The organism is Streptomyces sp. NEAU-YJ-81, from assembly GCF_017592595.1.
Taxonomy (GTDB): domain Bacteria; phylum Actinomycetota; class Actinomycetes; order Streptomycetales; family Streptomycetaceae; genus Streptomyces; species Streptomyces hygroscopicus_B.
The window spans coordinates 168295-225253 of the sequence record NZ_JAGFNO010000005.1; the positions used below are offsets into that span (position 1 = coordinate 168295).

General features: G+C 70.9%; 55 protein-coding genes and 1 pseudogene (2 of these 56 running past the window's edge). 31 read left to right on the forward strand and 25 right to left on the reverse strand.

Annotated features, from left to right (window positions below; translation table 11 throughout):
* Positions 1-406 carry the start of a helix-turn-helix domain-containing protein gene (locus tag J5X86_RS14365; protein WP_308124553.1) on the reverse strand. It extends 560 nt beyond the left edge of the window, so 406 of the gene's 966 nt are visible here — the first part of the coding sequence; its start codon is at positions 404-406; its stop codon lies beyond the left edge, outside the window.
* 79 nt (positions 407-485) lie between these two features.
* Here J5X86_RS14365 and J5X86_RS14370 point away from each other — a divergent pair, with 79 nt between their 5' ends.
* Together J5X86_RS14370 and J5X86_RS14375 are read left to right on the forward strand one after the other, a co-directional pair.
* Complete coding sequence (locus J5X86_RS14370) at positions 486-641, forward strand: DUF6616 family protein (protein ID WP_162952904.1); 156 nt, start codon at positions 486-488, stop codon at positions 639-641.
* Positions 638-1300: an HD domain-containing protein gene (locus tag J5X86_RS14375; protein WP_208517153.1), complete on the forward strand. Its 663-nt coding sequence runs from the start codon at positions 638-640 to the stop codon at positions 1298-1300. Before J5X86_RS14370 ends, J5X86_RS14375 begins: the two co-directional genes overlap by 4 nt.
* Before the next feature lie 38 nt (positions 1301-1338).
* Here J5X86_RS14375 and J5X86_RS14380 read toward each other — a convergent pair whose 3' ends face one another.
* Entirely contained in the window at positions 1339-2025 is a 687-nt protein-coding gene (locus J5X86_RS14380; protein WP_208517154.1) for a DUF899 family protein, read from the reverse strand.
* 143 nt (positions 2026-2168) lie between these two features.
* Here J5X86_RS14380 and J5X86_RS14385 point away from each other — a divergent pair, with 143 nt between their 5' ends.
* Positions 2169-2861 (forward strand): hypothetical protein, encoded by a 693-nt coding sequence (locus tag J5X86_RS14385; RefSeq protein WP_208517155.1) that lies wholly within the window; start codon positions 2169-2171, stop codon positions 2859-2861.
* Between the two features lie 8 nt (positions 2862-2869).
* Here the strand turns inward: J5X86_RS14385 and J5X86_RS14390 are convergent, their stop codons facing one another.
* The gene (locus J5X86_RS14390) at positions 2870-3568 is read right to left on the reverse strand and encodes a DUF4232 domain-containing protein (protein WP_208517156.1); all 699 of its coding nucleotides are present in this window, start codon (positions 3566-3568) and stop codon (positions 2870-2872) included.
* Positions 3569-3765: 197 nt separating this feature from the next.
* Between J5X86_RS14390 and J5X86_RS14395 the strand changes: the two genes are divergently transcribed.
* Positions 3766-5232, forward strand: coding sequence for a helix-turn-helix transcriptional regulator (locus J5X86_RS14395; RefSeq protein ID WP_208517157.1), 1467 nt, complete (start codon positions 3766-3768; stop codon positions 5230-5232).
* Positions 5233-5401: 169 nt separating this feature from the next.
* Here J5X86_RS14395 and J5X86_RS14400 read toward each other — a convergent pair whose 3' ends face one another.
* The 6 genes from J5X86_RS14400 to J5X86_RS14425 all read right to left on the reverse strand — a co-directional run bounded on the left by J5X86_RS14400 (position 5402) and on the right by J5X86_RS14425 (position 11580).
* A complete protein-coding gene (locus tag J5X86_RS14400) occupies positions 5402-5926 on the reverse strand; it encodes an AAA family ATPase (protein WP_208517158.1) in 525 nt (174 codons plus the stop codon).
* A gap of 143 nt (positions 5927-6069) precedes the next feature.
* The gene (locus tag J5X86_RS14405) at positions 6070-6972 is read right to left on the reverse strand and encodes a Gfo/Idh/MocA family protein (RefSeq protein ID WP_208517159.1); all 903 of its coding nucleotides are present in this window, start codon (positions 6970-6972) and stop codon (positions 6070-6072) included.
* Positions 6973-7006: 34 nt separating this feature from the next.
* A complete protein-coding gene (locus J5X86_RS14410; protein ID WP_208517509.1) occupies positions 7007-8206 on the reverse strand; it encodes an ROK family transcriptional regulator in 1200 nt (399 codons plus the stop codon).
* A 17-nt stretch (positions 8207-8223) separates the two neighbouring features.
* Entirely contained in the window at positions 8224-9090 is an 867-nt protein-coding gene (locus tag J5X86_RS14415) for a carbohydrate ABC transporter permease (protein WP_243980442.1), read from the reverse strand.
* 14 nt (positions 9091-9104) lie between these two features.
* A complete protein-coding gene (locus tag J5X86_RS14420) occupies positions 9105-10127 on the reverse strand; it encodes a carbohydrate ABC transporter permease (protein WP_208517161.1) in 1023 nt (340 codons plus the stop codon).
* Between the two features lie 49 nt (positions 10128-10176).
* Positions 10177-11580, reverse strand: a complete 1404-nt coding sequence (locus tag J5X86_RS14425; RefSeq protein ID WP_208517162.1) for an ABC transporter substrate-binding protein — start codon at positions 11578-11580, stop codon at positions 10177-10179.
* Positions 11581-11705: 125 nt separating this feature from the next.
* Here J5X86_RS14425 and J5X86_RS14430 point away from each other — a divergent pair, with 125 nt between their 5' ends.
* From J5X86_RS14430 to J5X86_RS14450, 5 genes are all read left to right on the forward strand, one after another.
* On the forward strand, positions 11706-12752 hold the full coding sequence (locus J5X86_RS14430) for a zinc-binding alcohol dehydrogenase (RefSeq protein WP_208517163.1): 1047 nt from the start codon (positions 11706-11708) through the stop codon (positions 12750-12752).
* 11 nt (positions 12753-12763) lie between these two features.
* Entirely contained in the window at positions 12764-13567 is an 804-nt protein-coding gene (locus J5X86_RS14435; RefSeq protein ID WP_208517164.1) for a sugar phosphate isomerase/epimerase family protein, read from the forward strand.
* On the forward strand, positions 13564-14919 hold the full coding sequence (locus tag J5X86_RS14440) for a hypothetical protein (RefSeq protein ID WP_208517165.1): 1356 nt from the start codon (positions 13564-13566) through the stop codon (positions 14917-14919). Before J5X86_RS14435 ends, J5X86_RS14440 begins: the two co-directional genes overlap by 4 nt.
* Entirely contained in the window at positions 14916-16832 is a 1917-nt protein-coding gene (locus J5X86_RS14445; RefSeq protein ID WP_208517166.1) for a glycogen debranching N-terminal domain-containing protein, read from the forward strand. The genes J5X86_RS14440 and J5X86_RS14445 overlap by 4 nt, the downstream gene beginning before the upstream one ends.
* A gap of 159 nt (positions 16833-16991) precedes the next feature.
* A complete protein-coding gene (locus tag J5X86_RS14450; protein WP_308124554.1) occupies positions 16992-17972 on the forward strand; it encodes an alpha/beta hydrolase in 981 nt (326 codons plus the stop codon).
* Between the two features lie 62 nt (positions 17973-18034).
* Here the strand turns inward: J5X86_RS14450 and J5X86_RS14455 are convergent, their stop codons facing one another.
* Positions 18035-18670, reverse strand: coding sequence for a TetR/AcrR family transcriptional regulator (locus J5X86_RS14455; RefSeq protein WP_208517167.1), 636 nt, complete (start codon positions 18668-18670; stop codon positions 18035-18037).
* Between the two features lie 257 nt (positions 18671-18927).
* Here J5X86_RS14455 and J5X86_RS14460 point away from each other — a divergent pair, with 257 nt between their 5' ends.
* The 4 genes from J5X86_RS14460 (at position 18928) to J5X86_RS14475 (ending at position 24866) form a co-directional block, all read left to right on the forward strand.
* On the forward strand, positions 18928-20052 hold the full coding sequence (locus tag J5X86_RS14460) for a VOC family protein (RefSeq protein WP_208517511.1): 1125 nt from the start codon (positions 18928-18930) through the stop codon (positions 20050-20052).
* Between the two features lie 69 nt (positions 20053-20121).
* Positions 20122-21084, forward strand: coding sequence for a fumarylacetoacetate hydrolase family protein (locus J5X86_RS14465; RefSeq protein WP_208517168.1), 963 nt, complete (start codon positions 20122-20124; stop codon positions 21082-21084).
* Positions 21085-21091: 7 nt separating this feature from the next.
* The gene (locus tag J5X86_RS14470; protein ID WP_208517169.1) at positions 21092-22819 is read left to right on the forward strand and encodes a bifunctional 3-(3-hydroxy-phenyl)propionate/3-hydroxycinnamic acid hydroxylase; all 1728 of its coding nucleotides are present in this window, start codon (positions 21092-21094) and stop codon (positions 22817-22819) included.
* A gap of 13 nt (positions 22820-22832) precedes the next feature.
* Entirely contained in the window at positions 22833-24866 is a 2034-nt protein-coding gene (locus J5X86_RS14475) for an acetoacetate--CoA ligase (protein ID WP_208517170.1), read from the forward strand.
* 92 nt (positions 24867-24958) lie between these two features.
* Here J5X86_RS14475 and J5X86_RS14480 read toward each other — a convergent pair whose 3' ends face one another.
* Positions 24959-26569: an MFS transporter gene (locus J5X86_RS14480; protein WP_208517171.1), complete on the reverse strand. Its 1611-nt coding sequence runs from the start codon at positions 26567-26569 to the stop codon at positions 24959-24961.
* A gap of 263 nt (positions 26570-26832) precedes the next feature.
* Here J5X86_RS14480 and J5X86_RS14485 point away from each other — a divergent pair, with 263 nt between their 5' ends.
* Both J5X86_RS14485 and J5X86_RS14490 read left to right on the forward strand, forming a co-directional pair.
* On the forward strand, positions 26833-27009 hold the full coding sequence (locus J5X86_RS14485) for a hypothetical protein (protein WP_208517172.1): 177 nt from the start codon (positions 26833-26835) through the stop codon (positions 27007-27009).
* 63 nt (positions 27010-27072) lie between these two features.
* A complete protein-coding gene (locus tag J5X86_RS14490) occupies positions 27073-27717 on the forward strand; it encodes a TetR/AcrR family transcriptional regulator (RefSeq protein WP_208517173.1) in 645 nt (214 codons plus the stop codon).
* 51 nt (positions 27718-27768) lie between these two features.
* Here the strand turns inward: J5X86_RS14490 and J5X86_RS14495 are convergent, their stop codons facing one another.
* Together J5X86_RS14495 and J5X86_RS14500 are read right to left on the reverse strand one after the other, a co-directional pair.
* Complete coding sequence (locus tag J5X86_RS14495; protein ID WP_208517174.1) at positions 27769-28410, reverse strand: CE1759 family FMN reductase; 642 nt, start codon at positions 28408-28410, stop codon at positions 27769-27771.
* Entirely contained in the window at positions 28407-29528 is a 1122-nt protein-coding gene (locus J5X86_RS14500) for an LLM class flavin-dependent oxidoreductase (protein ID WP_208517512.1), read from the reverse strand. Before J5X86_RS14500 ends, J5X86_RS14495 begins: the two co-directional genes overlap by 4 nt.
* A 231-nt stretch (positions 29529-29759) precedes the next feature.
* On the opposite strand from J5X86_RS14500, the gene J5X86_RS14505 reads away from it, so the two are divergent.
* A complete protein-coding gene (locus J5X86_RS14505; protein ID WP_208517175.1) occupies positions 29760-30386 on the forward strand; it encodes an RraA family protein in 627 nt (208 codons plus the stop codon).
* Between the two features lie 63 nt (positions 30387-30449).
* Here the strand turns inward: J5X86_RS14505 and J5X86_RS14510 are convergent, their stop codons facing one another.
* The gene (locus J5X86_RS14510) at positions 30450-31193 is read right to left on the reverse strand and encodes a flavodoxin family protein (protein ID WP_208517176.1); all 744 of its coding nucleotides are present in this window, start codon (positions 31191-31193) and stop codon (positions 30450-30452) included.
* 314 nt (positions 31194-31507) lie between these two features.
* Between J5X86_RS14510 and J5X86_RS14515 the strand changes: the two genes are divergently transcribed.
* Both J5X86_RS14515 and J5X86_RS14520 read left to right on the forward strand, forming a co-directional pair.
* Positions 31508-32158: a disulfide bond formation protein DsbA gene (locus J5X86_RS14515; RefSeq protein WP_208517177.1), complete on the forward strand. Its 651-nt coding sequence runs from the start codon at positions 31508-31510 to the stop codon at positions 32156-32158.
* Positions 32159-32337: 179 nt separating this feature from the next.
* Positions 32338-32886 (forward strand): dihydrofolate reductase family protein, encoded by a 549-nt coding sequence (locus tag J5X86_RS14520; protein WP_208517178.1) that lies wholly within the window; start codon positions 32338-32340, stop codon positions 32884-32886.
* Here the strand turns inward: J5X86_RS14520 and J5X86_RS14525 are convergent.
* Positions 32861-34240, reverse strand: coding sequence for a serine/threonine-protein kinase (locus J5X86_RS14525; protein WP_208517179.1), 1380 nt, complete (start codon positions 34238-34240; stop codon positions 32861-32863). The genes J5X86_RS14520 and J5X86_RS14525 overlap by 26 nt on opposite strands.
* A 208-nt stretch (positions 34241-34448) precedes the next feature.
* Here J5X86_RS14525 and J5X86_RS14530 point away from each other — a divergent pair, with 208 nt between their 5' ends.
* The 3 genes and pseudogenes from J5X86_RS14530 to J5X86_RS52860 form a co-directional block, all read left to right on the forward strand.
* Positions 34449-35663 carry a helix-turn-helix domain-containing protein gene (locus J5X86_RS14530; protein WP_208517180.1) on the forward strand — a complete coding sequence of 405 codons (1215 nt, stop codon included), beginning with the start codon at positions 34449-34451 and terminating at the stop codon, positions 35661-35663.
* 124 nt (positions 35664-35787) lie between these two features.
* Positions 35788-36210, forward strand: coding sequence for an ATP-binding protein (locus J5X86_RS14535; RefSeq protein ID WP_208517181.1), 423 nt, complete (start codon positions 35788-35790; stop codon positions 36208-36210).
* Positions 36207-36442 (forward strand): annotated as a pseudogene (locus J5X86_RS52860) (hypothetical protein); the annotation flags it as partial. The gene J5X86_RS14535 and the pseudogene J5X86_RS52860, both read left to right, overlap by 4 nt.
* A 346-nt stretch (positions 36443-36788) precedes the next feature.
* Here J5X86_RS52860 and J5X86_RS14540 read toward each other — a convergent pair.
* From J5X86_RS14540 to J5X86_RS14550, 3 genes are all read right to left on the reverse strand, one after another.
* On the reverse strand, positions 36789-37523 hold the full coding sequence (locus tag J5X86_RS14540) for an alpha/beta hydrolase (protein WP_208517182.1): 735 nt from the start codon (positions 37521-37523) through the stop codon (positions 36789-36791).
* A 299-nt stretch (positions 37524-37822) separates the two neighbouring features.
* Positions 37823-39106 carry an MFS transporter gene (locus J5X86_RS14545; protein ID WP_208517183.1) on the reverse strand — a complete coding sequence of 428 codons (1284 nt, stop codon included), beginning with the start codon at positions 39104-39106 and terminating at the stop codon, positions 37823-37825.
* 107 nt (positions 39107-39213) lie between these two features.
* Positions 39214-40002, reverse strand: coding sequence for a DeoR/GlpR family DNA-binding transcription regulator (locus J5X86_RS14550; RefSeq protein WP_078645208.1), 789 nt, complete (start codon positions 40000-40002; stop codon positions 39214-39216).
* A gap of 155 nt (positions 40003-40157) precedes the next feature.
* Between J5X86_RS14550 and J5X86_RS14555 the strand changes: the two genes are divergently transcribed.
* Genes J5X86_RS14555 through J5X86_RS14575 form a run of 5 tightly spaced genes read left to right on the forward strand, consistent with a single transcriptional unit; the run spans position 40158 to position 45563 of the window.
* Complete coding sequence (locus J5X86_RS14555; protein ID WP_208517184.1) at positions 40158-40826, forward strand: HAD family phosphatase; 669 nt, start codon at positions 40158-40160, stop codon at positions 40824-40826.
* Between the two features lie 6 nt (positions 40827-40832).
* A complete protein-coding gene (locus J5X86_RS14560; RefSeq protein WP_208517185.1) occupies positions 40833-41903 on the forward strand; it encodes a 2-hydroxyacid dehydrogenase in 1071 nt (356 codons plus the stop codon).
* Positions 41900-43360 (forward strand): FGGY-family carbohydrate kinase, encoded by a 1461-nt coding sequence (locus J5X86_RS14565; RefSeq protein WP_208517186.1) that lies wholly within the window; start codon positions 41900-41902, stop codon positions 43358-43360. Before J5X86_RS14560 ends, J5X86_RS14565 begins: the two co-directional genes overlap by 4 nt.
* Positions 43357-45102: a dihydroxyacetone kinase family protein gene (locus J5X86_RS14570; RefSeq protein WP_208517187.1), complete on the forward strand. Its 1746-nt coding sequence runs from the start codon at positions 43357-43359 to the stop codon at positions 45100-45102. Before J5X86_RS14565 ends, J5X86_RS14570 begins: the two co-directional genes overlap by 4 nt.
* A complete protein-coding gene (locus J5X86_RS14575) occupies positions 45099-45563 on the forward strand; it encodes a ribose-5-phosphate isomerase (protein WP_014059101.1) in 465 nt (154 codons plus the stop codon). Before J5X86_RS14570 ends, J5X86_RS14575 begins: the two co-directional genes overlap by 4 nt.
* Positions 45564-45651: 88 nt before the next feature.
* On the opposite strand, the gene J5X86_RS14580 is transcribed toward J5X86_RS14575, so the two are convergent.
* The 3 genes from J5X86_RS14580 to J5X86_RS14590 all read right to left on the reverse strand — a co-directional run bounded on the left by J5X86_RS14580 (position 45652) and on the right by J5X86_RS14590 (position 48664).
* Entirely contained in the window at positions 45652-46623 is a 972-nt protein-coding gene (locus tag J5X86_RS14580) for a glycoside hydrolase family 16 protein (protein ID WP_208517188.1), read from the reverse strand.
* A 404-nt stretch (positions 46624-47027) separates the two neighbouring features.
* On the reverse strand, positions 47028-47546 hold the full coding sequence (locus J5X86_RS14585; RefSeq protein WP_208517189.1) for a cupin domain-containing protein: 519 nt from the start codon (positions 47544-47546) through the stop codon (positions 47028-47030).
* Between the two features lie 119 nt (positions 47547-47665).
* Entirely contained in the window at positions 47666-48664 is a 999-nt protein-coding gene (locus tag J5X86_RS14590; protein ID WP_208517190.1) for a nitronate monooxygenase family protein, read from the reverse strand.
* A gap of 254 nt (positions 48665-48918) precedes the next feature.
* Here J5X86_RS14590 and J5X86_RS14595 point away from each other — a divergent pair, with 254 nt between their 5' ends.
* A complete protein-coding gene (locus J5X86_RS14595) occupies positions 48919-49545 on the forward strand; it encodes an NADPH-dependent F420 reductase (protein WP_208517191.1) in 627 nt (208 codons plus the stop codon).
* 42 nt (positions 49546-49587) lie between these two features.
* Here the strand turns inward: J5X86_RS14595 and J5X86_RS14600 are convergent, their stop codons facing one another.
* Both J5X86_RS14600 and J5X86_RS14605 read right to left on the reverse strand, forming a co-directional pair.
* Positions 49588-50307: a response regulator transcription factor gene (locus tag J5X86_RS14600; RefSeq protein WP_208517192.1), complete on the reverse strand. Its 720-nt coding sequence runs from the start codon at positions 50305-50307 to the stop codon at positions 49588-49590.
* Positions 50304-51485, reverse strand: coding sequence for a histidine kinase (locus tag J5X86_RS14605; RefSeq protein ID WP_208517193.1), 1182 nt, complete (start codon positions 51483-51485; stop codon positions 50304-50306). Before J5X86_RS14605 ends, J5X86_RS14600 begins: the two co-directional genes overlap by 4 nt.
* 234 nt (positions 51486-51719) lie before the next feature.
* Between J5X86_RS14605 and J5X86_RS14610 the strand changes: the two genes are divergently transcribed.
* From J5X86_RS14610 to J5X86_RS14625, 4 genes are all read left to right on the forward strand, one after another.
* Positions 51720-53414, forward strand: coding sequence for a hypothetical protein (locus J5X86_RS14610; protein WP_208517194.1), 1695 nt, complete (start codon positions 51720-51722; stop codon positions 53412-53414).
* Positions 53411-53854, forward strand: a complete 444-nt coding sequence (locus tag J5X86_RS14615) for a hypothetical protein (protein WP_208517195.1) — start codon at positions 53411-53413, stop codon at positions 53852-53854. The genes J5X86_RS14610 and J5X86_RS14615 overlap by 4 nt, the downstream gene beginning before the upstream one ends.
* Positions 53855-53948: 94 nt before the next feature.
* Positions 53949-55106, forward strand: coding sequence for a hypothetical protein (locus J5X86_RS14620; protein WP_208517196.1), 1158 nt, complete (start codon positions 53949-53951; stop codon positions 55104-55106).
* A gap of 3 nt (positions 55107-55109) precedes the next feature.
* Positions 55110-55715, forward strand: a complete 606-nt coding sequence (locus J5X86_RS14625; RefSeq protein WP_208517197.1) for a hypothetical protein — start codon at positions 55110-55112, stop codon at positions 55713-55715.
* A gap of 24 nt (positions 55716-55739) precedes the next feature.
* Here J5X86_RS14625 and J5X86_RS14630 read toward each other — a convergent pair whose 3' ends face one another.
* A complete protein-coding gene (locus J5X86_RS14630; RefSeq protein ID WP_208517198.1) occupies positions 55740-56393 on the reverse strand; it encodes a class I SAM-dependent methyltransferase in 654 nt (217 codons plus the stop codon).
* Between the two features lie 113 nt (positions 56394-56506).
* Positions 56507-56959, reverse strand: partial view of an aminotransferase gene (locus J5X86_RS14635; protein WP_208517199.1) — the end only. Its footprint extends 717 nt past the window's final position; the window shows 453 of its 1170 coding nt (coding positions 718-1170); the start codon falls outside the window, past its right edge; it ends in the stop codon at positions 56507-56509.

Consider the following 56959-nt stretch of genomic DNA (forward strand, 5'->3'; position numbering starts at 1 on the left):
AGTGCCAGTGGGTGGTGGCGCTCCGGCCGTCCAGGATTCCGGCCGCCGCCAGGGCGAACGCGCCCGTGCAGATCGACACCATGCGGCTGCCCCGGTCGTACGCGTGACGCAGCCGCTCGACCAGCTCCGCGTCCGGCGGCGCGGTGGGGTCTTCCACCCCAGCGACGATCACTGTGTCGGCCGTATCCAGCCGGTCCAGCGGCGCGGCCTCGCGGGGCACCAGCGGCCCTTGCGCGGAGGCCGGACTCACCAGGGTCAGCTCATAGGGGGCGCCGCCGGGCCGGGAGGCGGCCAGGTGGTCCGGCCAGCGGCCGAACACCTGCTGGGGGACGGCGACATCCAAGGGGACGAAGCCCGGTTGCACCACCACCGCGACCTTGGCCAGATCCTTGGGATTGTTGTCCACATGGCCATCGTACGGCGGTTTCGACCCTTCTAGCGTGGTCGCATCACCCCCACGACCGGATACCGAGAAGAGGCGAAACATGCACGTCGTGATCGAAACCTGGTCCCCCCACCCCGGGTTTCCCGCCGCCGCCGAGGAGACGCGGAACGCCCTGTTCGCAGGTGTCGCGGAAGCCACGCGGCAGCGCGCCGACAGCGGCGTCGTGACGCTCGGCCGGGGCACGGTGGCACGGTGAACCCGCTCGACGCGCTGCCGGACGAGATCGGAGAGTGGCCGCGGACGCCGGTCATGGAGGCCGCTGTCGCCTTCGCCGCCGAGCATTCCCCCGCCTACCTGCTCAACCACTGCATCCGCAGCTTCTTCTACGCTCGCTCCATCGCCGCCACCAGAAACCTCGTCGCCGGGACCGACTACGACGACGAGACGCTCTTTCTCGCCACGGTGCTGCACGACATCGGCCTGACCGACGAGGGACACGGTCCGAACCGGTTCGAAGTGGACGGCGCGTTCCGAGCCGCCCGCTTCGCCCGCGACCACGGTCTGTCCGATGCCACCGCCGACCTGCTCTGGGACGCGGTGGCGCTGCACACCTCCACCGGCATCGCGGTCCACAAGCAGCCGGTCGTCGCCCTCACGCACCTCGGCATCGGCGCCGACATCTTCGGCTTCGGCGCCGAGGAAGTGGACCGGGCCGTGCTCGACGCCGCCCACTCGGCGTTCCCCTGGCTGGATCTGCGTGAGCGGATCCTCGAGACGGTGGTCCACCAGATCGACGAGCAGCCGTCGAAGTGGGCGCCCGTGTCATTCGTCGACGCCGCGTATCGCAGGCTCCGGCCGGACAATCCGTTTCCCGGGCTGGACGAGCTCTGCGCCGCCCCGGCGGTTCCGGACTGACAGGACGGCAGCGCGCGGGTCCGCCCGGAGGCGGACCCTCACGCCTTCGGGCCGTAGAGCGCGGCGATGTCCTCGGAGCCGGCCCAGCGGCTGTAGGTGGGCGCCTGCGGCCAGCCGTCGGGGGAGTCCTGCCACTCCTCCTGCCGCCCGTACGGCAATAGATCGATCAGCGCGAAGGAGTGACTGAGCTGCTCGGTGCCACGGCCGTTGGTGTGCCAGGTGCGGTAGACGGTGTCGCCATCGCGCAGGAACACATTGACCGCGAATCCTCCGCCGGGCGGTGCGCCGACGTCGGCACCGAACGGGCTGTTCGCCGTGGAATACCAGGCCATCGTGTTCCCGACCCGCCGCTTGTAGGCGAGTGCCTCGCCGATCGGGCCCTGGGTGACGATGACGAACCGGGCATCGTAGTTGTCCAGGAAATCCAGCCGGGTGTACTGCGAGGTGAACCCCGTGCAGCCCGAGCACTGCCACTCCTCGCCCGGGAACCACATGTGGTTGTAGACGATCAGCTGCCTCTTGCCGTCGAACAGGTCCGCCAGCCGAACGGGGCCGTCCCCGCCCTCGAGGGTGTAGTCGGGCATCTCGACCATCGGCAGGCGGCGGCGCTCGGCGGCGATCGCGTCGAGCTCCCGGGTCGCGGCCTTCTCCCGCACACGCAGCGCTTCGAGCCGGCACCGCCAGGTATCGGCGTCGACGACGGACGGTAGTGCGTTGGGGCTCATGGTCTGCTCCCTGATCATGTGTGTGGCCTGCTGTGTCTATGTGTAGACCTAGCTCGGTCGTCGAACTCATCGGTGCCGGCCATGTCACCGCTTGGTTTCCCGCCCCGACGGGTGGGGCGGAGGCTCGTTCTAGGATCTTCGGCATGGCGAAGCGCGCGGTACATCGGCGGGCCCGGAAGATACTGGGCGAGGAGCCCGTGGCCCTGGTCTGGTGCGAGATCCACAAGCCCATTCCCACACCGCCCAAAGAGGCGCACCGCGCCGCGGGCAAGGGACGGCTGAAGCCGGGCCACCACTGGCTGCTGTACGTCGGGGCCGTCGTGTTCTTCTTCGTCGTCATCCCGGTGATGCTGATCGACAAGCTGGGTGGCCGACTTGACCGGCTGTCCCAGCCGCGACGCAACCGCGGACCGCGGGCCGGGGAGCCGCAGACTCCGCCGGACGCCCGCCGCTCCGCCTCCGGCCGCGACCCTGCCCGCGATCGCCGGCAGGACCCCACCCACGGCATCTTCGACGGCGACTGGAACCTGACCGCGGGCCAGCTCCTGCTGCGCTGGTATGGGCATTCACCCAACCCCAAGCGCCTGGTCATGCTGGCCCGCGATCGCGTCTGCGTCGCCACGTCCCCTCGCCGCCGGCTGTCGCCCACCAAGGCCGACGACTTCCAGACCTTCGCGGAGTTTCCCCTCGATCAGGTCCGTGTCGAAGGCGGGGCGGGCCAGCCACGCGGATTCGCCACGTTCCGGCTCCGCTTTACCGACGGCTCCTGGCTGGAGGTAGGACGGCTGGGCGAACCCGGAGACGCAGACCACTTCCTTCGCACCGTCAACGGCTGACGGTGGTGTTACCAGCTGATGGCGTCGTCCATCGACTGCTGCCAGTAGGTGACCTTGAGCGAGTCGTCGATGTAGGCGCCCTTCGCGGGCAGTGACGGGTGGGCGGCCGAGGGGACGTCCTCGTCGGCGGTGCGGCCCTGGAAGTGGACGGCGAGGGACTTCTCGGTGTGGCCGTTCGTGCCGCTGCCGTCGGTGGCAGACAGGTTCACGGAGGAGTAGCCGGACTCGCCCGGGGCGAGCGTGACGACGGCCTGCGGCTTCGAGTCCTCGATGACCGGCGGCACCGACTGGGCCTCGCCGAAGCGGACGGCCGGGTAGCCGTAGAGGTAGCAGGTGCTGCTGCCGGTGTTGGTGACCGTGAGCAGCATGTGGTTCACGGGGCGGTTCAGGGGAGCCGCGACCGTCTTGGTGTTGGAGCCCTGGCAGGTGACGCCCTTCTTGCCGCTCGTGCCGGACTTGCCGGTGTTGGTCTTGCCGTTCCCCGATGCCGCGGGCACGTCCGTGGCCGACTTCGAACCGGCGGCGCCCGTCTTCGCGTCCTCCTGGGAGGACGAGCCGGAGGCGGACGCGCTCGAGGAGGTGCCCGCCGACGAGCCCTCATTGCGGACGCCCTCTCCGTCGTTGCACGCCGTCAGGGAGAAGGCGGCGACCGCGACGGTCGCGGCGGCGGTCAGGAGGCGGGTGCGGGAGGCACGGATGCTGGACATGTGGGTGAGCCCTTTCGGTGGTGCGGTGGGTGTGGTGCTTGGATGACTGGAGCTTGTGGGGCGGTCCGTCCCAGCGGCCACGAAAGCCGGGCAGTCGGAGACGCTGGAACGCAGAAACGGGCTTTGACCAGGGGGAACGTAAGGGACCTGGGACGCGGGAATGGGACGCGCCGGGCCACAGGGGAAGGGGAGTAACGGTGTCAGGGACGACAGGGGCCGCGGGAGCGGCGGGGGCCGCCGGGGACGCGGAGGCGTTCGCGGAGCGGCTGCGGGGGCTCAAGGAGCGCTCGGGGCTGAGCTACGGGACGCTCGCCAAGCGGCTGCACATGAGCACGTCCACGCTGCATCGCTACTGCAACGGCACGGTCGTGCCGGCCGATTACGCGGCGGTCGAGCGGGTCGCGCGGGTGTGCCGGGCGACCCCCGAGGAACTGGTCGAGCTGCACCGGCGGTGGATTCTCGCGCATGCGGCGCGGGGGCGTAAGGAGCAGGGGCCGGACGGGGCGGCGCGTGGTGCGGGTGCCGGGGCCGACGCCGGGGCCGGGGCCGGGGAGCCCGAGGGAGCGCCGACGCCTGGTGATTCGGCGCCCGGCGCCGGGGACCGCGGACTGCCCAGGACGGGGACGCACCCTGCCGATTCGGGTGCTGGGCTGCCCGACGCGGCGGCTGGAACGGAGTCGGCGTCCGAGGGCGGTCAGCTCCGCGAGCCCGGTGGAACCGATGAACCGGTTGTCGGCGGCACCGCCCCACCCGCTCCCGTACGGTCCCGGCGGCGCCGCACCGCGCTCGTCGCGTCCGTCGCCGTGGCCGCGGTGCTGGGAGCCGTCGCGTTCGCCGTGAATCTGCCGTCCTCCGGAGACGGCGGCGGTGACGAGAAGGCCGCGGGGGCGGGGGCCGCCACATCGACCACCGGCCCCGGCACCGGGACCGGAAGCCGAGGGAACGACAAGCGGCCGTCCGCATCGGCCTCCCCCTCCCCGTCCCGGAGCGCGAAGACCGGCAAACCCTCCGCCCCGCCGTCGGAGCCCGCCGCCCACAACGGCGGGAGCGCCGCCGAACGCCCCGGCGGCGCACCGGTCAACATCGCCACCCGCCCCTACGTCTACGACAGCCCCTGCAGCCAGCACTTCCTCGTCGACAGCGAGCCCGCACAGGTCGGCCCGCCCGCCGCCGAGCCGGACGCGCCCCGCTGGGCCGCCGCGTACGGCGCGGTCTCCTCGGGGGAGCAGCGCGTCGCCCTCACCGTGCAGGGCACCGGGAAGGACACCGTCGTCCTGGAGGCGCTGCACGTACGCGTCGTCGCGAAGGGCGCCCCGCTCACCTGGAACGACTACTCGATGGGCGTCGGCTGCGGCGGCGACGTCGAAACCAAGTCGTTCGACGTCGACCTCGACAACGGCAGCCCCACCGCCACCGTCAAGAACGGCCAGCGCGACTTCCCGTACAAGGTCAGCGAGTCCGACCCGGAGGTCTTCTACGTCACCGCCCACACCAAGGCGCATGACGTCCGCTGGGACCTCGCCCTGGACTGGTCCAGCGGCGACCGCCACGGCACCGTGCACCTCGACAACAGCGGCTCCCCGTTCCGCACCAGCGCCGCCGCCGGCCGCCCCGGCTACGACTACCCGCTGGGCAGCAGCGAGTGGGCCAAGCGCGAGGAGTAGCCACGGATGCCGAACGCGGCTGTCCGCCCTCGGGCGCGCCGGCGACGTGTTGGCCATCGGTTAGTCGATCATCAGCGGCGGCGACCAGGGTTGCTTCCCGCGGCCGACCGGTTTCAGCTACGGCGAGCGTCGACAACCACGCGTTCTTCGTCTGGATCGTCGACTCACCTCAACTCTTGACGGCCGCCGCGATCTGCAGGGCGGCCTGGGCGGGCGTGAGGTGCGTGGTGTCGACGACCTCGGCCTCGCCATGTAGCCACGTGCGGGCCGCCTCGGCGTAGGGCTCGAGGTATTTGAGACGGAACGGGGAGTTGGGGCCAAGAACGGTGTCGCCCGCGATGCGCCCGCGGAGGGTGTCCTGGTCGGCGTGGAGGACGAAGTGCCGTACCGGAATGGCATGTTGGGCGAGGCCCGTGCTGATCTCGCGCCAGTACTCCTCGACCAGGACGGTCATGGGCACCACCAGAGTGCCGCCGGTGTAGTCGAGTACGCGGCGGGCGGTCTCCACTACGAGCGGTCGCCACGGCGGCCAGTGCTGGAAGTTGTCCGTCGCGGGCAGCGCCGGCGTGATGTCCATGAGTGTCTCGCCGACCTTCTCGGCGTCGAACACCCGTGAATCCGGGATCAGCTGCTGCACGAGTGCACTGGTCGTCGTCTTGCCTGCGCCGTGGGTGCCGTTGAGCCATACGATCATGGGACCCGACGCTAGCGCTGTGCGGGCCGCGGGAACGGGAACAGCGAAAATCCGGTGCGGCTTCGGCACCCGTGAGACAGGCGGCGGCCAGGACGGCGCCGATGGCGGCCGCGCGGTCCCGGTTTCCCGGCCCGCCTGCGGGGTCAGTGCTCCGTGGCCCGGTCGATGAGGGACTGCAGATACAGGCCCCGGCGGGCGTCGAGTTCGGTCGGGGTGTGGGTGCGTACGGCGGTGGCGAAGTCCCGTCGCAGGATCGGCCAGCACTCCTCGTGGTCGATCTCGGCGGTGTCGTAGACCAAGGGGGCTTCGGCGCCGAAGAGTTCGATGCGGGTGAGCGCGCGCGGAACGTCGACGGCGCCGGACAGGGACGCCTGGCTGACCGTGCCGTTCGCGTGTTCACAGGTGAGCTCGGTCCAGCGGCGGGGGTCGCCGGTGGCGCGGATCTCGGTGATGGGGCCGACGGCGGCGTCCAGGAGGTCGAGGAGGTGGGGCCCGAGGTCCAGCAGGGCGCCGTGTTCCAGGCGCCAGCCCGTGGCGAAGTCGCCGCCGAGAAAGGCGCCGTGGAGGTAGCAGGAGCGGGCCCCGGCGATGTCGCGGGCGCGGGCGGCGGCGAGGAAGGCGCGGGTCGCGGGGTGGTAGCGCTTGGTCAGGACCAGCTGGGAGACCACGTCGGCTTCGGCGACGGCGTCCGCGAGCCGCCGTGCGGCGGCCAGGTCGGGGCCGAGGGGCTTCTCCAGCAGCAGGGGCTTGCCGCGCTTGGCCGCCAGGGGGGCCAGCTCGGCCTGGACGGCGGGCGGGACGGCGAAGGCCACGGCCTCGCAGTGGTCGAGGAGTTCCTCGAAATCGGCGGCGACATGCGCCGCGTAGGGGGTGGCGGCCAGCCGGGCGGCTTCGGGGCGGCGGGCCCAGACCGCGGAGAGCCGGGTTTCGGGGCCGGTGGCGAGCATGCGGGCGTGCATCGCCCTGGCCCAGGGACCGGCGCCCACGAGGCCGACGTCCAGGGGCCGGTGCGTCCAGGGGGCGGGTTCGGTGGGGTGTGTGGTCACGGTGTTCCTGTCGGTCGGGGTGGCCCCCGCGGGGTCAGTGCGCGATGCGGTTGAGCCGGTCGTCGGCGCAGGCGGGTGAGTAGAGGGATTCGACCACCATGGCCGCGGCGCCGATGACACCGGCGTGGTCGCCGAGCCGTGACGTCACGACCTGGAGGTGCGCGGTGGTACGGGGGATGGCGCGCTGGTAGAGCAGCTCGCGGACGCCGGTCATGAACGGGGCGCCGGCGAGGTCCCCGGCGAGCATCAGGACCCCCGGGTTGAGGAGGGTGACCACGGTCGCCAGGACTTCGCCCGCACGGCGTCCGGCCTCCCTGGCCAGCCGGATCGCGTCGGGATCGCCCTTGGCGAGCAGCGCCTTGACGTCGGAGCCCGAGTGGGTTTCGGCGCCGAGGCCGGCCAGCTCCCGGGCCAGCGCCCCGCCGCTGGCCACGGCGGCCAGACAGCCGTGGGCACCGCACATGCACAGCGCGTCGGACCGGTCGTGGAGGCGGATATGACCGATGTCGCCGGCGCCGCCGTCGATGCCGCGGTAGACGCTGTCGCTCACGACGACGCCGGCGCCGATGCCGGTGGAGACCTTGACCAGGACGAAGGCCGAGCAGTCGCGGTGGTTGGCCTGGTGCTCGGCCAGCGCCATGAGGTTGGCGTCGTTGTCGACGAAGACGGAGACGGGACCGCCTTCCAGGCTGGGGCCCACATGATCGGCATAAGCCTTCTGCAGCCGTTCCCGGATGGGGTACTGGTCCCATCCGGGCATGATCGGCGGCTCGATGACCCGTCCCGTGTCCCAGTCGACGGGGCCGGGCACCGAGAGCCCGATGCCGCAGACGTCGGCGGCGTCGATACCGGCGGCGGTGATCAGATCCGGGAACCAGCGGGCCAGTTGGTCCAGGACCTCGTCCGGGCCCTGGTCGATGTGGAGCGGGCCGGTGTGCTCGGCGAGGAGGGTGCCCGCCAGGTCGAGGACCGCGGCACGGGCGTGCCGGGTTTCGAGGTCGGCGGCGATGACCGCGGCGTGGGAGGGATTGAAGACGAGCCGGTCGGACGGGCGGCCGCCGGTGGAGGTGCCGGTGGTGTGGCGCAGCCAGCCGGCCCGGTCGAGCAGGTCCAGACGCTGCCCGACGGTCGAGCGGGACAGCCCGGTGGCGCGTTGCAGATCGGCTCGGGTGTTGGCGCGGCCACTACGGATCAGCTGCAGCAGTTCGCCCGCGCTGACCTGGTTCGGTGTCATCATGCTTTCCCCACGCGTCAGCTCTTGTCGGCGCCGCTGGTGAGGCCCTCGGTGAGGAGGCGTTCGGCGGCGAAGAACAGAAGTACCACGGGGATGGTCAGTACCACCGACCCGGCCATGAGGACGGTCTTGGGCACTTCGATGCCGTTGGACAGCTGGGCCAGGCCCAGGGAGACGGTCCACTTGCCGGGGACGGCGGCCAGGAAGAGCAGCGCGAAGAGGAATTCATTCCAGGCGATCATGAAGACGTACAGGCCGGTGGCCATGAGGGAGGGCAAGGTGAGGGGCAGGATCACCTTGCGGACGGTCTGCAGCCGGGTGCAGCCGTCGAGCGCCGCGGCCTCCTCGATGGAGGAGGGGATGGTGACGAGGTAGTTCTTCAGCATGTAGATCGACACCGGCACGGTCTGGGCGACGTAGACGATGGCGAGGCCGACCAGGCTGGAGGAGAGTCCCATCTTGGCGAAGACGACGAAGAGCGGGACGGCCAGCAGGGTCGCGGGGAACAGGTAGACGGCCAGGAAGAGCGCGCTGACCTGGCGGTGGCCGAAGAACTTCAGGCGGCTGACGGCGTAGGCGCCGGGTACGGCGGCCAGCAGGGTGAGAACGACGGTCCCCAAGGACACCAGGGCGGAGTTGAGCAGGAACCGCAGGAAGCCCTGGCCGCCATCGTCGGTGGACCGCAGCACGTCCCGGTAGGTGGACAGCGTGAAGTCCTTGGCCGAGATCAAGAGGGATCCCGGGTCGAGCAGGAGTGCGTCGATGGGCTTCACCGACAGCAGCAGCATGTAGTAGAAGGGCAGCAGGGTGATCACGGCGAGGAACGCGATGACGCACCAGCGCAGGACGCCGAAGATCCTCTCCTCGACGTGGGCCCGGGTCAGGGTGGCCTTACGGGTCACGATTCCTCCTGGACCTTGTTGCCGAAGAGCTTGAAGTAGAAGCCCAGCAGGATCATCAAAGCGGCGGCCAGCACGAGGGCCTGGGCGGCGGCGGCTCCCACGTCGTAGCGGGCGGTGAGGAAGTCGTAGACCCTCACGGCGGCGACGTTGGTGCCCGCACCGCCTCCGGTCAGCAGGTAGACATCGTCGAACTTGTTGAACGTCATGATGAACCGCAGGACACACAACAGGGCGATGACGGGCATCAGTTGGGGCAGCAGAATGTGGCGGAAGCGCTGGGAGACGGTGGCGCCGTCGACCAGGGCGGCCTCCTCCAGGCCGTCGGGGACCGCCTGCAGCCGGGCGAGGATGAACAGGAAGGCGAAGGGGAAGTAGCGCCAGCACTCGAAGGCGATCACGGTCAGCAGGGCCAGCGGGATGTCTACATGCAGACCGAGCAGGTGGACCTCGTACTCGCGGGTGGAGAGGAAGGCGATGGGGTCGTCCCAGCCGAACAGGCGCCGGCCCCAGTCGTTGACGACGCCGTACTGCGGGCTGAGCGCGACCTCCCAGACGAAGGCCACGGCGACGACGGGGGCGACGTAGGGCAGCAGCATGGCCGCCCGCAGCAGTCCGCGGCCGCGGAAGGGCTTGCGCAGCGCGAGCGCGGCGATGAGTCCGAGGGCGACGGAGCCCAGCGTGGCGCCCGCGGTGTACAGCAGGGTGGTGGTCAGGCTCGACCAGAAGCCGGCGGAGTCGAAGACCTGGGCGAAGTTGTCCAGGGACCAGTTGCCGAACAGCCCCATGCCCTGGATGTCGACCAGCTTGGCCTTCTGGAACGCCAGCAGCACGGTCCACGCGATGGGCAGCACGACGACCACGAGGACCACGATGAAGGTGGGGGAGACGAACGCGAGGCCCGCGCGGTTGGCGCGGCGGCTGGCGGTCATCGGGCGGCGGCCCGGGGGGACAGGGGGCCGGCCCGTGGGCCGAGGGCTGGTTTCCCGGCGCTGCGGTGCGCCCGCTGGGGCTGTCGTCATGAGGAGACCTTTGTGAGGTGCAGGTACAGGTGCAGGTGCATGCGGGCGGCTACTGCAGGGACTTCTTGAGGGCGGCGACTTCGTCCGCGGCTTCGCGGGCCGCCTCGGAGGAGGAGATCTGCCCGCTGGTCATGGCGCCGATGGACTTCGGTACGGGCAGCTCGCCGTTGGTGGCGCCGACGAGCGCTCCTTCGCCCTGGGTGATGCCCCAGCGCCGCATGTTGCTGACGCCGTCGGCGAGCTGGTTGAGCAGGCGCGCCGGATAGACCTGGTCGAAGGGGATACGGGTGTCGACGCCGATGGCGCTGTGGCGCCAGGCGGCGAGGTAGCGGTTGGGCTCCGCGGCCGTGCCGTGCCGGACGGGGATCTTGCCCTCGGGCGCCATGCCGAACCAGGACTCGTAGCCCGAGCCCATCATGTACTCGATGAACTCGCGGGAGGCCGCCGTCTCGGCCGTCTTGGTGGTCACCCATGAGGTGATCTCGCCGAACTGGGCCGCCTTCGTGGCGTCCGGGCCCTTCATCGCGGTGACGATGCCGCTGTTGTGCGCCAGGTACCGCGGATCCTTCTTGCACTGGGGACAACTGGGCAGGGCGTCCTTGCGCAGGCCGGCGAGTTCGTCCAGCAGGAACGAGGACCAGATGATCATGGATGACCGGTCCGCGAAGTAGGTGGCGCGGGTGGAGTCCACGGTCTGGGCGCCCGGCGGGCCGTAGGCGCGGGCGAGCTGGTCGTAGGTGTGGAAGGCGGTCTCGCACGGCGGGGATGCCAGCGCGACGTCGTGGTGGACGTCGACGAGCTGGCAGTTGTTGGCGAGCGCCAGGTTCTCGAAGCTCTGCGAGGTGAACACGTCGGCGGGGTCGGTGGACGCCGAGATGCCGTCGTGGCCCTTGGTGGTGAGGGCCTTGGCGGCGGCCAGGGTCCGCTGGTAGGTGTCGGGAGCCGCCAGATGCTTACCCGCGAACTGGTCCTTGCGGTAGACCAGCAGCTGGAGCCAGGCGTCGGAGGGCACGCCGAGGGCGGTGCCGCCGTCGGAGGTCAGGTCCAGCGCGTTCGGGTTGAAGGTCTTCCGCCCCAGCTCGGCGATGATCTTCTTCGGGATGTCGGTGTTGAGCAGCCCGTTGTCGTACATCTGCCAGACCTGGCCCATCGGGGCCGCGCCGATGACGTCGGGCAGGGTGCCGGAGGCCGCGGCCGACATGATCAGCTGGGGCATCTGGCCCTCGTCGACTCCGACGAGGTGGACCTTGATCCCGGTCTTCTTCTCGAACCCGTCGATGATCTTCTGGGTCGCCGCGGCGCGGTCAGGGAGGTTCTCCTGTGACCAGACCGTGATCTCACGGTCCGGTTTCCCCGGTCCGGTGTTGCCGGCACAGCCCGCGAGCAGCCCGATGCCCAGGGCTGCCGTGACGCCGACCGCGGTCATCCTCGACCGCCGGGTCCTGGTGCGCATGGTGTCCTCGTCTCGACTTACGTCTACTGAGCACGCATCTCAGCATCACTTTTGCTTGTTGACAAGACGTAAGTGGCGGTTATTGTCGACGCAACCGACATCCGCACCCCCTTCCGGAGCCATCCGTGGAACGCGTCGTTCAATTCACCGGCCCTCGCCAGGTGGAGGTCGCCGAGCACCCCAGAGCCGAACTTCCTCCCGGGCACCTCAGGGTCCGGACCCGCTTCTCGGGCATCTCGGCCGGCACCGAGCTCACCGCCTATCGCGGCACCAACCCGTATCTGACGCGGACCTGGGACCCCGACGCGCGACTGTTCCGCGAGGGCGCGGCCGGCATCCAGTACCCCGTCGCCGGATGGGGCTACTCCGAGGTCGGCGAGGTCGTCGAGGTCGCGCCGGAGCTGGCCGGTACCCCGGGCCTGCCGCGCCCCGGCGACCTGGTGTGGGGGATCTGGGGACACCGCAGCGAGGGCGTCGTCCCGGCCGAGCGCATGATCGGCCACGCCCTGCCCGCCGGGCTGGAGCCCCTGGCCGGTGCCTTCGCCCGCGTCGGCGCCATCGCGTACAACGCCGTCCTGGCCGCCGACATCCACCTCGGCGAGGACGTCGCCGTCTTCGGCCAGGGCGTCATCGGGCTGCTCACCACCCGCCTCGCCCAGCTCAACGGCGCCCGCGTCACCGCCGTCGACGCGCTGGACAGCCGGCTGGAGACCGCCAAGACCTACGGCGCCCACCACACCCTCAACGCCCTTACCGACCAGGTGGCCGAGAGCATCCGCGACGCCACCGCCGGCCTCGGCGCCGACCTCGCCATCGAGATCAGCGGCGCCTACCCGGCCCTGCACGAGGCCCTGCGCTCGGTCGCCGCCGGCGGCCGCGTGGTGGCGTCCGGCTTCTACCAGGGCGACGGCATCGGCCTGCGCCTGGGCGACGAGTTCCACCACAACCGCGTGCAGCTCATCTGCTCCCAGATCGGCGGCGTCCCCGCGCAACTGTCGAACCGCTGGAGCGTCGAACGCCTCCAGCAGACCTTCCTGCGCCTGGTCGCCGAGGGGCAGGTGGACGTCACCTCCCTGGTGAGCCACACCATCCCCGCCGCCGACGCCGCCGACGCCTACGCGCTGCTGGACGAGCGCCCCGCGGCGGCGCTGCAGATCGTCCTGGAATTCTGAAAGGGCTCCGCATGCTCCTCAAGACCGCCGTTCAGGAACAACTCCTGCCCCAAGGCACCCTGCAGGCCAAGTGGGACTTCGCCCAGGCGGCCGGCTACGACGCCATCGAACTGCGCGCCAAGGGCGACTTCCACTTCGCCTCGCGCCTGGACGAACTGCAGCAGGCGCGCAAGGACGGCGTGGTCATGCCGACCGTCTGCGTCGATATGCTCCACTTCCTCGGCGCCTTCGACCAGGACCTGCGCCGCGACGCCGTTGCCCAGCTGAAGTCCCAGCTCACCGTGATCGCCGAAATCGGCGGCCTGGGCGCCCAGACCCCCGCCTCCTACGGCATGTTCTCGCGCCGCCTGCCCCCCTTCGAGCCCCCGCGCACCGAGGAGGAGGACCGCGAGATCCTGCTGGCGGGCCTTGCCGAACTCGGCGAGCACGCGCGCAAGGAAGGCGTCACGCTCTTCCTGGAGCCGCTCAACCGGTACGAGGACCACATGGTCAACCGGCTGGAACAGGCCGCCGGTCTGATCCGCGCCACCGGTCTCGACTCGATCAGGATCGGCATCGACAGCTACCACATGAACATCGAGGAGAGCGACCCCGCCGCGGCGATCCTCGCCCACGCCGACCTGATCGGCCACGCCCAGGTCTCCGACTCCAACCGCTTCCAGCCCGGCGCCGGCCACCTCGACTGGCCCGCCTGGCTCGGTGCCCTGCACACCATCGGCTACGACGGCTATCTCGCCGCCGAATGCCGCCTCACCGGTGAGCCCCTCGAAGCGGTCCGCTCCATCCCCGCGTTCCTGCGGGGGTCCGGCGCGTGACCGCACTCCTGGACGGGCCCGCGCCCACCGCGGCCGCAGCCCTGACACTGCGGCGCGGTGCGGCGCGGGTCCTCATCGAGAACTGGACCGGCACCTCCACCGTTCCCTCCCGCACGCTCTACCCCCACCAGTGGAGCTGGGACTCCGCCTTCATCGCCATCGGGCTGCGCCACCTCTCGGCACGCCGCGCCCAGCGGGAACTCGAATCCCTGCTGGCCGGGCAGTGGGCCGACGGACGCATCCCGCACATCGTCTTCAACCCCGCCGTGCCGCACGACGCCTACTTCCCCAGCCCCGACTTCTGGCAGTCCTCCCACACCGGCCGGGCGGCCGGCGCACCGACGGCACCCGAGACCTCGGGCATCGTCCAGCCCCCGGTGCACGCCCTGGCGGCCTGGCTCGTACACCGGGCGGACCCGGCCGAGTCCAGGCGGCGGGGCTTCCTGCCCCGCGTCTATCCGCGCCTCGTCGCCTGGCACGACTACCTCCGCACCCGCCGCGACCTCGCGGGCGCGGGACTTGCGGCCATCGTGCACCCGTGGGAGCCCGGCATGGACAACAGCCCCTGCTGGGACCGGGCCCTGCGACGCGTCGACCCGGCCGCGCCCGACGCCTTCCAACGCGCCGACCTGATCCAAGGTCACCCCGCCGACCGGCCGACCGACCTGGACTACGGGCGCTATGTGCGGCTGGCGACCGACTACCGGCAGGCCCACTACGACGACCGGACGGCGCGGCACCGCTTCGCCGTCGAGGACCCCTGCTTCAACGCCCTGCTGATCGCCAGCGAGTTGGCCCTCGCCGGCATGGCCCGCGACCTGGGCACGGCCGACGCACCGCACACCGCACGCGCCGACGAACTCACCCGGCACCTCGTCACCCGGTTGTGGGACGACACCGCCGGCCTGTTCCGCGTCCGCGACCTGGTCACCGACGCGCTCGTCGACGAGCGCGCCGTCACCGGTCTGGTCCCGCTCATCGTTCCGCATCTGCCGCCCGACCTGGTCAGGCGCCTTCGGGACACGCTGGACGGCCCGCACTTCAGGGCACCGTCCTCGCGGCTGGTCCCCAGCTACGACCTGACCGGCCCGGCCTTCGACGCCAAGCGCTACTGGCGCGGTCCGGCCTGGTTCAACACCGCCTGGCTGATCCAGCGCGGACTGCGCACGCACCGCCTGTGGGCGGACGCCGACCGCCTGCGGCACGGCATCCTCGCCGAGGCGGGACGGTCGGGGTTCGCCGAATACCTCGATCCCACCACGGGCGCCGCCCGCGGTGCGCGGCCCTTCTCGTGGACCGCGGCCCTCACGCTCGACCTGCTGTGCGCCGACCCCGAGGAGTCCAGGCCATGACCGCGGACCACCGCGTCCAACTGGTGCGCGACGCCACGTTCGCCCACCTGGAGGCCGACGGGGGCATCAGCGGCAGCCGCGGCACCACACCCGACGGTCTGTTCCTGCGCGACGCCCGCCACCTCAGCCGCTGGCAGCTCACCGTCGACGGCACCAGCCCCACCACCCTGGTGCCCGCCGCGGCGGAGACGGACCACACCGCCGCATGTGTCCTGACCCCCCAGGGCACCCGGGACCAGCCGCCCGCCTACACCGTCTTCCGCCGGCAGAGCGTCACCGCGGGCACCTTCGCCGAACACCTGCGCCTGGTCAACAACCGCCCCGGCCCGGTCACCGCCCGCATCGAGCTCACCGTCGACGCCGACTTCGCCGACCTGTTCGAGCTGCGTGCCGACGACCGCCACTACCCCAAGCCCGACGGCCGGCACGAGACGCACACCACGGCCGACGGGCTCCTCTTCGACTACCGGCGAGCCGACTGGCACGCCCGGACCACCCTCGTCTGCCACCCCGCCCCCGACGCCGTCGACAGCGCGCCGGACGCGCCGCGGCCCACCGCGCGCGCCCTCACCTGGCATCTGCGACTGGACGGACACGGCGAAGCCCAACTCCATCTGACCGCCCGCGCCCGCCCGCACGGAGCGCCGTCCCACCCGTCCGCCGCGCCACCCGCGCCACGGCGGGCACCGGCACCGGTGGACGACCTGACCCGCACCTGCGAGCGAGGCCTCGCCGACGTGGATCTGCTGACCATCGCTGCCACCGGCGTGGACGGCGAGGACGTGTACGTCCCCGCCGCGGGCATCCCGTGGTTTCTCACCCTGTTCGGCCGCGACTCCCTGCTGACGTCCTACTTCCTGCTGCCGCACCGACCGGGAACGGCCGCCGCCACGCTCAGCGCACTCGCCGCCACCCAGGGGCGGCGGTACGACGCCTTCAGCGGCGAACAGCCCGGCCGTATCGTCCACGAGACCCGCCACGGAGAGCTGGCCCACTTCCGCCAAGTCCCCTACGGCCGCTACTACGGTGCCGTCGACGCCACTCCGCTCTTCCTCGTCCTGCTCCACGCCCACTACGCGACGACCGGCGACGGCGCGCTCGCCCTGCGGCTGGAGGAGCACGCCCGGCGGGCCGTCGACTGGATGCTCAGCGACGGCGGCCTCGACCGCCACGGCTACCTCGTCTACCGCCCCGACGCGGGCGGCCTGGTCAACCAGAACTGGAAGGACTCGGCGGGCGCGATCTGCTTCGCCGACGGAACCCAGGCCGCGGGCCCCGTGGCGGTCTCCGAGGCTCAGGGATACGCCTACGACGCGCTCGTCCGCACCGCGCGACTGGCCGACGAGCTCTGGAAGGACGAGCCCTACGCACACCGGCTCCGTACCGCCGCGGCCCGGCTGCGCACCCGCTTCACCTCGGAATTCTGGATGCCGGACGCCGACTTTCCGGCGCTGGCACTGGACGGCGACGGCCGACAGGTCGACGCCCTCGCCTCGGACGCCGGCCATCTGCTGTGGTCCGGCATCCTCGACGCGGAGCGGGCCCGCCGCGTGGGGCGGCGTCTGCTGGAGCCGGACTTTTTCTCCGGCTGGGCGATCCGCACCTTGGCCGCCGGGCAGAAGCCGTACCACCCGTTGTCGTACCACCGTGGCAGTGCCTGGCCGCACGACAACGCCGTCATCGTGCTGGGCCTGGCCCGCCACGGACTCACCGACCAGGTCGACACCGTCACCGAGGGCCTGGTCGCGGCGGCGGCCCACCACGGATACCGCCTCCCCGAGGTCATCGCCGGCTATGACCGCTCCGCCACCGCCACGCCGGTTCCCTACCCCCATTCCTGCTCGCCGCAGGCGTGGGCCGCGGCGGCACCGTTGGCGCTGCTCACGGCGTCGCGGCGGGTCGCCGTCCCGTAGTGCCGTAGCCCCCGCCCGGGCCGTAGCCCCCGCCCGGGCCGGGGGCGCTGTGGAGGGACTGGTCGGCGGTTCGCGGGGGATCGGTGCCCCCGTCGGCAGTGACCAAGGCCACGGCATTCCGGGGGTGTTGGCGCGGGCACGGCCATTACAGTCGGCGCCGTGGACTTCCTCACCGACATCCTGGGCGAGCCCTACCAGTCGATCGACCTGCCGCTCGCGGCCGACCACGAGGGCGATGTCGTCGCGACCCTGGTCCGCCGCCGGTCCGCGGATCCTGGCGCCGCGGCTGGAGGCTCCCGCCGAGCGGTGCTCTATGTGCACGGTTTCGTCGACTACTTCTTCCAGACCCATCTGGCCGACTTCTACGCCGAGCGCGGCTACGACTTCTACGCACTGGACCTGCGCAAGTACGGCCGCTCACTGCGCCCGCACCACTCGCCGAACTACATCCACGACCTTGACGCCTACGACGAGGAACTCGACGAGGCCGTCCGCATCATCCGCGAGGTCGACGGACACGACACCCTGCTGCTCAACGGCCACTCAACGGGCGGCCTGATCAGTGCCCTGTACGCCGACCGGCGGGCCGGGCGGGGGACGATCGACGCGCTCTTCCTCAACAGCCCGTTCCTGTCCCTGCCCGCTCCCTTGCTGATCCGCACGCTCGGCGCCCCCGTCGTCGACCTCCTCGGACGGCTGGTGGCCACCCGCAAGCTCCCGGCCCCGCTCAACCCGCACTACGTCCACAGTCTCCACCGTGACTTCCGGGGCAGTTGGGAGTTCGACCTGACCCTCAAACCGGCCGAGGGCTTCTCCCTCTACGCCGGGTGGCTGGCGGCGATCCAACGGGGCCAGCGGCGGGTGCGCCGTGGATTGGGCATCGACTGTCCGGTCCTGGTGATGGCTTCGACCGCCAGCACCGCCACCACCGAATGGGACGACGCCCTGCTCCGCACCGACGGCGTACTACGCGCCGATGACATCGCCCGCCTCGCACCCCGGCTGGGCCCCCGGGTCACCACCGTGCGCATCCGGGACGGGGTGCACGACCTGGTGCTGTCGCTACCCGAGGTGCGCGAGCGCATCTTCGCCGAGCTCGATCTCTGGCTCCGCGCCTATCTGCCGGACCGGGCCGGGTAGTTCGCCGACACGTCTGACCCGGGCCTCGCCCAGGAACGACGGTCCGCGCTCCCGCCGTGGCTTCAGTCGTGCGCGGGAAGGGGGCGGTCGGCGATGTCCAGGGCCTCGTCGGCGGGGACGCCCAGCATGCGCAGCATCATCTCCGCCATGGCCGCGGCGGCTTCGTCGCCGTTGGCGTCCGGCTGGGCGAGGTGCAGATCCAGGAGGGCCAGCAGGCTGCCGCCCAGTGCGGAGAGGGCGATCTCGGGGCTGGGGAAGGTGAAGCGGCCGGAGGCCGCGCCGGTCTTCAGGTCGTCCAAGGCGCGGGGGGACAGGCCGCGGTCGGAGTGGATGTGTCCGAGCCCGCGATGGCGCAGGATCCGCATGATCTCGGGATGTGTCCGGGCCATCCTGGCGCTGAGCCGCACGCCGAACGCGACCCGCTCGGCGGGATCGTCGATGCCCTCCAGCCGTTCGTCGATCGCCCTGCCGTACTCGTCGAGAGCGTCGAACACCGCCTCGTCGAAGAGGGCGGCCTTGGACTCGAAGTGGTTGTAGAAGGAGCCGAAGCCCACGTCGGCCCGGTCCGCGATCGCCTGGATGCTCACGCTGGTGTCGCCGGACTCGGCCAGTATCTGCCGGGCCGCACGGATGAGCGCCTGCCGGGTCGCGGCGCGGCGCCGTTCGAACCGGTTGCTGGGCGGGGCTGACGTCGGCATGAGATGAGTCTAACCATGACCCACAGTACTGATGGATTCATCAGAAATCTTGCATGAACCCATTGACGCGGGCTGGATCAGAGATGATGATTTCATCAAGAGGGCGAATGGCCGATCGGGGAGGCCATGCCGCGATCCGGCCGTCACCGGGCCGGGCCGAACCCCAGGGACGGGGTGTCATCACGGCCGCCCCCATGCCATCGGGTGATCCGGCCGCACGAGCCACGGAGAGCACCATGCCTGACCCCCACAGCACCATGACCGACCTGAAGACAGCCCACCAGGACCTGCACAGCGAGCAGGGCGCCCTGCGGGGCGAGCACCCCGGGCGCTCCCGCAACCCGCTGATCAAGGTGGCCGACCTGGCCTGGCTGGAATTCGAGAAGCCCGACCTGGACCGCGCCGAGGTCTTCGCCCGTGACTTCGGCTTCGGCATCGTCGCCCGCGACGAACGCGAGCTGTGGCTGCGCGGCACCTTCGCCGGTCCTCCCTGCATGGTGATCCGTAAGGGGCGTACCTCCCGGTTCATCGGCCCGGCGTTCCGTACGGCCGAGCGGGCCGACCTCGACCGGCTGGCCCGCGCCACCGGCTCCGCCGTACGGGACGCGAACGCGCCGGGCGGCGGGAAAGCCGTCGATCTGCTCGACCCCTCCGGCTTCCCGGTGCGGGTCGTGCACTGCGCGGAACAGCTCCCCGCACTGCCCGAGCAGCGGCCCCTGCCGCTGAACTTCGGCACGGACCACCGTCGTACGAACGCCGCCCAGCGCCCGCCGCGCGAGCCGTCCCGTATCCAGCGCCTGGGACATGTGGTGCTGGAGACGCGGATGTTCGCCCGCGCCCTGGACTGGTACCTGGACACCCTCGGCATGATCGTGTCCGACTTCCTGTTCCTGGACGGTCAGCGCGGGCGCGGGCCGACGATGGCGTTCATCCGCTGCGATCTGGGGGGCGTACCGTCCGACCACCACACGCTGGCCATGCATCTGGGGCCCGGTACGGGCTACGTCCACTCCGCGTACCAGGTCACCGACCTCGATGCGATCGCCACCGGCGGCGAGTACCTGAAGGAGCGCGGCTACCGGCGCAGTTGGGGCATCGGACGGCACATCCAGGGCAGCCAGCTCTTCGACTACTGGCGCGACCCGGACCACCTCATGCTGGAGCACTTCGCCGACGGCGACCTGTTCTCCTGCGACACCGAGCCCGGCTGGGCGCCGATGTCGGCGAGCGGCCTCGCCCAGTGGGGTCCGCCGGTCACCCGCGACTTCCTCGGCGCCGGCCCTTCACCCAAGCGGCTGCGGGAGGTCGTGGAGGCCCTGCGCGGTGACAACGACATGGACTCCGCCCGGCTGCTGGGCCTGCTGAAGGCCACGGCCTCCTGACCCCCTCGCCCCTCCTCGTCCCCCTCGACATCAACCCACTCGACCTCGCCCCCTCACAAAGGCCCTGACATGAGCACCAATGTCCTGCGCACCGTCGACGGCTGGTGGGCCGTCCGCGGCGACCGCGCTGTCCGTATCGACACCAAAGCGGCCACCACGGCCGAGCTGCTCGCCAACCGAGAAGCCGTGCGCGAAGCCTCACACGAGGCCGCCACCTCCGGTGATCCGGGCACGCCCGTCGTCGACCTGGTGGCGCTGTCCCCGGTCACCACCCCTTGCCGGGTGGTGGCCCAGATGGTCAACTACCGCAGCCACGCCCGCGATTCGGGCTTCACCGGCGAGATCCCGCCCACCTTCTTCCGCAAGGCGTCCACCTCGGTCAGTGGCCCCGCGGACCCCATCGTGCGGCCCTCACACGTGAAGTTGCTCGACTACGAGATCGAGCTCGGCCTCGTCATGGGGGCGCCGCTGCCGCTGGGCACCGTCGTCACGGAGCAGGATCTGGCCACGTACGTCGCCGCGCTCGTCATCACCAACGACGTCAGCGCCCGCGACGTCCAGCTCACCAAGACGCAGTTCTACGAGAGCAAGTCCTACCCGACCTTCACGCCCACCGGGCCCCATCTGACCCTGCTGGAGCCGGAGGACTTCGCCCATCTGCTGAACCTGCGGCTGAGGCTGAGTGTCAACGGCGACCTGCGCCAGGACCGCACCCTGGCCGACATGATCGTCCGCCCCGCCGAGGCGCTGACCCTGCTGGCCCGCTTCCAGAGCCTCGATCCGGGCGACCTGCTCCTGACCGGCACCCCCGGCGGCACGGCCCTGAAGGCCCCGCCCAAGCCGGTCGAGAAGATCAGCGCGCTGCTGCCGACCGCCGTGAAGTGGAAGGCGTTCTTCAAGAGCCAGGCAGGCAACCCGCGCTACCTGCACGCGGGAGACCTGATCACGGCCACCATCGCGACCCCCGACGGCCGGATCGACCTCGGCGAGCAGCGCACCGCCGTCAGGAACGCCCCATCACCCGAGAAGTGAGCCGCGCATGAAAACGCATCAGGCCGTCCCGGGCAGCGTCGCCGCCCGGACGGCGCCGGTGGTCATCGTCGGGGCGGGCCCGGTCGGTGTCACCACCGCGATCCTGCTCGCCCGCCGTGGGGTGCGCAGCATCCTGCTGGAACGGCACCGCGACGTGTACCCGCTGCCGCGCGCCGTCGCGATGGACGACGAGGTCCGCCGGATCCTCCAGGCCATCGGCATCCACGATGAGTTCACGGCCATCGCCCGCCCCGCCAACGGCCTCAGGCTGCTGGACGCCCGGCACCGGGTGATGGCCGAGTTCCGCCGGGACGACCCGCAGGGCCACCACGGCTTCCCTCAGACCACCCTCTACGACCAGCCCGCACTGGAACGGCTGCTGAGGAACGCGCTGGCCCGCCACCCGGAGTGCGAGCTGCGGGCGGGGGTGGAGGTCGTCGCCGTCGAGCAGGACGCCGAGCACGACGTCGAGCAGGACCTTGAACGGGACGTGCCCGGTGACAGGCCGGGCCGGGTGCGCGTCACACTGCGCGACGACACCACGGGCGCGGTGGAGCACCTAGGGGCGGACGCCGTCCTGGGCTGCGACGGCGCGGGCAGCCTCACCCGCGACGCGATCGGCGCCGGATGGGAGGACCTGCGCTTCGAGGAGACGTGGACGGTCCTCGACGTCCGCACCGATCTGCCGGTGCGGACCTGGGAAGGGGTCGACCAGGTCTGCGATCCGGCCCGAGCGGGGACCTTCATGCGCATCGGCGAGGACCGCTACCGCTGGGAGTTCCGGCTCCGGCCGGGCTCCGAGGACCTGCGTGAGCTGGTGGCGCCCTGGGTGGACGTCCCGGCCGACGGTGACGGCTTCGAGGTGATACGGCAGGCGCGGTACACCTTCCGCGCCCGCCTCGCCGACCGCTGGCGCCGGGGCCGTGTCTTCCTGCTCGGGGACGCCGCGCATCTGACCCCGCCGTTCATCGGGCAGGGCCTGTGTGCGGGGCTGCGCGACGCCCACAACCTCTCCTGGAAGCTCGCCCGGGTGCTGCGGCAGGGCGCGGACGACCGCCTGCTCGACACCTACCAGAGCGAGCGCAAGCCGCATGCCCGGCGCATGATCCGCCTCGCGGTCGCGACCGGCTGGGCGATGACCGGCGGACAGGACAAGGCCGCCGCCGTACGGCGCGCCGCGCTCGGGGCGGTCTGCCGCATCCCCGCGCTCCCCTCGTACGTCTCCGCGAGCGGCCTCAGCCCGGCCCTGGTCCGTGGCCCACTGGTGCACGGCCGCCGCACCGGCCGCCGGCTGACCGGCACCCTCGTTCCCCAGCCGTGGGTGACGGCGGACCGTGGGCGCGTCCGCCTCGATGAGGTGCTCGGCGACTCCTTCGCGGTCCTGTCCGCCGAACCACCCGCCCCGGCCGTCCGGGCCGTCGCCCAGGCGCTCGGCGCCCGGATCGTCCGCCTCGACGTCACCGATGCGGTCTACGACCCCACGCATGCCGCCCATGACGAGACCGCCGCTTGCGACGCGACCACCGTCGTCGTCGACGATGGCACCCTCGCCGCCTGGCTGCGCGCCGCCCGGGCGGACGCCGTCCTGCTGCGCCCGGACCGGGTCGTGATGGACACCGTTCCGGCAGGCGGCGGTGGATTCACCGGTACGTTCTGCTGGGCGCCGCTGCTGTGCACGGCCCGCCGCCCCGTACCCGCCCAACAGCCCAACGCCCCAGCCGCGCATCCCTGTTGAGGAGCAGCACACGATGACCTCACCGACCCCGCAGCCCTTCTGGACCCCGGACCCGGCCACCGCGGCCGGCAGCCGTGTCGCGGACTTCGGGCGCCGGTTCGCCCGCCATCGCGACGCCGCGGACACCGCCCACGACCACACCGACTACGCGGCCCTGCACCGCTGGTCCGTCACCGATCTCGAAGGCTTCTGGAGCGCGGTGTGGGAGTACTTCGAGATCGACGCGGCCACGTCCTACGAGCGGGTGCTGGCCGAGGAGACGATGCCCGGCGCCCGCTGGTTCACCGGCGCCACCCTCAACTACACCCAGCACGCCCTGCGGAACCTGCGCGCCGACCGGCCCGCGATCATCGCGCTGGACGAGACCGGTTCCGGCGAGGAGATGACCGGCGACCGGCTGCGCGCCCAGGTCGCCTCCGTCGCGGCCACCCTGCGCGAACTCGGCGTACGGAAGGGGGACCGGGTGGTCGGCTACCTGCCCAACACACCGCACGCCATCGTCGCCTTCCTCGCCGCCGCGAGCCTCGGCGCGGTGTGGTCGGTGTGCGGCCAGGACTACGCGCCGCGGGCCGCCGCCGACCGGTTCGCGCAGCTCGAGCCGACCGTGCTGGTGACGGCGGACGGCTACCTCTTCAACGGCACCACGCACGACCGCCGCGACGCGGCCCTCGAACTGGCCCGTTCCCTGCCGGGCCTGAAGGCCACGCTGCTGGTCGGACACGTGGGCCTGCCATGGCCGTCGTCGGGGCCGTATCCCGTACCGGTCGTCCCGTGGGAGGACGCGGCCACCCGCACCGAGGAACTGCACTGCACCCCGGTGCCGTTCGACCACCCGCTGTGGGTCCTGTTCTCCTCCGGCACCACCGGGCTGCCCAAGGGCATCGTCCACGGCCACGGCGGGGTGCTGCTGGAACATCTCAAGACCCTGGGTCTGCACTCGGACCTCGGCCCCGGCGACCGGCTGCTCTGGTACACCACCACCCACTGGATGATGTGGAACCTTGCCGTTTCCGCCCTGCTGACCGGCGCCGCGACCTGTACGTATGACGGCAGTCCGGCGCCGCACTCCAGGCCGGACATCCTCTGGGAGCTGGCGGCACGTCACCGCGTCACCCTCTTCGGCACCAGCCCTCAGTACCTGCTCGGCATGGCCAAGTTCGGCATCGAACCCGCCGCCGCGCGTGACCTGTCGGCCATCCGCGCCATGGGCTGCACCGGCTCCGCCCTGCCCGCCTCGGCCTACCCCTGGGTACGGGACCACGTCGGCGCGCACATCCAGCTCGCCTCCGCCAGCGGTGGCACCGATATCGCGTCCGGTTTCGCGGGCAGCGCGGGCACGACCCCGGTCTGGGCGGGGGAGCTGTCCGCACCGAACCTGGGTGTGGCACTGGCCGCGTACGACGGCGAGGGACGCCCGCTGGTGGACCAGGTCGGCGAGCTGGTCGTCACCCGGCCCATGCCGTCGATGCCGCTGTACTTCTGGAACGACCCCGACGGCACCCGCTACCGGGAGGCGTACTTCTCCACGTACCCGGGTGTGTGGCGGCACGGCGACTGGATCACGCTCACCTCGCACGGCTCGGTGATCGTGCACGGCCGCTCCGACTCCACCCTCAACCGCAACGGTGTACGGCTGGGCAGCGGCGATATCCACGACGTGGTGGAGCGACTCCCCGAGATCGCCGAGGCGTTGGTCATCGGCGCGGAGGAGCCTGACGGCGGGTACTGGATGCCGCTGTTCGTGGTTCTCGCCGACGGAGCCGTGCTCGACGATTCGCTGCGCGAGAGGATCCGTGAGGCGGTCCGCACCGGCGCGTCACCCCGCCATGTCCCCGATGAGATCCTCGCCGTCCCGGGCGTCCCGCACACCCGCACCGGCAAGAAGCTCGAAGTGCCGGTCAAACGGCTGCTCCAGGGCGCGCCCGTCGAGCAGGTCGTGAACCCCGGCGCGGTCGACAACCCCGGCCTGATCGACTACTTCGCCGCCTTGGGCGCCGAGCGCCGGGCGGCGCGGAGTGCCCCGGCGGGCGAGGCGAGCCGCGGGTAACCAACCGGGGGGCGCAAAAAAGGACGGTGCCGGGCGTCCCCTCCCGGCACCGTCCAGGGCCGTGTGCCGCTCAAGGCACGGCCCGTCCGGGGTCAGCCGACCTCCGCGGGCTCCTTCACGTCCTCTTCCGTCTGCTCCTGGCCGTGCTGGGGCGCGGCGGCCTTGCGGCCGGGCAGGACGGCCAGGACGATCAGGGCGCCGGCGGCCATGATGATGCCGCCGATGAGGCTGGTGTGCGCGACACTGTGGGCGAAGGACTCGTGTACCGCGTCCACCAGCGCCTGAGCCTTCTGGGGGCCGCCGCTCGGGCTCTTCGCGATCTGCTCGGCCACCGCGAGGCCACCGCCCACCGACTCCTTGGCGACGTCCATGGCGTTGTGCGGGAGCTGGTTGCCCACCAGGTCACTCAGCTTGTCCTGGTAGGACGTGCTGAGCAGCGAGCCCAGGAGGGCGATGCCGAGGGAGCCGCCGAGCTCCAGCGAGGTGTCGTTGGCGCCGCCGCCGACGCCCAGCTCCGACTCGGGGAACGAGCCCATGATCGTGTCGGTCGCCGGGGACACGCTCAAGCCGATCGCGAAGCCGAGCAGCAGCAGCGACGGCAGGAAGTCGGTGTAGTCCGAGCCCTTGCCGATCTGCGTGAGCAGGAACACGCCCACGGCGCCGATGACCATGCCGGGCACGACCATGGCCTTCACCCCGAGCTTCGGGGCCAGCTTCCCGGTGACCGCGGCACCGACGAACACGCCACCGGCCAGCGGCAGCAGGCGAACGCCGGTCTCCAGGGCGTCGTAGCCGAGGACGAACTGCAGGAACTGCGTGGCGTAGTAGATCGAGCCGAAGGTGCCGAAGAAGAAGAACAGCACCGCGAGCATGGAGCCGCCGAAGGCACGCAGCTTGAACTTGCGGACGTCCAGCATGGGGTGGGGGTGCTTGAGCTCCCACAGGGTGAAGGCCAGGAAGCCCACGCCCGCGACCACGGCCGCGGTGACCGGGCCGGTGCCCCAGCCGAAGTGCGGGCCCTCGATGATGGCGTAGACGAGCGAGCCGACGGAGACGATCGAGAGCAGACCGCCGATGTAGTCGATCCGGCCCATGCCCTTCGCCTTGGACGGCGGCACCAGGACGAGTGCGCCGATGACGCCGACGACCGCGATGGGCACGTTGATCAGGAAGGTGGAACCCCAGGCGTGGTCCCGCAGCAGCCAGCCGGCGACCACGGGGCCGACGGCGATGGCGAGGCCGGAGGTCGCGGTCCAGGCGGTGATGGCCCGTGCCCGCTCACGCTTCGGGAAGATCGCCACCAGCAGGGACAGGGTGGCCGGCATGACCACGGCGGCGCCCACGCCCATGATCGCCCGGGCGGTGATGACCAGGTTGGTCTCGTCGACCTGGCTGCCCATCACCGAACCGCCCGCGAAGATCAGCAGGCCCGTGACGAGGGCGCCGCGGCGGCTGTACTTGTCGCCTATCGCGCCGAGCACCAGCATCAGCGCGGCGTAGGGGACGGTGTAGCCGTCGACGACCCACTGCAGATCGCTGCTGCTGAGGTGCAGGTCCGTGGTCATGTCGGGCGCGGCGACGATCAGGGACGTGTTGGCCATGACCACGATCAGCAGGCTCAGGCACAACACGATCAGTGCCCACCAGCGCCGTGGGTATGGCCCGGTCATCTTCTCGACCGGTGTGTTCGCGACGAGCGGCATCGGAAGCTCCAAGGGGCGAAGCGGTCGGCTTCGGGGGGCGGCAGGAGCGGTGCGGGCTGCTGCCTTGGCACCGAGGACAGTTACTTGCCCATGGATGTGCAGACTAGTTTATTGCCCATCGGTGTGCAAATATTGCTTGCTCGCCGATGGGTAAGCAGGTAGGCCCCCGCGAAGCGGCCTGGTGAAGGAGGTGCCGCCGTGCCCAACCCACGAGTCCTGCCGGCCCCCGACAGGGCGTCTTCCGCACCAGCCTTCCGCCGCCCGTGCTCAGCCGCGCCGTCGAGGCGTACACTCTGGCGCTCCTCGAATGCGGGAACACCGGCACCTGGACCGACGACGGCACACGCACGGCCGCCGCCGCCCTCATCGTCGTGGGGATCGACGGCGACCTCGCCCGGTGCGGTGGTGGTCCGCATGCCGGAAGCGATCCCGGATCATGAGGAATGCCGCGTGTCAGAATGGACGTGCCGCTCCTGTCCGCCGTACCGCCCCCGAGGTTGTCCGTGACCAAGCCCGCTGCCCGCGTCCCGCAGCGACGCAACGCGCGCTCCAACCGGGCGCGCATCCTGGCCACGGCCCGCAAGGAACTCGGCCGGAACCCGGACATCACACTGGAGGAACTGGCGCGCGCCGCCGGTGTCGTACGGCGCACCCTCTTCGGTCACTTCCCCGGACGGGTCGCGCTGCTCGAGGCGCTGGCCGAGGAAGCCTCCGAGGCACTCCGGGACGCGGCGGTGGCCGGAGCGCAGTTCAAGGGCCCTGCCGAGCGGGCGCTCGCGCACTTCGCGTTGTCGATGTGGCCCGTAGGCGACCGCTACCGGATGCTCCTGGCGCTGGCCCGGCACGACCTGGGCGCGGAACGCGTCACCGAGATCATCAAGCCCGGGCGTGACGACGTCACGTCCATCCTGGAGCGTGGACAGCGGGACGGCGTCTTCCACACCCATCTGCCGCCCGCAGTGCTCAGTGCGGGCCTGGAAGCGCTCACGGTCGCTCTGCTGGAGCAGGTCAACACGGGGGCGCTGGAGGACGACGGCACCCGAAGCGCCGTTGCCATGCTCATCGCGGCCGGTGTGCCCGAGAAGCAGGCATGTGCCGTGGTCGAGGACGTCGCCGCCACGGTTACCGCGGAGGCCACCGCCGACTGAGCCGTCGCACGGCGACGTGGACGACGGGCCCGGTGCTGGGGGCAACGAGGTTCATGCCGGATCCGCCGGCCGGCCGGGGCCCACGCCGGTCGTGTCGCCGAGCAGCCGTTGCATGGAGGCGAGATCTTCGTCCGCCAGGTCGCGACGCACCCGTGGACCGCAGGCTCGCAGCAGACGGGAGAAGTCGGACGCGGCGTCGGTGATGCGTTCCGCCAGGGCGGCCCCTGACTGGGAGCCGAAATCGCTGGTGGCGGCGTAGACGGCACGGGGGGAGACGATCGCGTGCAGATAGGTGAGCATCGGGCGCAGCGCGTGTTCGAGAACCAGCGAGTGCCGCTCGGTTCCGCCGGTCGCGCCGATGAGGACGGGCAGGTCCGAGAGCGTCTGTTCCGGCAGTACGTCGAAGAAGGACTTGAACAGCCCGCTGAAAGAGGCGTTGAAGGCGGGTGTGACGGCGATGATGCCATCGGCGTCGGCGACCGTTCGGAAGGCGGATTCCAGTTCGTCCTTGGTGAATCCCGTCAGCATCGCGTCCATGATGAGGTGGCCCAGGGGACGGAGCTCCACGAATGACGCCTCGACCTGTTCGCCGTGTTCTTCGAGTTCCCTGGTCACAGCCGTCACCAGCCGGTCCGCGAGGAGTCGCGTCGAGGACGGCTCGCGCAGACCGCCGGTGATGATCGCCAATTTCATCGCGCTTCCGGACCTTCTTCGTCGTCGGACTGCGGCTTTTCGTCGCCCCTACGGGCGCGGAGCAGGGACGCGTGCGTCGGGGCCGGCGGGACGTCGGCCGGCCTGCCGACGGCGAATTCCTTGCGGAGCACCGGCACCACTTCCTCGCCGAGCAGATCGAGCTGTTCGAGCACCGTCTTGAGCGGGAGACCGGCGTGGTCGATGAGGAAGAGCTGGCGCTGGTAGTCGCCGGTGTAGTCGCGGAAACCCAGCGTTCGCTCGATGACCTGGGCCGGTGATCCGACCGTCAACGGCGTGAGCGTCGTGAAGTCCTCCAGCGAGGGGCCGTGTCCGTAGACCGGGGCATTGTCGAAGTACGGCCGGAACTCGTCGACCGCCTCCTGGCTGTTGCGACGCATGAAAACCTGCCCGCCCAAGCCGACGATGGCCTGTTCCGGGGTGCCGTGACCGTAGTGGGCGAAGCGCCGGCGGTACATCTGAACCATCGACTGCGTATGGGAGGTGGGCCAGAAGATGTGGTTGGCGAAGAATCCGTCCCCGAAATAGGCCGCCAGCTCCGCCACTTCGGGGGTGCGGATGGAGCCGTGCCAGACGAACGGTGGGACGTCGTCCAGTGGCCGTGGCACCAGAGTGAAGCCCTGCAGGGAGGAACGCAGCTCGCCCTCCCAGTCCACCACCTCCTCGCGCCAGAGGCGGCGCAGCAGGCCGTAATGCTCGACGGTCAGGGGGACGGCCTGGCGGATGTCCTGCCCGAACCACGGGTAGACGGGCCCGGTGTTTCCTCGTCCCAGCATGACGTCCGTACGACCGCCGGACAGGTGCTGGAGCACGCTGAAGTCCTCGGCAATCTTGACCGGGTCGTTGGTCGTGATCAGCGTGGTCGAGGTCGACAGGATGATGCGCTCGGTCTGCCCGGCGATATAGCCGAGCAGCGTCGTGGGGGAGGAGGGTACGAAGGGTGGGTTGTGGTGCTCGCCGGTGGCGAAGACGTCGAGTCCGACCTCCTCGGCCTTGCGCGCGATCGCGACGGTGGCCTGGATGCGCTCCGCCTCGGTGGGGGCTGTCCCTGTCGTGGGGTCGGTCGTGACGTCACCGACCGTGAAGATGCCGAATTGCATCCCCAGCGCTTCGGACGAGTCCATGCGGAACTCCCTCCGGATCTACTGTCCGGGTTGTTCGTAATTCTCCCAGTCTTGCGACCGCCATGCAAAAACGTGTGTCTGCTGGGGAGGGGCGGATCTCGGTCGTCATCGAGCTGCCGCGCCGCGGCCGCGTGGCTAGCATTGGCCACGTGGTGTGTCCGGTATAGGGCGATCGTCCGGTGCTGCGATGAGAGGGAGGAAGCGACGATGGCCAGCGATCTGAAACCCGTGCCCGACCGCGTGTCCTGCGCGTCGCTGGTCGACGCCATGGGCCGGGTCCACGGTCACCGGGCGCATATCGTCGGCCTCGTCAGCCCCGCGCCACGAAAGCTGTTCGGCCCGGCCGCCACGATTGCCTATGTGCCCTACCGCGACGACGTCCCGCACGCCGAGTTCGGCGATCTCTTCGGCCAGGCGGTAGGCGACCGTCCGGCGGGCACCGTGCTGGTGCTTTCCAGCGGAGGCTATCCCGACGTATCCCACGGCGGTGGAACGAAGCTCTCCAGGCTCGAACACACCCATGCCGCTGGAGTCCTGGCAGACGGGCGGCTGCGCGACTTCGACCAACTGGGCGCCTACGGCTTCGCGACCTGGTGCCGGGGGGAGGCGACTCGCTGGGGTGGCGATATCGCCATGCCCTATGCCGTCAACGTCGCCGTGGAAGTGGGCGGCGTATGCGTGGTCCCCGGGGACTACGTTTACGCCGACGCCAGCGGCGCGGTCGTGATCCCGGGCGGAAGCCTGCGGCGGGTGATCGACGAAGCGCTGAAGGTCGAGGCCGAGGATGCCCGCGCCGCGGAGGAGATCCTCGGCGAGTACCGGGCGCGCTCGTGAGGCACCGATTCTCGTCGGAGGCCGGGCCGGTCGGCGGCCCTCTCGGAGAGATCCTCGGCAACCTCAGCGGTAGTCGGGGTTCGGGTAGTCGAAACGGCAGCCCGCTTCCCACTCGGAGCGCTGGTTGCCGTGGGCGGGGATGCCGTCGGCACGCTTGAGCATGGCCCCCAGATGCATCAGGTTCCAGGTCATGAAGGTGGTGTTGCGGTTGGTGAAGTCGTTCTCCGGGCCGCCCGAGTCCGGGTCCAGGTACGACGGTCCCGGTCCCGCCGCGCCGATCCAGCCCGCGTCGGCCTGGGGCGGGATGGTGTAGCCGAGGTGCTGGAGGCTGTAGAGGACGTTCATCGCGCAGTGCTTCACACCGTCCTCGTTACCGGTGATCAGACAGCCGCCGATGCGTCCGTAATAGGCGTACTGGCCCTTGTCGTTGAGCAGACTCGAGCAGGCGTAGAGACGTTCGATCACGCGCTTGGTCACCGAGCTGTTGTCGCCGAGCCAGATCGGCCCCGCCAGCACCAGGATGTTCGCCGCCATCACCCGACCGTACAGCGTCGGCCAGGCGTCGGTGGCGAAGCCGTGTTCGGTCATGTCCGGGTAGATGCCCGTCGCGATGTCGTGGTCGACAGCCCGGAACTCGTCCGTGGTGACCCCGTGCGCATCCATGATCGCGCGACTCCGGTCGATCAGCCCCTGGGTGTTGCTCTGCTGCGGAGACGGCTTGAGCGTGCAGTTGATGTACAGGGCGGTCAGGTCGTCGAAGCGGTACGTGTCATCGGTCGGGGTGGCGGTGGATGGCGACGCTGCCATGGGGGCTCCTCATACGGGACTGGTGACCCGGCGGGCCGGGCCAGGCTCAGCAGCATCTCGCGAAGATCGCCGTTTGTCCCTTTACGACTCATTTCACGCGTGTTTATACACTTCAGCAGGCCAAGGTGCGGATCGACGCGAGGGATGGCCCGGGCGCTGTCCGTCCACCTTCCTCGCTCCAACAACTCCCGTACGGTATTTGGGAGTTGACAGGCGCAGGCAGGGCGACTCCACCGGCCGGCGAGGTCGACGTGCCGGACGTACCCCGTACCCCGGAACGGCTACATGCTCACGCGAGCGTTGAGGAGCACGCCATGACGACGACAGCGACCGTGGACTTCTGGTTCGACCCCGCCTGCCCCTACACCTGGCTGACCTCGCGGTGGGTGGTGGAGGCGGCCAAGGTACGGCCCCTGGACGTGCGCTGGCGTGTCATGAGCTTGGCGGTGCTCAACGAGGGCCGTGACGACGATCCCGAAGGGGACCCCGAGGGCTACCTGTGGGTGCCCGTACGCATCTGCGCCGCCGTCCTGCGGCAGTACGGTCAGGAAGGGCTGGGTGCGTTCTACGCCGCCCTCTGGGCCGACCGCGGTGACGGCGGCGCCAAGCAGTGGATGAACGATCCCGGGGTGGCGCTGGCCGACGCCGGGCTGCCTCCGGAGCTTGCCGAGGCCGGGTCCTGCGGCGACTACGACGGCGCGGTGCGCGCTTCCCACGCCGAGGCCATCGCTCTCCTCGGCCCTCATGTCGGCACTCCGGTCGTCGCCGCCCCGGACCCGGGCGGTGACGCCGACGCGCGGATCGCCTTCTTCGGGCCGGTGCTGTCCCGGGTCCCACGGGGCGAGGAGGCCGGCCGGCTCTGGGACGCCACCTTGGTGGTCGCGGGCGCCCCTGGCTTCCATGAACTCAAGGGCGCACCGGCCGATCCGTCCCCTGACGTGAGCGGCTGGGCCGGTCGGCCGTGAGTCGGCGGGGCGCATCCTCAGCCCCTCCTCATCGCACCCGCAGGGGGATCGGCGCCATGGTTGCCAACGGCGTCGCCGAACCGATGAGTTCTGTCGGTCCGGCCGGTCTGCACTCTCGACACGTCGACCACGCGACGACACGTTGACCACGCGACATCGACCGGCAAGGAGCAGTGACCGTGCGGAAGATCATCGAGCAGGCGGTAATCACCCTGGACGGCCAGATCAGCACGCCCCAGAACTGGCTCCCCACGCGGTGGGCCGGCGAGTTCGAGCAGCTCTCCAGGGACCTGCTCTTCTCCGTCGACGCGCTCCTCTACGGGCGGGTCAGTTACGAGAACCACGCCGAGGTGTGGCCGACCATGGAGGAGGCGTTCGGTGACTACGCGGTCCGGATGAACACCATCCCCAAGCACGTGGCGTCGCGCACCCTCACCGAGGTGAAGTGGAACGCCACCTTGCTCGGGGACGACGTCGTCGACGCCGTACGCAAGCTGAAGGAACAGCCGGGCGGCGACATCCTCAAGATCGGCACCGGCGGCTCGTTCAGCCGGACACTGCTCGAGCACGGGCTGGTCGACGAGTATCTGTTCTGGCTGTTCCCGGTCATCGCCGGCAGCGGCGAACGGCTCTACGACGGGATCGACACCACGGACTTCGACCTGGTCGACGTCAAGCGGCTCACCAACGGCGTCCTCGGCCTCACCTACGTTCCGAACGCCCGCTGACACCACCGTGCCCTGCCGCGCGACGGCACCAGTGTCCTGTGGACGGAAGAGAGGCCATGACCACGGCGGCGATCGCCAAAGCGGCCGTCAGCGGACCGAAGACGTAAGCGATGAGTTCGACGTCCGGTGGCCCTCCCACCACCTGGTATTGCACGCTGGCGCTCACACTGTGCAGAGCCGCCACGCCACCGGCTGTCGCGATCATCCGGCGACCGGCCATCTTGTGCTGGAACAGCAGCAGCGCACCCGTGGCGAGCACCACCAGTTCCACGATGCCCACCACCATATTCACCACGATCAACCCGGTTGGCGCAGAGTGATCTTGGACGTAGTCGATGGTCTTGGAGACCATGAACAGGAGCCCTGGAAGGCACAGCAGCGCCAGCGCGATCGCGGCAGTCGCGGTCTTGCGCGCCTTGGACGTGGGATCCACCGGCGGGAGCGACGTCGTGCCGGGCAGCGTCGGAGGCAGGGTGGGCCCGCCTCCTGGTGGCGTGTGCCCTGGTGCGTGGTCGAGTTGCCGCAGGGCCTGGGCGAGGTCGGCCGCGTTCCCGTACCGCTGGTCGGGATCCTTGTGCAGCAGAGCCAGCACCAGGTCGTCCCAGGCGGGTGGGATGCCCGAGAACACCGAGCTGGGCGTGGGCGGTTCCTGGGTGAGGTGGGCCGAGAGGTAGCCCACGGTGTCGGGAGCCTGGAACGGCAGCCGTCCCGTGATCAGCTCGAAGAGCAGGCAGCCGAGCGCGTACAGGTCGCTGCGCGGTTCCGGGAAACCGCGGGCCTGTTCAGGGGCCATGTACGGGGGCGTGCCCACGATGAAGCCGGTCCGGGTGAGACGGTCCGCGGTCGCGTACGGGTCGGCACCGCGCGCGACGCCGAAGTCGAGGACCTTCACGATGCCGGAAGGCGTGATGAGGATGTTGGACGGTTTGACGTCCCGGTGCAGGACTCCGGCATCGTGGGCCTCCGCCAGCGCATCACATATCTGCGCGCCCCACCGAGCCGCGTCCCGCGGGCTGACGACGCCTCGGCGCAGCATCGCGTCCAGACCCTCGCCCCGGACCAGCTCCATCACCAGGAACGGGGCCTTGTCGCCCTCGGCGCCGGTCTCGCCCAGGTCGTGGATGGTCACGATGTTGGGGTGCTGGAGCCGGGCGGTGATCCGGGCCTCGCGCAGGAACCTGGCGCGGGCCTCGTCGCCGTGGCTACCGCCACCGGCCAGCAGCGAGATCACCTTGACGGCGACGCGTCGCCCCAGCGACTCGTCCTGCGCCTCCCACACCTGCCCCATACCGCCCTCGCCGAGCTGCCGCACCATCCGGTAACGGCCCCCCAGTAGCTCATCCCGCACAGCCACGCCTCCCCGTTTCGACCACTTCAGCCCTGCCACCGGCGAACCGGTGCATCGGGATCATCGCGCAACCACGCGGATGCCGCCTAGAGGGACCGCGAGAGGTTGGGCGATCTCCCGCGGGCGCTGTACGCGAACGACCCGACGCAGACGCCGTCGCACACCTCGCCCTTGGCGGCGCTCTCTCCCGATCGTGGCGGCGTACCGTGGCAGCGTGGCAAACGAAGACCTCGGGCGGACCCTGCGCCGCTTGCGCCGTCTGGCCTCCCTGACGCAAGAAGAACTGGCCGAGCGCTCCGGCGTGTCCGTCGATGTGATCCGTCAACTCGAACAGGGGCGGAAACACTCGGCACCTCTCCCCACGTTGCACGCGTTGGCGAACGGTCTCGGTGTGGAGCTGACCACGCTTCTGGGCGACCCGCCTGCCGTCTCCTCCACAGGCGAGAACGACGGACCCCGCTTCGTAGCGGTGCGCCGCGCCATCATGCCCCCGCTCTGGGGACCGGAGCCGGAACCACCAGGGCCCGGCTTCTCGTCGGACCGTCTGTGCGAGCAGATCGCGGACGGCTGGACGCAGTACCATTCCGCCGAGTTCGACACGGTGATGAAGGTCCTGCCGGACTTGATCTCGGATGCGCGCACCGCCACGGCCTCGTCCAACGACGACGACCGCAGGGCGGGATTCGCGGCGCTGGGCAAAGCGCTTCAGCTTGCCGGACACGTCGCCGTGCGGATGGGCAAGACCGATCTCGCCCTCATCAGCCTGGAGCGCGCGATAGAGGCTGCGGGGCAGTCCTCCGATCCGCTGCTTCCGCCGATGATCGTCAACTCCACGGCATGGACCTACCAGCGGCAAGGTCGCCTGGACGACGCGTTGAGCATCGCCCTCCGTGTCGCCGACGACATGACGAACGCGGGCCGTACCGACACGGCCGACGGCCTGAAGGTGTGGGGCGCGCTGACCATGAGCGCCGCCACGTCGGCCGCGCGAAGCGGTGACTATGAGCGCGCGGCGGCGATGATGGAGACGGCGGAGAAGGAAGCCGCCCGGGTCTCGAAGCTGCCCGACGGCGGCGACAACCGTATGGTCAGCGTCTTCAGCCTGTCGTCGGTCCGCATCGAACGGGTCAGGCTCGCAGTCCAGTACGGGCACCCGCAGGACGCCTTGGCACTGGCCAAGGGGATGCGGCTGAGCAAGGACACCCCGCCGTCTTGGCGGACGTGGCTGCTGCTGGACGTGGCCCGAGCCCACACGGACATCGGCGACGCGGCCGGGGCGGTGAAGACCCTGGAGTCCCTGCGCCGGGTGGCGCCGACGTGGATGCAGCACCACACCTTGGCCGTGGCCATCGTGCGCGACCTGTGGGCACTCCCCAACCACCCCACCGGGCTACGGCCGTTGGCGGAGTTCCTGGGGATCAGCGAATAGCGTGGTGAAAGTGGGACGTTGCGCCCCTGTCAGCGTTCCTGGCATGTCGCTTACATAAGCGGACAGCGCCCCGGCGGCCGTGCGACCAGCCCGGGGGTTGGCCGATCCGAGGAAGCAGACCGACATGCCGCAACCTACAACGCGTGCCCGCCCGACCGGGCGTCCCGGGTACAGCGAGACTCTGCCGCGCGAGCCCGAGAGCGCCGCCACCGCCCGGCGCCTGGTGCGCGTCGGCTTATCCGCCTGGGGCCTGGACGACTTGGCCGAGGACGGAACCCTGATCATCTCCGAGTTGGTGACCAACGCCGTCCGGCATGCGCGGAGAGAAACCATCCGGGTCGTCATCGACCGCCCCGGGACGGCACGCGTGCGGATCGGCGTCGTGGACTTCTCGAAGGTGCGCCCTGTGCGCAGGGAGCCGAACATCGGAGACGAGAACGGGCGCGGCTTGGCACTCGTGGGGACGCTGGCGAGGGACTGGGGCACCGAGCCGTTGCCGTGGGGCAAGCGGGTATGGGCAGAACTGGGCGGGGAGCTACGAGGATGAGTACGCGCGCAGTGATCCGGCACGAGACGTGGAGCCTGCAGCCCGACCGTGAGCCGGACGCCGAGCCGACGACGTACGCGATGGAGTGCGCGGTCTGCGGGGAGAGGCGTCGGAAGCCTCCGAGGACTTCGCCGACGGGCAGTTCTGGGTCCTGAAGCACTGCGGCAAGAACCCGTGCCACCACACCTTCCGGGAGCGGATCACCCGTCCGTGGCGCACGTGGGGCGGGACCGGGATGCCGGGGCGTCACGGCCGGCCGGGCCCGCGGTCGGCGGGGGGCGGCACGCGCAGGAGCTTGGCGAGCCGGGGCACGTTGGTGAAGCGACCGGTGTGGGAGGTGGCGGCGACCGAGCCAAGGTACGGGCCGAGTGCCTCGCGGCGTGGGCCCAGCCGAGGGAGGCGCTGGTGGCCGGGCGTCGCCCCGACCGGCCGGTACCGACGATGGCCGGTACCGCCGCGATCGGGGCGGTGGTGCGTCTTCCGGCCACCGCTCATCGAGGAGGGCCGGGACCTGTCCTCGATGAGCGGCGGGCCGGCCGACATCAGCTACCGTCTGCTGCCGGTCCGACGGCCCGGCCTCACTTCAGATGCCGGGTGAAGAACTGGGCCGCGGCGTCTCCCGCGAACTGCGGGACGCCGGTGTGCCCGCCCATGTTGGCGTGCAGGGACTTCTCCTTGGAGCTGAAGGCGTCGAACAGGTCCAGGGCCGCCTGCCGGTCGTTCCCTTCGTCGTCCCACTGCAGCAGGACGTGCAGTGGAATAGTGACCTGCCGAGCCTCCCCGAACATGGCGCGAGGCACGAAACTCCCGGCAAAGAGACCGGCGGCCACGATGCGCGGCTCGACTACCGCCAGCCGGATGCCGATGGAGATCACTCCCCCCGAGTACCCGACCGGGCCGCCGATCTCGGGCAGCGAAAGGAGGGCGTCCAGGGTGGCCTGCCATTCCGGGACTGCCTTTTCGACCAGCGGGAGGATGAGGGCGTCGACGATCTCGTCGCTGACCGGCTCACCGGCGTCCATCGCCCGGCGCAGGTCGGCGCGGGCCTGCTCGACGGCGGGCCAACGGGGCCGGTCGCCGCTTCCGGGGAGCTCGATGGTGGCCGTGGCGAAGCCCTCCGCCGCGGAGTGCCGGGCCCGGTCCACCAGTCGGGGGTACATCTTGCGCAGTCCGAGGGGAGGGTGGCCGAGCAGGATCAGCGGCACCGGTGCGGATGCGGATGCGGGTGTCCACAGGATGCCGGGGATCTCGCCCAGGGTGAATGCGCGCTCGAGGACGCCGTCGTCGAGGCGCTGTTCGGAAGTGAATCGCATGGTCGTGCCTTTCGGGAGGGCTCGTGAACGGCGCTCCCGGACGACCTATCGCCCGACCGTGACCCCGGAGGGGAGCACCCATGTCGATACTGCGTTCACGGGTACCACCTCCTCGTTCTCTCGCACGGCCGCCAGAAAAGTAGCAGTGGTCGCCGTGGGCCGCCAACGGGTTTTTGCCAAACCCGCCCGGCCCCCGGCGGTGCCGCTGGGCGGTGCCGGGCGCCGGGGGCATCCGCGGCCGGCCCGGCCGCTCTCGTGGTGCGGCGGGCCGGTGCGGGTGCCACCCGGCGCAGCGGGGTTCAGGCGGATGTGGTGGTCGAGGCCGTGTCGGTGCGGGGCTGCCGGCCGGTCGTCGTGTCCGGGGCCGGGGGCTCGTCACCCCGTTCCTCGGGGAGCTTCAGCAGGAGCGTCAGCACGAAGGCGACCAGGTAGAGGGCGAGGAAGATCAGGGTGACTCCGCCGGCGCCCACGAGGGGGAAGAAGAGGCTGGCGAGTGCCGGGCCGACGAAGGCCGCGCCGCCCGCGCCCAGATTGAGCAGGGCCATGGAACCGCCCTTGTTCTCCGGCGCCATCGACGGGATGAGCGCCGAGATGGGGACGAATCCCGCGAGGGTCGCCCCGTAGAACATCCCCGCGAGCACCGCGACCCAGTAGTAGTCCGCGCCGAGCCAGGTCGGTACGAAGTACAGCGTGGTGACGCTGATCGCGCAGCCCAGCGCGCCGAAGCCCGCGATGGTCGTGCGCCAGCCGATGCGGTCGGAGAGGACGCCGAAGATGAGGTTGAAGAAGATGTTGGTGCCGTAGATGATCGCCAGCAGCTGGAGCCACTTGTCCTCGCCGAAGCCGATGTCGTCGGAGAAGATCCGCGGCAGGTACACCAGCATGCCGAACTCCGGCGCCGTGTTGATGACCCGGACCAGGCAGCCCACCAGCACGCGCGGATGGGTCCAGATGATGGAGACGGAGTTGAGCAGGCTCTGGCCGGTGGTGACCTCCGGCGGTGCCATCCGGTCACCGCCGGGCCTCCTGCGGGCGCCGACCAGGGCGATGGCGCCGCCGAGGAGGATGAGGGCGAGTGCCGACCACAGCGTGCCCAGGCGGCCGAACGAGGGGATCGTCAGGCTCGACCACAGCGAGCCGAGGGTGGGCAGGCCGCCGGTGAAGGCGAAGTAGAACCATCCCACCGCGGTGCCCAGCCGCGCCTTCGGTGCCGTGTTGGTGATCCATACCAGGAAGCCGAACGCGAAGAGCGGGTAGCCGAAGCCCCGGATGCCGTAGAAGAGCAACATCAGCGGGTAGTTCTCGGTGCCCAGCGCGAAGAGCAGGTACGCGGCGTCGAAGACGGCCCAGATCACCAGGCCCGTCCACATCACCCGGCGCGGCCCCCACACCTGGCAGAGCGCACCGGAGAACCACGACGCCAGCATGACGGCGATGCCGTACACCGTGATGACGTACCCGGCCCGTACGTCCGTCGCCGCGCCGTGGTCGGCCATGTACGGGGCGATGAACCCGGCTTCGACACCATCGCCGATCATGAACAGGAGTACGCCCAGATAGCCCAGGATCAAGGGTTTCGGCATCGCTCGACCTCCACTCTGCGGTGATGTAAGGAGTACGACCGCAGATACTCAAGCGCGCCGAGAGAAATATCAAGAGTCTTGGTAAAGATAACGGGATCGAGTGGTAACTACTCCGTCTCGATGACCCGCACATCCGTCAGCTCCCGCATCTCCCGCACCAGCTCCTCGTCCACCGGACCGGTCAGCAGAACATGGTCGAAGGAGTCCACGCCCTCCAGCTGGTGCAGCGCGCGACGGCCCACCTTGCTGTGGTCCATGAGCAGCACGCTCGTCGCGCCCGCCTGCCGGGTCGCCCGCTTGATGCTGACGATCTCCTGCTCCTGGTGGAACGTCATGCCCGCGGTCATCGCGGAGGTGGAGAGCACGCTCAGATCGACGGAGATGCCGCCGATCATGTCCATCGCCGGCAGGCCGATCCATGAGTCATGGGTGCGCGAGTACTCGCCGCCCACACAGATCAGCCGGATGCCCTCGGCGCCCCGCAGCTCCTCGGTGATCAGACGGTAGTTGGTCACCACGGTCAGCGGCCCCACCTCGGGCAACAGCCGCGCCAGAGCCAGCGCCGAGGTCGAGTCGTCCAGCATCACCGACATCCCCGGGGCCACGAACGGCAGGGCGGCGCGGGCCAGTGCCCGCTTCTCGTCGGCGTGCGCGTGCAGCCGGAAGTCGGAACTGGACTCGAAGACCATCGACGGCTGCGCGGAGACGCCGCCGTGGTACTTGCGCAGGATGCCGCGGTCCGCCAGCTCGGCGATGTCCCGGTGGACCGTCATCAGGCTGACGCCGGTCAGCTCGACCAGTTCGGCGACGGTGGCGTCCCCCCGGGCCAGAACGTGGTCGACGATCACTTGGTGCCGCTGCTGCCGCGCGCCGCGCGACGACGGGGGAGTAGTCATGCCCCCATCCTGCCGTGTTCATTTCTCACATAGAACCAGTGACAACTCACGCGGCCAATGTTAATTTCGCTGTGCCGGACACCGCCGGGTGCAACGGACACCTCCCGGTGCAACGGCACAGCCAGAGATCATCAGCCAGGAGATCAGGGGTACGCATGGCCGACGCAGTGGTCTTCGACATGGACGGCGTACTGGTGGAGAGCGAGCATCTGTGGGAAGAGCTGTGGGCCGCGTACGCCGCCGCACGCGGCCGTGCGTGGGGCCCGGATCAAACGCGCGACGTCCAGGGGATGAGCGCCCCCGAGTGGGCCGCCTACCTCACCCGGTTCTGCGGGGCGGGTGACTCCGCGGAAAGCACCGAGGAGGTCGTGGTCGACGGCATGGTCCAGGCGCTGGCAGACGGCCGCATCGGCCTGCTGCCCGGAGCGCGAGAGATGATCACCGCCACCGCCGAGCTCGCACCCGTCGCGCTCGCCTCCTCCGCGCCGCGCCGGGTGATCGACGCCGTCCTCGCCCACCATGGTGTCGACCACCACTTCAAGGCGACCGTCTCCAGCGCCGAGGTGGAGCGCGGAAAGCCGAGCCCGGACGTCTATCTGGCCGCCGCCCGCGCCCTCGGAGTGGCCCCGGAGCGCTGTCTGGCGGTGGAGGACTCCAGCAACGGACTGCGCGCCGCCGCGGCCGCCGGGATGACCGTGGTGGCCATCCCCAATCCGCAGTACCCACCCGCCGACGACGCCCTCGCGGCCGCCGCCTACCGTTCTGCGGACCACCATGCCGTACGTGACTTCCTGCTCAGCAGGCTCGACACCCGAGGGGAGTGACCCGACATGACCGCGGTCCTGGTATCCGGCGACGACTTCATCGCCCCCGAACTCTTCGCCGCCGCTCTGAGCGAGAGCCTGCCCTCCGCCGGGCTGAGCTTCCGCACGCTGCGCACCCGCTGGCCGAACGAACCCTTCGGCCCGGTGGGCGCCGACGGGCAGGGGAACGGGGGTGTGAAGGAGGCCAGCGGCACCGAGGAGCAGGTGCTGGAGGCGCTCGGTGACGCGAGTGTCGCCCTGACCCAGATGGCTCCGTTCACCTCCCGTGTCATCCGCGAGTCGCCCCATCTGAAGTTCATCGGCGTGGCCCGTGGTGGCCCGGTCAACGTGGACCTGGCCGCCGCCACCGCCGCCGGGATACCCGTCACCTTCACGCCGGGCCGCAACGCCGCCGCTGCCGCCGAATTCACCATCGGCCTGATCCTCGCCGCCATGCGCCACCTCACCTTCGCCGACGCGGCCCTCAAGGAGGGCACGTGGCGCGGTGACTACTACGCCTACGAGAACGCGGGCCTGGAACTCGACGGCGCCACCGTCGGCCTCGTCGGGTACGGAGCCATCGGCTCGATCGTGGCCCGTGTGCTGCGTGCCTTCGGCGCACACGTCCTCGTCTCCGATCCGTACACGGATCCGGCCCGGGCGCGGGCCGACGGTGTCGAGCTCACCACCCTGGACGACCTGCTGCGGCGCAGCTCCGTCGTGAGCCTGCACGCCCGTGTCACCCCCGAGACCCGGCATCTGCTGAACGCCGGCAACCTCGCGCTCCTGCCCGAGGGCGCCATCCTCGTCAACTCGGCCCGCGGCGAGCTTCTCGACTACGCCCCGCTGCCCGGCCTGCTGGAGTCCGGCCGGCTCGGCGCGCTCGCCCTGGACGTCTACGACATCGAGCCGCCCCCGGCCGACTGGCCGCTGCACAAGGCCCCCCATGTCATCACCACGCCACATCTGGCGGGATCCACCCGGCAGACCGCCGACCGGGCCGCCGTGATCACCGCTGCCGAGGCCGCCCGCTTCCTGCGCGGCGAACCGCTGCGGCACGTGGCCAATCCGGAGGTGCTGACCGGGAGCCGGCCATGATCGTCGGAGTCGACATCGGCACCTCGGTCACCAAGGCCCAGCTGATCTCCCGCGACGGCCGGACCACCCCCGCCCACGAGGCCCGCAGCACCGTCTACACCCTGCCCGGACACCGCGTCGAGCAGGACCTGGACGACGTCGTGGGCACTGTGGAGACCGTCGTACGGGCGGCACTCGCCGACGCCGCGCAACTGGGCGATGAACCGGCCGAGGCCCTGGCCCTCACCGGGCAGGGCGACGGCCTGTGGCTGCGCGACGCCACGGGCGCCCCCGTCGGCCGCGCGCTGTCCTGGATGGACGGCCGGGCCGCGGACCGGCTCGACCGGTGGACCGCCGACGGCACCCTGCACGCCCTGCACCGGCGCACCGGCGTGGGTCTCTTCCCCGGCTCCGCCGCACCCCTGCTGGCGCATCTGGCCGAGCACGAGCCGGAGCGGCTGGAGGCGGCCCACGTCGCCGGATACTGCGTGGACGCCGTCGTACAGCGGCTGACCGGCGCCGTGACCGTAGATGTCTCCGACGCCTCGCAGCCGTTCCTCGACGTCGCCTCCCGTGCGTACGACGAGACCGCGCTCGAGCTGTGCGGACTGTCCGCACACCGCCGGCTGCTGCCGGAACCGGCGCCGCCCGGCACCCTGCACCGGCTGCTGCCCGACGCCGCCCGGCGGCTGGGCCTGCCCGCCGGGCTGCCGGTCTCGGCCGGTCCGTTCGACATCCCGGCCTGCGCCTTCGGCTCGGGAGTCGCCGAACCGGGCGAGGGCAACCTCATCATCGGCACCACCCTCGCCGCCCAGGTCCTCGACACCGAGCCGCGCCCGGCCATCGCCGAGGACCCGGCCGGGATGCTGCTGGCGACCCCGTACGAGGGCCGCTACCTGCGGGTCATGCCCGCCATGATCGGCACCGCGGGCCTGGACTGGCTGCTGAAACTGCTCGACGTCAAGATCGAGGCGCTGGACGCGCTGCTCGTCCAGTCCCCGCCCGGCGCCTCGGGCGTCACCGCGCTGCCGTTCCTGTCCGCCAGCGGCGAGCGCGCACCCTTCGTCGACCCGCGGGCCCGTGGCCGCTTGGACGGCCTCTCCCCGCTGGCCGGCCGCGCCGACCTGGTACGGGCGCTGTGCGAGGCCGTCGCCTACTCGGCCCGGCACTGCATGGAAACCCTCGGCGTCACCCGCACCGTCACCGCCTGCGGCGGTGGCGCGCGCTCCGGGGAGTGGGCGCGCATCTTCGCCGGTGTCCTCGGGGGCGACCTGGAGGTCTGCGACGACGCCGTGGGCATCCGCGGTGCGGCCCACGTCGCCTGGCGCTCCCTGGGCACGCCGGTCGACCCCGGCGCCTGGCGCGCCCGCCTGCGCACCGTGACCGCCGAGCGCGGGCTGATCGACCACTACGCCGAGGGCTACGCCGCCTACCGCCACGCCCTCGACATCGCACGCGAAGGCTGGAGCACCCGATGACCAGGCTCTTCAACGACCCCGCCCAGTTCACCGACGACATGATCACCGGGTTCGCCGCCGCCCACCTGGAACACGTACGGGCCGTGCCCGGCGGTGTGGTGCGCGCCCGCCCCACCCGTACGGGGAAGGTGGCCGTCCTCACCGGTGGCGGCTCCGGCCACTATCCCGCCTTCTGCGGCGTCGTCGGCCCCGGATTCGCCGACGGTTCGGTCATCGGCGATGTGTTCACCTCCCCGTCGGCCGCCCGCGCCCGCTCGGTCGCCGAGGTCGCGGAGGCGGGCGGCGGTGTCCTCTTCCTCTTCGGCAACTACGCCGGGGACGTGATGAACTTCGGCCTCGCGGCACGGCAGTTGACGGACGACGGCATACCCGCCCGCTGCTTCGCCGTCACCGATGACATCGCCTCCGCCCCCGCCGACCAGACGGCGCGGCGGCGGGGCATCGCGGGCGGCTTCGTCGTCTTCAAGACCGCGTCGGCGGCGGCCGAGGAAGGCGCCGGTCTGGACGAGGTCGTCCGCGTGGCCGAGCACACCAACGCCCGTACCCGCACACTCGGAGTGGCCTTCGACGGCTGCACTCTGCCGGGCTCCGACGCGCCCCTGTTCACCGTTCCCGAGGGACGCCTGGGCCTCGGTCTCGGCATCCACGGCGAACCGGGGGTCAGCGAGGACACCCTGGGCACCGCCGAGGACCTGGCCCGCGCCCTGGTGACGGGGCTGCTTGCGGACCGGCCCGCGGACACGGACGGCGAGCGGCGGGTCGCGGTCGTCCTCAACGGCCTCGGCGCCACGAAGTACGAGGAGCTGTACGTGCTGTGGGGCGCCGTGGCCCGGCTGCTGGACGAGGCGGGGCTCACACCCGTACGCCCCGAGGTCGGCGAACTCGTCACCAGTCTCGACATGGCCGGTTGTTCCCTCACCCTGAGCTGGCTGGACGACGAGCTGGAACGCCTGTGGCTCGCACCGGCCGACACCCCGGCCTTCCGCCGGGGGACACCGCGGGAAACCCCGGTGGACGCCGCCGCCACACGGCCCGCCGCCGCCCCGCGCCGCCCGGAGCGGTCCGCCGCCACGGCGTCCGGCGCGGCGGTCGAGGTCGCGGAGCTGGCCGTCCACGCACTGCGCGCCGCCCGCGACGTACTGCACCGGGACGCGGAGGCCCTGGGCAGGCTGGACGCGGTGGCGGGCGACGGCGATCACGGCCGTGGCATGTGCAAGGGCGTCGACGCGGCACTGGTGGCCGCCGAGAAGGCACACACCGATCGGCTCGCCCCGGCGGCGGTGCTGGCCGCCGCCGGTGATGCCTGGGCGGCGGAGGCCGGGGGCACCTCGGGTGCGCTGTGGGGCGTGGCGCTGCGCGCCATCGGCGCCGCACTGCCGGCCGACCGGGCGCCGGGGCGCGCGGAGCTGGCGTCCGCCGCCACGGCCGCGCTCACCGCCGTCACCTCGCTCGGCGGGGCCGAGGTGGGCGACAAAACCCTGGTGGACGCTCTCGCGCCGTTCGCCACCGCCTTCGCGACGCGGCTGCGGACCGGAGATCCGGTGGCCGAGGCGTACGTGGCCGCCGTGGCCGAAGCCCGTACGGCCGCCGAGGACACCGCCGCCCTGCGCCCCCGCCTCGGCCGCGCCCGCCCCCTCGCCGACCGCAGTGTGGGTACCCCCGATCCCGGAGCCACCTCACTCGCCGCGGTACTGACCGCGGTGGCCACCCTCCACACGACGACAGGAAGCGACCCCGTATGACCACCGCGAACGCGTTCCGGATCGTCGTCGGCTGTGACGACGCCGGATACGACTACAAGGAGGTCCTCAAGCGGGATCTGCTGGCCGACCCGCGGGTCGCCGAGGTCATCGACGTCGGTGTGGGCAGCGACGAGCACACCGCGTACCCGCACGTCGCGGTGGAAGCGGCCCGCCGCGTCGCCGAGGGCACCGCCGACCGCGCCCTCCTGGTGTGCGGCACCGGCCTGGGCGTGGCCATCAGCGCCAACAAGGTCCCCGGCATCCGCGCGGTCACCGCCCACGACAGCTACTCCGTGCGCCGCTCGGTGCTCAGCAACAACGCCCAGGTGCTCTGCTTCGGCCAGCGCGTCATCGGGCTGGAACTCGCCCGGTCGCTCACCGACGACTGGCTCGCGCAGAGCTTCGACGAGACGTCCCCGTCGGCGGAGAAGGTTGCCGCGATCCGGAGCTACGAGGGCTGATCGGGGAGGTAGGACAGAGCGAACAACGTCGGTCTCCACGATCACAACCGGATCGTGGAGACCGACGTAGTGGGAAGCCGTGTCGTCGTTACTGGCTCACCTTGACGGAGAACCAGTCCACGCTCATCCCCGCACCGGAGGTGGTGTCGGCCGCCGGCGAGGTGCAGCCGCAGACCTTGTTCGGGTAGGAGCCGCCGACCGCCACGTTGAAGATGGCGAAGAACCCGTGGTCGACCGCCTTCTTCCAGGTCTCGGCGGACACCTGGTTCTGCTTCACCGTGAAGGTTTCCTTGCCGTCGCGGTAGAAGCGCAGTTGCTCGGCGGAGGTGTCGGTGCGATCCACGATCACGGAGTACGTGTGGTACTCGGTCTGACAGCCGTCGCACGGCAGCAGGTCGCTGGTGATCCCGTCCGGGTCGTGGCACTCACCGGCCCACTCCCCGCAGTGGAAGGTGTTCGAGTGCTTGCTCAGCCCGTTGACGTCCTCCATGATGTCCAGCTCGCCGATGCTCGGCCAGTTGGTGGCGCCGGTCGGACGGGCGTCGGCGCCCATGGCCCAGAAGGCGGGCCAAATTCCGAGGGCCTTCTCCGGGTTGGGCTGCTTGAGCGAGGCACTGATCTCCAACTGTCCACCGGCCGGGGCCTCGAAGTCGGTGCGCTGGGTCTCCACGCGGCCGGACGTCCACTTTCCGGAACCGTCGCGGATCGGCTTGATCACCATGTGACCCTCGCCGTCGTGGTAGACGTTCTCGGTCGAGTCCGTGACCGACTCGACCTCCCCGGTGCCCCAGTTCGGGGCGCCGCCCGGGTAGCCGGTGCCGATGTCGTACAGCCAGTCGTTCTTGTTCAGGCCGGTGCCCGCCGCGCCGTCGAAGTCGTCCTGGAAGACGGTGGTCCACTCGGCCGCGGCGGCGGGTTCGCCGGCGGCGGCGGTGTTGGAGGACACGGTCAGAGCCAGCAGTCCGGTCAGCGGAAGCGACAGGGCGGCCACGAAGGCCAGTACGCGTCGTCGGCGGCGGGGCTTGGCCTCCGCCGTCGTACGTGAGGTGATCCTGAGCATGTGGGGGGCTGCTTTCGTTCGAAGGAACGTCGGTGACGGGGTGTGCGAGCCCCCGTAGCCCGCTCCTGGCGTGGGGTGTGGTGGAGGCTGGACTACGGGGACTCGGGCACAGGGACAGCGCGAGCGCCATCGGGTCGAGAGAGCGCTCACACAGAACGACTGTCTTGGACCCTGCCCTTGTCGGTCAAGAGCCGCGCCGTGTTCACCAGTTGAACGTAAGCCCGTCGCATGGTCGCGGCCGCACGGAAGTATCGCTCGCCCCACTTCAGAATTGGAGACATACGCGGGGTTCCGGCACCCGCGCGCGCCAACTCTTGACGGCGCCCCAGGGTGGGCCGAATCAAGGTGAGGAGGCCCGGCCACGGTGTCCCGGACTACTCCGTCCCGGACTACTCCGTCCCGGACTACTCCGTCCCGGGGTCGAAGTCCTCCACGAAGTAGCTGTCGTGCCGGATGCGGAACCGCTTGAGTTCCTCGCCGCCGCGCTGTGTCATCTCCGCGACCCGCTCGAAGTACTCCTCGCGGGGGGCGCCCGGGGCGAAGAGCAGGAGCATGGACATGGGCTCGTCCGCCACGTTCTTGAACGCGTGCAGGCCACCGACCGGTACGTACAGGAAGTCGCCCTCGCGGCCCGTGATCCACTTCTCGCCGTTGTAGAGCTCCAGCTTGCCCGAGAGGATGTAGAACGACTCGGACATGGCCTTGTGGAAATGGGTCTTGGGTCCGCCGGACCGTGGTCCCATCTCCACCTTGTACAGGCCGAATTCGCCGCCGGTCGACTCGCTGGTGGCGAGGTAGTGGGTCGAGCCGCCGGGTGAGGAGAGGTCCGGCGGGGTGCCGGCCGGGCGGAAGGCCGCGTTCACTTCGCCCCTGTCGCCGTGGTAGCGGGGCTCCGGGTACTCCAGGTCTTCCGGGTAGGACATGATGTGCTCCTTTCGGCAGGTCTCCACTGGAATGATGGCTCCGCCCCGAGAAGGCGGCATCGGGCTTCCGGATGACCTTGGTGGTCGTTGAACGGGGCCGGAGACCTAAGTCCGTCTCGTCAGTCGGGATCCTGGCCGCAGAGCGCCCCGCGCAGGCGTGCGACCGCGCCGGTGGCGAGTTCGCGGATCACGTCCGCGGCGGGTTCGATCCTGGTCACGGCGCCGACCGACTCGCCCGCGTAGAGCGGCATCGCGTCCACCTGCCCGGTCGCGGTCCGGGTCGGGCAGAACGGACTGGATGCCGGGACCGGCACGGTGGCACCGGCCAGCACGATCTCGCCCGCCACGTCCGTGTCGAGGCCGCGCGCGCGGTCGACGCAGGCCGAGAGGACCCGGTGCGGTGCGTCGGGCCACATGACCGAGAACTGGGTGGTGAGCACGGTGTCGGCGGCGCCGGCCCGGATCAGGGCCCGCTGATACTCCGGGTGCGCGTCGGCTTCGGTCGTGGCGACGAACCGGGTCCCGATACGAGCGGCATCGGCTCCGGCCGCGAGGACCGCCGCCACGGATCTCGCGGTGGCGATGCCGCCGGCCGCGACGACCGGGATGTCGACGTGCTCCACCACCTCACAGAGCAGCGGCAGCAGGACCCGGGATCCGCGGACGTGGCCGCCCGCCTCCGCTCCTTGGACGATGACGAAGTCGCACCCCGCGTCGGCCGCCTCCCGTGCCTCCGCCACCGAGCCGACCTGCCACGCGGCGAGCGCCCCGCCCGCCTTGGCCCGAGCGACCAGCCGCGGGGAGGGGGTTGCCCAGAAGAACTCGACGACGGACATGCGCTCCGCGGCGATGTCGACGCACGCGTGGTCCTGGAGGACGGGCAGGATGAAATTGACCCCCACCGGACGGGTGGTCCGCTGCCGTACGTCCTCCAGCAGCCCGGTGAGGGCCTCCGGTGTCGCCATCGGGAAGGCGACCATGCCGAGGCCGCCGGCCTCCGAGACCGCGGCCGCGAGGTCCACGCCACTCACCCAGCCCATACCGGCCTGCTGGACGGGCACCGTGCAGCCGACGAGTTCCGTGAAGCGGGTGCGCAGGGCCGGTGGTGCGATTGCCATGGTCCGATGGAACAGCCCCGCCGCCGGACGGGGCGGCTCCGACGCGGCCGCTCCGGTGTGCGTCACGCGCAAGGCGTAGCACGGGCTCGCGGCCCGCCCTCCCAGCGGCAGTCGACGCGTGCTGGGCCCGCCCGCTCCCGCACCCGCCCGCTCCCGCACCCGTCCGCGGTATACACCGGGAGTGGCTGCATGACCTGCGAGATGCGGGTTACCCGGTTGGTGGCCCACCCGTGGACGACGAAGGGGAGCACGCCGTGCGCATCGGAATCATCGGAGCGGGCCGCATCGGCTCGACGCTGGCCCGCCACTTCGCCGCGATCGGCTACGACGTGGCGCTCGCCAACTCCCGCGGCCCGGACACCCTGGCCGACCTGGTGGCCGACATCGGCGGCCCGATCCGCGCGGTGACCGCCGAGGAGGCGGCGCGGTTCGGCGAGGAGGTGGTCGTGTCCATCCCCTACGGCCGCTACCAGGAGCTGCCGACCGAGCCGCTGCGCGGCAAGGTCGTGATCGACACCTGCAACTACTACCCCGAGCGGGACGGACACGACCCGGAGCTCGACGGGGACGCCACCACCTCCAGCGAGAAGATCCAGGCCCACACCGGCGCCAACCTGGTCAAGGCGTTCAACGCGATCTACTGGGAGAATCTGCGCGACCACGCCCGCCCCCAGGGCGCCACCGACCGGGTGGCCATCCCGCTGTCCGGCAACGACGAGGAGGCCAAGGCCGCGGTGGCCGGGCTGATCCGCGACATCGGCTTCGACGCCGTGGACGCCGGGCACCTGGGCGAGGGCGGCCGCAAACACCAGCCGGGCAGTCGCGTCTACGCCACCGAGATGTCGTCCACCGAGACCAGCGCCCTGCTGCACGTGGCCTGAGACCGGGGCCGCTGAGTCACTTGGCGGTTCCGGTGTCCAGCGTCAATTTTGGCTACCGCCTCTTCCCATGCGCCGCCCCAAGCGCTCCGTACCGGCCGGCGGAGCGGGAAGCGGGGCCACGAGTCGATGGGAGGCCGCGTACATGACGGCCTGGGTGCGGTCGCGCAGGCCCAGCTTCGCCAGGATCCGGGAGACGTGTGTCTTGACCGTCTCGTCGCCGATGCCCAGGCGCTGCGCGATCTCCGTGTTGCTGTGGGCCTGGGCCACGAGCATCAGGACCTCGTGCTCGCGGGCCGTCAGCCGCTCGAGCGCGGTGGAGGACGCCGGCGGGGCGATGCTGCCGGCGAAACGCGAGATGAGACGGCGGGTGACCGAGGGATCGATGATGGCGTCGCCTCGGGCGGCGATGCGGATGGCCGCGATCGTCTCCTCGGGAGGGGCGCTCTTCAGGAGGAATCCGCTGGCTCCCATGTGGAGGGCGCGGTAGACGTAGCTGTCGTCGTCGTAGGTGGTGAGCACGATGACTTTCGTGGTGTTGCCCGGCCTGCCGAGGATGCGCTCCGCGGCACGGAGTCCATCCAGGCGCGGCATGCGGACGTCCAGGATGGCGACGTCGGGTGCCAGCCTGCCGGTCTCGTCGACGGCTGCCTGGCCGTCGGCCACTTCGGCGACACAGCACAGGTCGTCCTGGGTGCTCAGGACCGCCTTCAGCCCCGAGCGGAACATGGCGTGGTCGTCGGCCAGGAGGATACGCAGGGTCATGTGCCATCCATGGAGAAGGTGACGGTGGTCTTCCAGTCGGTTCCGCCGTGGACCGGTCCGTACGAGGCGGAGCCGTTGAACATGCCGGCTCGGCTGTTGATGCCCTCCAGGCCCCGGTGCGGAGAATCCTCCACGAGACGCTTCGGGACGACTATCGGGTTGACCGCGGTGACCGTGATGGACGAGGTCCCGTAGTCCAAGGTGATGTCCACGTGGCCGTCGCCGTGGCGCAGGGCGTTGGTCAGCATCTCCTGGACCACGCGGTAGACGGCGATGTCCAAGGACCCGTCCAGCCTCTGTGGGGTGCCCTGGATGCTGATGTTCGTCTCGAGGCCCGCGGCGGACACGACGTGAATCAGTTCGTCGAGGTCGCTCAACCCCGGTTGCCGTGCGCCCTCCGCGGGGCTGTCGTGCAGGAAATCCAGCAGGCGGCGCAGGTCCAGGAGGGCCGCGCGGCTGGAGGTCTCCACCGCCGTGAGCGCCGTCGACACCGGTGACGCCTCCTTGGCGGAGAGCCCCAGACGGGCGGCTCCGGCATGGACGCCGATGGCGCTCACATGGTGGGCGATGACATCGTGCAGATCGCGGGCGATGGCACTGCGCTCCCCGGCGATGGCATCCGCGAGGGCGTGCCGGGCGTTCTCCCGCTCCCGTACGGCCCGCTGTTCCAGTTCGGCGATGTGCGCGCCCCGAGCCGTGGTGTAGCGGCCCACCAGCCAGGCGAGGAGGGCCTCCTTCACCGCTCCCAGCACAATGGTGCGCCACTCGGTGAGATCGGTCGTTGCGCCGAGTGTCCTGGCCCCGATGGACCCCGCGGCCAGATACAGCAGGGCGAGCACGGCCGGGCGGCCGTTCAGCCAGGCCCCGGCCCGGTAGGCCGCGATGAGCATTCCGGCGTCGTTGGTGTCCGGCAGCGGACCGCCGCCGGGCAGGGCCAGCGCACCGGCCACGGCCAGGGCCGCCTGGGCGAGAGCCACGACTCCCGAGAGACGGGCGGCACTCGCGAGTGCCGCGTCCGCCAGCACGATCCCGGCCAGCAGGCACCAGAAGGACACCGCGGGATACACATGCGCACCCTCGTAGTAGAAGGTGAGCGCATCCGCGAGCAGGCAGAAGCCCGCCACCATGAGGGACTGCCGGGTCAGGGACCCACTCGCGCCCCGAAGCGACACGGACACGGCCCCTCTCAGGGGGTCCGTGTGCCCGCACCGCGGGCACGTCGGAAGGCGGAACACACAGCCGGAACGCCGCCCTGTACGCGGCCAGTTGCACCAGACATGCACACATAGTGCACGAGCCCTGCCGGAAAACGTTTCCTGCGCCGGGGGGAGACGCTGTCCCCCGCGCGGGGGACAGGTGGTACCCCGGGTGCGTGACGACACCGCGTGCGGGCGGTTTCTACTGTCTGCCGCGTGAACGACAACGCACCCCCCGCATCGGTTCGCGGCAGATCCGCCGGTCGCAACTCCCGTGGCAGGTCGCGCGCGGCACGCGTGGCGGTGGCCGTGCTCTGCGCCCTGGGCCTGTCCGTCGGCGCGGGATCCTCCGCATGGGCGGATGCCACGGCCGGGGGAGACCTGAAGGTGGCCCAGACGCTCGGCGACCGCGACCTGACCTTCATGCTGCGCCGCGTCACCGGGCTGCCCGGCCCCCTGCACGTGGACGTCTTCACCCATCGGGGCACCGCGGCCGGGACTCTGCGCCTGGGCACCGTTCCCACCGGTGCGTCACGCGACCGGGCAGAGGGCTCCTCGGCGGGGACCACCACCAGCAGCGCCTCGGTCCGGCTCGGCAGCACGCCGGGGTCCTACAGTGCCGCCCTGGACATCGACCGGGCCGGGCCCTGGGAGCTCGTCGTCGATGACGGATCCCGTACGGCGCGGATCCCTTTCGTGGTGCCGGGCCAGGCCACGTCTCCGCCGGAACTCACCGTGTTCGGCGGTTTCGTCTCCGCCGGTGTGCTCATGCTGGTGACCCTCTTCGTCGCCGTCCGGGCCCGGCGCGGGGCCTGGGTGCTGGTGCCGGCAGGAGGCGTGGTGGCCGCGCTCGCGACGGCCGTCACCGCCGCGCTGTTGTCCGCCTCCCTGCCCATGCCTCCCGAGCCGGGCGGGCAGGTGGATGCCACGAATGACAACGTCGCCGATCCCTACGCGGTCGTCCGGCCGGTGACGAACGACTACTCCCGGCCGCCCGTCTCACTCGAGATGGGTCCGTACCCGGCCAAGGCGGCAGAGCGGGGCACGCTGCGGCTGAGCGTGAACGACGGCTCCACCGGCCTGCCCGCGGACGATCTCATCGTCCACGACGGTGCCCTGATGCACCTGCTGGTCATCGGGCCGACCGGTGAGCTGTGGCATCTGCACCCCATACGCACCGCACCCGGCAGCTACGAGGTCCAGCTGCGGCTGCCCGCGGCCGGCCACTACGCCGTGTCCGCGGAGTTCGCCCGCCGCGGTGGCGGGATCCAGCAGGTGCGCTCGGCAACCGGTCTGACCGTCGCCGACGGCCCGGCGCGCGGCGGTGACCCGGCCCTTCCCACCGAACTCGCCCCGCGGGGGCCGGGAGAGCGGACGGTCGACGGTGTACCGGTGCGGCTGTCGGCGCCCTCGCTCACAGCGGGAACCGCGAGCACCCTGACCGCGCGCGTCGGCGACACACCGACGCTCCAGCCCTGGCTCGGCATGGTCGGCCACATGATCGTGGTCGGACCGCTCGACAAGGCGGACGCCACCAGCCCGACGCGCATGGGACGGGCCGCCCAGGGCGCACCCGTCTGGGCACACGCACACTCCATGGGCGGCGATATGAGCGGCCACATGAGCGGCCACTCCGCCCACGGCATGGGGGACGCTCCGGCCCACGACATGGCCGCCACGGACCACGGGAACGAGACGAGTACGAGTACGGGTTCGATGAGCGGGCTGATGCCCCTCAACGGCGACAGCCCCGCGGACGAGACCGTGGCCGCCTACGGCCCGGACGTCTCCTTCGTGTACACCTTCTCCCGGCCCGGCTACTACCGCGTGTGGATTCAGGCCGAACGCGACAGCGCCGTCCTGACCATGCCCTACCTCCTGCATGTGTCGCCGGCGGGAGGAGCGAAGTGAACGCCCCCAACGTCTCCCGTACCCCCATGGTCCGGTTCCTCTATGGAGCCGCCACGGCACTGCTGACGGTGTCCCTCGCGCTCGTTGCAGTCGGGTGCCTTCCGTCCTGGACGGACGATGCCGTCTCGCTGACCGGGGGCAGTGTCACCGACGAAGTGACACTGACCGTGGCCCGGCCCCGCACCGGCACCACCGACGTCGACATCCGCCTGACCCCGCGCCAAGGGGAGCGAAGCGCACGTCCGCCCACCATCACTCTGCAGGCCGTCATGCCCACCCACGGACACGCGACGCCCGCGGCACACCCGCGGGTGGAAAGCCCGGGCAGCTACTCCACGGCCGTCCACTTGATGATGCCGGGGCGCTGGACCTTCCACGTCAACGTCGACTACGGCGCACGGAGCGACCAGTTCGACTTCCCACTGGCGATCTCCGGCTGAACAACCGGCCGCGTAGCGCCAGTAACCGCTCTTGCACGGCCATGAGAACGGCCATGAGAAGCGTCATGAGCACCGTCATGAGAAAGGCATTCCCGTGAGCACAGCACTACCCATCACCGGTACCAGCACGGCATCCCAGCCGTCCCCCGCCGTCAGAATCTCCCGCGCCGGCCGCACCGGCCCCATCGCCGCCAACACCGTCCTCGCCGGGACCATGATGTCCCTGTTCGGCTTGAGCTGGGACATCCAGTGGCATGTCGACGTCGGCCCGGACACGTTCTTCACGCTCTCCCACCTCATGCTGTACTCCGGCAGCGCCCTCGCCGGCCTCGCCAGCCTGGCCATGGTCCTGATCGCGACCGCTGCCCAGCGGGCCGGCCAGCCTGTGGACCAGTTTCCCGGCGGCAAGCCCGTACGCGTCTTCGGCGGGGTCTTCCGGGCTCCTCTGGGCTATCTGATCACCGGTACGGGAGCCGCTCTGTTCCTGCTCTTCGGGCTTCTGGACCTGTGGTGGCATTCGCTGTACGGCTTTGACGCCGTGCTGGACTCACCGCCCCACATCGGGCTGTTCCTCTCGATCTCCTTTTCCATGGTGGGGAGCGTCATCGTCTTCGCCGCTGCCCGCGACACCCGATGGGGCCGGGCAGGCGTGATCCTCAGCATCCCCGTGCTCATCATCTTCAGCCCCATCACGACCAAGGCATTCGGCGCACTCCCGCTGCCCGTCGAGCCCGAGCTCGTCGGCAACATCTTGTTCTCGACCCTCCTGCTGATCACGGGGACGCTCACCATCGGACGGCGGAGCACCGCACTGACGACCGCCGCGACCCTCGGCGCCCTGCAGCTCCTCCTGTGGTGGTTCTCGCCCTGGGCGGCGCGGGTCTACGCCGATGCGAGCGGCCTGCCGCTGCGCGACAACCTCGGCGACAACCCGCCCGAACTCCCCTCCGAGATCCCGGTGTTCATGCTCTTCGCGGCAGCGGCCGTCACCGCACTGCTCTGGCTGAGCAGGAGGCGGGGCTGGTCTGGCCGGATCGCGCCGCAGATCATGGGCGCCGGAGGGGGAGCCGTGGTCGGCCTCTCCCTCCCCGTCCAGAGCGCCCTGTTCGGCGATTCCGGCCCGACCCCGTCCGAACTGCTGACGATGACGGCCGTCGGTCTGGCCACGGGCGTCCTCGCGGGCTACCTCGCCGCCCGGCTCGCCGTCCTGCTGCGCGAACACTCCACCGCATCCATCACGAAGGGCCGATGACCCATGCGCTCCTCACGTTCACCGCTCCTGCTCGCCGTGGCCTCCGCATCCCGGCGTATGCGAGGCCACGCACGCCGACTGGTCCTGACCGTGGCCGCCGCACTCGCGCTGGTGGCGGTGTCGACCGCGCCGGCCGCGGCCTACGCCCCCGTCGGCGTCGTCCATACCGAGCGGGTACAGGCAGGGCCCTACACGATCACCGTCGGGTTCTCCGAGTGGCCACTGCGGGCCATGCAGTCACTCGACTTCACCTTCGCACCGGCCGACGGCGTCGCGGGAAAGTCGGGCACGCTCACTCTCGACGGGCCCGGCATCGACGCCGACGATCGGGAGAGCCCACTGGGCAGGCACCCCCGCAAACGGGATGTCTGGGGCCTGGATGTCCAGGCCCTGCCGGAACCCGGCACCGTCAGCTTCACCTTCGACATCGACGGCGCCGCCGGCCACGGCCGCGGCACCCTGCGGAACGTCGGTGTGCTCGACCAGCCGGGCCCGCCCCTGGCCATAAGCTGGACCGTCTGCGCCATCCCGCCGGTCGGGATGCTCGCCTATCTCGCCGTCGGCTGGCGGCGCAACAGGCCCTCCGAGAAGGTGGCCACACTCATCTGATCCTCGCCGGAGCCGGGCCGGTTCTCAGGCAGAGGTGGCCGGCGGTTCCGCGACGCCGATGAACTTCCCGGCCACCAGCCGGACATGGGCCGACCAGCCCAGCGCCGTGAGGTCGGCGGTGAGCGAGGAGGGGTCGTGGAACACCTTCACGATGCGGTACCGGCTGCCATCATCGAGCCGGCGCAGGGCCACCGGGATCGGCCGGCCGGAGAGGACGTCCTCCTCGGCGGCCGCGGCGGGACCGTCATCGATGAAGACCGCTTTCCCACCCGGTGCGAGTGCGGAGGCGACGGTGTTCCAGAAGCCGGGCAACCGCGCCGGTGGCACGTGGGAGAGCCAGAAGGCGAAGAACACCGTGTCGTAGCAGCGCGACGGCTGCCACTCGAACAGGTCGGCCTCGACGAACTGGACGGTGGCGGACGCGGTACGCGCACGAGCGAGGTCCAGCACCTCAGCCGCCGCGTCCACGGCCGTCACCGAACGCGCCCGCGCGGCGAGCAACGAGGTCCATTGCCCTGTCCCGCACGCCAGCTCCAGCACATCCCCGGCAACCGGGAGGTCATCGACGGCAGTCAGCAACTCCCGCAAGTCCTCGCGCTCCGCATAGGGCCGGTCGTATTCCGCCGCGCCCGCCCTGTAGTAGGCCAACTGCTCGGTCAGAAGAGCGTCGTCATCCACTGCGGGTTCCTCCCGGTTCGGCCGGAGCCGAGCACCCTGCCCGGTCGCCACCGGCACCCTCGACCTTCACCTTCGGGCAAGGTCAAGCGTCAGGTCGGCCGCGGCCCGCGGGATCAGCCAACGAAATCCTTGGCCATCAGCTCAAGCCGCCCGGCGAACTCGGTGAGCCCGGCCCGGTCGACGTTGCCGAAGCTGACCCGGAACACCTGGCGGTCGTCGGGCAGGAAGGCGGTGCCCGGAATGACGAGCGTGTCGTAGCGGGTGATGAGGTCGCGCACGACGTCCTCGGTGCCGCGGTCGGCGAAGGGGTGGCGGACCCAGCCGAAGAACCCTCCGCAGCTCAGCAGCTCGAAACCGCCCGGCCGCTCGGCCAGCACGGTCTCCAGCCAACGCCGCTTGTCCGTTGCCTCGTTCGCGCGCGCACGCCGCCACTCCTGGGCCGAGGACAGCCCCGCCCAGGCGGCCTCCTGCCCGACGCGCGGAGGGCAGATCGCCACGCAGTCGAGCAACTTCATCACCTCGCGGTTCAGCTCGGGCGAGGCGACGACCGCGCCCACCCGGTAGCC

Bases quoted from the DNA above. Each gene is read 5' to 3' on its own strand.
- J5X86_RS14370 (WP_162952904.1), top strand. From the start codon at position 486: ATGCACGTCGTGATCGAAACCTGGTCCCCCCACCCCGGGTTTCCCGCC.
- J5X86_RS14380 (WP_208517154.1), bottom strand. From the start codon at position 2,025: ATGAGCCCCAACGCACTACCGTCCGTCGTCGACGCCGATACCTGGCGG.
- J5X86_RS14385 (WP_208517155.1), top strand. From the start codon at position 2,169: ATGGCGAAGCGCGCGGTACATCGGCGGGCCCGGAAGATACTGGGCGAG.
- J5X86_RS14390 (WP_208517156.1), bottom strand. From the start codon at position 3,568: ATGTCCAGCATCCGTGCCTCCCGCACCCGCCTCCTGACCGCCGCCGCG.
- J5X86_RS14400 (WP_208517158.1), bottom strand. From the start codon at position 5,926: ATGATCGTATGGCTCAACGGCACCCACGGCGCAGGCAAGACGACGACC.
- J5X86_RS14410 (WP_208517509.1), bottom strand. From the start codon at position 8,206: ATGACACCGAACCAGGTCAGCGCGGGCGAACTGCTGCAGCTGATCCGT.
- J5X86_RS14420 (WP_208517161.1), bottom strand. From the start codon at position 10,127: ATGACGACAGCCCCAGCGGGCGCACCGCAGCGCCGGGAAACCAGCCCT.
- J5X86_RS14425 (WP_208517162.1), bottom strand. From the start codon at position 11,580: ATGCGCACCAGGACCCGGCGGTCGAGGATGACCGCGGTCGGCGTCACG.
- J5X86_RS14435 (WP_208517164.1), top strand. From the start codon at position 12,764: ATGCTCCTCAAGACCGCCGTTCAGGAACAACTCCTGCCCCAAGGCACC.
- J5X86_RS14445 (WP_208517166.1), top strand. From the start codon at position 14,916: ATGACCGCGGACCACCGCGTCCAACTGGTGCGCGACGCCACGTTCGCC.
- J5X86_RS14455 (WP_208517167.1), bottom strand. From the start codon at position 18,670: ATGCCGACGTCAGCCCCGCCCAGCAACCGGTTCGAACGGCGCCGCGCC.
- J5X86_RS14460 (WP_208517511.1), top strand. From the start codon at position 18,928: ATGACCGACCTGAAGACAGCCCACCAGGACCTGCACAGCGAGCAGGGC.
- J5X86_RS14465 (WP_208517168.1), top strand. From the start codon at position 20,122: ATGAGCACCAATGTCCTGCGCACCGTCGACGGCTGGTGGGCCGTCCGC.
- J5X86_RS14470 (WP_208517169.1), top strand. From the start codon at position 21,092: ATGAAAACGCATCAGGCCGTCCCGGGCAGCGTCGCCGCCCGGACGGCG.
- J5X86_RS14475 (WP_208517170.1), top strand. From the start codon at position 22,833: ATGACCTCACCGACCCCGCAGCCCTTCTGGACCCCGGACCCGGCCACC.
- J5X86_RS14480 (WP_208517171.1), bottom strand. From the start codon at position 26,569: ATGCCGCTCGTCGCGAACACACCGGTCGAGAAGATGACCGGGCCATAC.
- J5X86_RS14495 (WP_208517174.1), bottom strand. From the start codon at position 28,410: ATGAAATTGGCGATCATCACCGGCGGTCTGCGCGAGCCGTCCTCGACG.
- J5X86_RS14500 (WP_208517512.1), bottom strand. From the start codon at position 29,528: ATGCAATTCGGCATCTTCACGGTCGGTGACGTCACGACCGACCCCACG.
- J5X86_RS14505 (WP_208517175.1), top strand. From the start codon at position 29,760: ATGGCCAGCGATCTGAAACCCGTGCCCGACCGCGTGTCCTGCGCGTCG.
- J5X86_RS14510 (WP_208517176.1), bottom strand. From the start codon at position 31,193: ATGGCAGCGTCGCCATCCACCGCCACCCCGACCGATGACACGTACCGC.
- J5X86_RS14515 (WP_208517177.1), top strand. From the start codon at position 31,508: ATGACGACGACAGCGACCGTGGACTTCTGGTTCGACCCCGCCTGCCCC.
- J5X86_RS14535 (WP_208517181.1), top strand. From the start codon at position 35,788: ATGCCGCAACCTACAACGCGTGCCCGCCCGACCGGGCGTCCCGGGTAC.
- J5X86_RS14540 (WP_208517182.1), bottom strand. From the start codon at position 37,523: ATGCGATTCACTTCCGAACAGCGCCTCGACGACGGCGTCCTCGAGCGC.
- J5X86_RS14545 (WP_208517183.1), bottom strand. From the start codon at position 39,106: ATGCCGAAACCCTTGATCCTGGGCTATCTGGGCGTACTCCTGTTCATG.
- J5X86_RS14550 (WP_078645208.1), bottom strand. From the start codon at position 40,002: ATGACTACTCCCCCGTCGTCGCGCGGCGCGCGGCAGCAGCGGCACCAA.
- J5X86_RS14555 (WP_208517184.1), top strand. From the start codon at position 40,158: ATGGCCGACGCAGTGGTCTTCGACATGGACGGCGTACTGGTGGAGAGC.
- J5X86_RS14560 (WP_208517185.1), top strand. From the start codon at position 40,833: ATGACCGCGGTCCTGGTATCCGGCGACGACTTCATCGCCCCCGAACTC.
- J5X86_RS14565 (WP_208517186.1), top strand. From the start codon at position 41,900: ATGATCGTCGGAGTCGACATCGGCACCTCGGTCACCAAGGCCCAGCTG.
- J5X86_RS14570 (WP_208517187.1), top strand. From the start codon at position 43,357: ATGACCAGGCTCTTCAACGACCCCGCCCAGTTCACCGACGACATGATC.
- J5X86_RS14575 (WP_014059101.1), top strand. From the start codon at position 45,099: ATGACCACCGCGAACGCGTTCCGGATCGTCGTCGGCTGTGACGACGCC.
- J5X86_RS14580 (WP_208517188.1), bottom strand. From the start codon at position 46,623: ATGCTCAGGATCACCTCACGTACGACGGCGGAGGCCAAGCCCCGCCGC.
- J5X86_RS14585 (WP_208517189.1), bottom strand. From the start codon at position 47,546: ATGTCCTACCCGGAAGACCTGGAGTACCCGGAGCCCCGCTACCACGGC.
- J5X86_RS14590 (WP_208517190.1), bottom strand. From the start codon at position 48,664: ATGGCAATCGCACCACCGGCCCTGCGCACCCGCTTCACGGAACTCGTC.
- J5X86_RS14600 (WP_208517192.1), bottom strand. From the start codon at position 50,307: ATGACCCTGCGTATCCTCCTGGCCGACGACCACGCCATGTTCCGCTCG.
- J5X86_RS14625 (WP_208517197.1), top strand. From the start codon at position 55,110: ATGCGCTCCTCACGTTCACCGCTCCTGCTCGCCGTGGCCTCCGCATCC.